The organism is Pauljensenia sp. C0170B5, assembly GCF_056590195.1.
In genome coordinates this window covers 57,672-115,342 of sequence record NZ_JBWPVR010000003.1, presented here as the reverse complement: position 1 = coordinate 115,342, position 57,671 = coordinate 57,672, and the positions used below count along the sequence as shown (strand labels likewise).

Annotated in this window: 49 protein-coding genes, 1 tRNA gene and 1 riboswitch (2 of these 51 cut by a window edge); of the genes, 12 read left to right on the top strand and 38 right to left on the bottom strand. The window is 59.7% G+C overall.

All coding sequences use genetic code 11. The features are described from left to right. Window positions 1–1,452, top strand: partial view of an aspartate ammonia-lyase gene (aspA, locus tag AC1EJZ_RS05670; protein WP_227469364.1) — the 3' portion only. It extends 6 nt beyond the left edge of the window; the window shows 1,452 of its 1,458 coding nt (coding positions 7–1,458); its start codon lies off the left edge, out of view; it ends in the stop codon at window positions 1,450–1,452. Window positions 1,453–1,543: 91 nt separating this feature from the next. On the opposite strand, the gene aceE is transcribed toward aspA, so the two are convergent. Beyond that, window positions 1,544–4,294, bottom strand: coding sequence for a pyruvate dehydrogenase (acetyl-transferring), homodimeric type (aceE, locus tag AC1EJZ_RS05665; protein WP_480294169.1), 2,751 nt, complete (start codon window positions 4,292–4,294; stop codon window positions 1,544–1,546). A gap of 301 nt (window positions 4,295–4,595) precedes the next feature. On the opposite strand from aceE, the gene AC1EJZ_RS05660 reads away from it, so the two are divergent. Both AC1EJZ_RS05660 and AC1EJZ_RS05655 read left to right on the top strand, forming a co-directional pair. Continuing rightward, complete coding sequence (locus tag AC1EJZ_RS05660; RefSeq protein WP_480294167.1) at window positions 4,596–4,997, top strand: DUF3052 domain-containing protein; 402 nt, start codon at window positions 4,596–4,598, stop codon at window positions 4,995–4,997. Between the two features lie 81 nt (window positions 4,998–5,078). Continuing rightward, window positions 5,079–5,152 (top strand) — tRNA-Val (locus AC1EJZ_RS05655). Window positions 5,153–5,155: 3 nt separating this feature from the next. On the opposite strand, the gene AC1EJZ_RS05650 is transcribed toward AC1EJZ_RS05655, so the two are convergent. The 3 genes from AC1EJZ_RS05650 to AC1EJZ_RS05640 all read right to left on the bottom strand — a co-directional run bounded on the left by AC1EJZ_RS05650 (window position 5,156) and on the right by AC1EJZ_RS05640 (window position 9,191). Continuing rightward, entirely contained in the window at window positions 5,156–6,031 is an 876-nt protein-coding gene (locus tag AC1EJZ_RS05650; RefSeq protein WP_480294166.1) for a Cof-type HAD-IIB family hydrolase, read from the bottom strand. 131 nt (window positions 6,032–6,162) lie between these two features. After that, entirely contained in the window at window positions 6,163–7,632 is a 1,470-nt protein-coding gene (der, locus tag AC1EJZ_RS05645; RefSeq protein WP_058236744.1) for a ribosome biogenesis GTPase Der, read from the bottom strand. Beyond that, window positions 7,629–9,191 carry a UDP-N-acetylmuramoyl-L-alanyl-D-glutamate--2,6-diaminopimelate ligase gene (locus tag AC1EJZ_RS05640; RefSeq protein ID WP_070727257.1) on the bottom strand — a complete coding sequence of 521 codons (1,563 nt, stop codon included), beginning with the start codon at window positions 9,189–9,191 and terminating at the stop codon, window positions 7,629–7,631. The genes der and AC1EJZ_RS05640 overlap by 4 nt, the downstream gene beginning before the upstream one ends. 66 nt (window positions 9,192–9,257) lie before the next feature. Here AC1EJZ_RS05640 and pepN point away from each other — a divergent pair, with 66 nt between their 5' ends. From pepN to AC1EJZ_RS05605, 7 genes are all read left to right on the top strand, one after another. Next, window positions 9,258–11,822, top strand: a complete 2,565-nt coding sequence (gene pepN, locus AC1EJZ_RS05635) for an aminopeptidase N (protein ID WP_480294165.1) — start codon at window positions 9,258–9,260, stop codon at window positions 11,820–11,822. Then, a complete protein-coding gene (locus AC1EJZ_RS05630; protein ID WP_480294164.1) occupies window positions 11,819–12,631 on the top strand; it encodes a DUF881 domain-containing protein in 813 nt (270 codons plus the stop codon). Before pepN ends, AC1EJZ_RS05630 begins: the two co-directional genes overlap by 4 nt. A gap of 2 nt (window positions 12,632–12,633) precedes the next feature. Beyond that, window positions 12,634–12,966, top strand: a complete 333-nt coding sequence (locus AC1EJZ_RS05625) for a small basic family protein (protein ID WP_058236748.1) — start codon at window positions 12,634–12,636, stop codon at window positions 12,964–12,966. 10 nt (window positions 12,967–12,976) lie between these two features. Then, window positions 12,977–13,714 (top strand): DUF881 domain-containing protein, encoded by a 738-nt coding sequence (locus AC1EJZ_RS05620; protein WP_480294163.1) that lies wholly within the window; start codon window positions 12,977–12,979, stop codon window positions 13,712–13,714. A gap of 106 nt (window positions 13,715–13,820) precedes the next feature. Further along, window positions 13,821–14,258 carry an FHA domain-containing protein gene (locus AC1EJZ_RS05615; protein WP_058236910.1) on the top strand — a complete coding sequence of 146 codons (438 nt, stop codon included), beginning with the start codon at window positions 13,821–13,823 and terminating at the stop codon, window positions 14,256–14,258. Further along, the gene (gene ftsR / locus AC1EJZ_RS05610; RefSeq protein WP_092648609.1) at window positions 14,255–15,022 is read left to right on the top strand and encodes a transcriptional regulator FtsR; all 768 of its coding nucleotides are present in this window, start codon (window positions 14,255–14,257) and stop codon (window positions 15,020–15,022) included. The genes AC1EJZ_RS05615 and ftsR overlap by 4 nt, the downstream gene beginning before the upstream one ends. Window positions 15,023–15,176: 154 nt before the next feature. After that, a complete protein-coding gene (locus AC1EJZ_RS05605; protein ID WP_058236911.1) occupies window positions 15,177–15,701 on the top strand; it encodes a MerR family transcriptional regulator in 525 nt (174 codons plus the stop codon). A gap of 2 nt (window positions 15,702–15,703) precedes the next feature. On the opposite strand, the gene AC1EJZ_RS05600 is transcribed toward AC1EJZ_RS05605, so the two are convergent. From AC1EJZ_RS05600 to AC1EJZ_RS05585, 4 genes are read right to left on the bottom strand one after another with little or no spacing between them, the layout of a single operon-like run. After that, window positions 15,704–18,205 carry a YhgE/Pip domain-containing protein gene (locus tag AC1EJZ_RS05600; protein WP_480294162.1) on the bottom strand — a complete coding sequence of 834 codons (2,502 nt, stop codon included), beginning with the start codon at window positions 18,203–18,205 and terminating at the stop codon, window positions 15,704–15,706. After that, entirely contained in the window at window positions 18,206–20,872 is a 2,667-nt protein-coding gene (locus tag AC1EJZ_RS05595) for an MMPL family transporter (RefSeq protein WP_480294161.1), read from the bottom strand. A 36-nt stretch (window positions 20,873–20,908) separates the two neighbouring features. Further along, complete coding sequence (locus tag AC1EJZ_RS05590) at window positions 20,909–22,429, bottom strand: Hsp70 family protein (RefSeq protein ID WP_480294159.1); 1,521 nt, start codon at window positions 22,427–22,429, stop codon at window positions 20,909–20,911. Between the two features lie 5 nt (window positions 22,430–22,434). Then, a complete protein-coding gene (locus AC1EJZ_RS05585) occupies window positions 22,435–23,553 on the bottom strand; it encodes a hypothetical protein (RefSeq protein WP_480294158.1) in 1,119 nt (372 codons plus the stop codon). 137 nt (window positions 23,554–23,690) lie between these two features. Here AC1EJZ_RS05585 and AC1EJZ_RS05580 point away from each other — a divergent pair, with 137 nt between their 5' ends. Then, window positions 23,691–24,056 carry an RNA polymerase-binding protein RbpA gene (locus AC1EJZ_RS05580; RefSeq protein ID WP_058236755.1) on the top strand — a complete coding sequence of 122 codons (366 nt, stop codon included), beginning with the start codon at window positions 23,691–23,693 and terminating at the stop codon, window positions 24,054–24,056. Here AC1EJZ_RS05580 and lnt read toward each other — a convergent pair. The 28 genes from lnt to AC1EJZ_RS05440 all read right to left on the bottom strand — a co-directional run bounded on the left by lnt (window position 24,053) and on the right by AC1EJZ_RS05440 (window position 55,326). After that, window positions 24,053–25,624: an apolipoprotein N-acyltransferase gene (lnt, locus tag AC1EJZ_RS05575; protein ID WP_480294156.1), complete on the bottom strand. Its 1,572-nt coding sequence runs from the start codon at window positions 25,622–25,624 to the stop codon at window positions 24,053–24,055. The genes AC1EJZ_RS05580 and lnt overlap by 4 nt on opposite strands. Further along, window positions 25,609–28,368: a DEAD/DEAH box helicase gene (locus AC1EJZ_RS05570; RefSeq protein WP_480294154.1), complete on the bottom strand. Its 2,760-nt coding sequence runs from the start codon at window positions 28,366–28,368 to the stop codon at window positions 25,609–25,611. The genes lnt and AC1EJZ_RS05570 overlap by 16 nt, the downstream gene beginning before the upstream one ends. A 14-nt stretch (window positions 28,369–28,382) precedes the next feature. Then, entirely contained in the window at window positions 28,383–29,300 is a 918-nt protein-coding gene (locus AC1EJZ_RS05565) for a helix-turn-helix transcriptional regulator (protein ID WP_480294152.1), read from the bottom strand. Continuing rightward, window positions 29,293–30,237 carry a helix-turn-helix transcriptional regulator gene (locus AC1EJZ_RS05560; protein WP_480294288.1) on the bottom strand — a complete coding sequence of 315 codons (945 nt, stop codon included), beginning with the start codon at window positions 30,235–30,237 and terminating at the stop codon, window positions 29,293–29,295. Before AC1EJZ_RS05560 ends, AC1EJZ_RS05565 begins: the two co-directional genes overlap by 8 nt. Window positions 30,238–30,457: 220 nt before the next feature. Then, a complete protein-coding gene (hisG, locus tag AC1EJZ_RS05555) occupies window positions 30,458–31,303 on the bottom strand; it encodes an ATP phosphoribosyltransferase (protein ID WP_480294150.1) in 846 nt (281 codons plus the stop codon). 32 nt (window positions 31,304–31,335) lie between these two features. Beyond that, window positions 31,336–31,599 carry a phosphoribosyl-ATP diphosphatase gene (locus tag AC1EJZ_RS05550; RefSeq protein WP_058236761.1) on the bottom strand — a complete coding sequence of 88 codons (264 nt, stop codon included), beginning with the start codon at window positions 31,597–31,599 and terminating at the stop codon, window positions 31,336–31,338. A 21-nt stretch (window positions 31,600–31,620) separates the two neighbouring features. Then, window positions 31,621–32,544 (bottom strand): ABC transporter substrate-binding protein, encoded by a 924-nt coding sequence (locus AC1EJZ_RS05545; RefSeq protein ID WP_480294148.1) that lies wholly within the window; start codon window positions 32,542–32,544, stop codon window positions 31,621–31,623. 142 nt (window positions 32,545–32,686) lie between these two features. Continuing rightward, complete coding sequence (locus tag AC1EJZ_RS05540; RefSeq protein ID WP_285014319.1) at window positions 32,687–33,421, bottom strand: ABC transporter permease; 735 nt, start codon at window positions 33,419–33,421, stop codon at window positions 32,687–32,689. A gap of 125 nt (window positions 33,422–33,546) precedes the next feature. Next, window positions 33,547–33,673, bottom strand: a riboswitch (FMN riboswitch). A 47-nt stretch (window positions 33,674–33,720) separates the two neighbouring features. Further along, window positions 33,721–34,383 carry a ribulose-phosphate 3-epimerase gene (gene rpe / locus AC1EJZ_RS05535; protein WP_058236763.1) on the bottom strand — a complete coding sequence of 221 codons (663 nt, stop codon included), beginning with the start codon at window positions 34,381–34,383 and terminating at the stop codon, window positions 33,721–33,723. A 4-nt stretch (window positions 34,384–34,387) separates the two neighbouring features. Continuing rightward, complete coding sequence (locus AC1EJZ_RS05530; protein ID WP_480294145.1) at window positions 34,388–35,833, bottom strand: transcription antitermination factor NusB; 1,446 nt, start codon at window positions 35,831–35,833, stop codon at window positions 34,388–34,390. A 1-nt stretch (window position 35,834) separates the two neighbouring features. Further along, window positions 35,835–36,779 carry a methionyl-tRNA formyltransferase gene (gene fmt / locus AC1EJZ_RS05525; RefSeq protein WP_058236765.1) on the bottom strand — a complete coding sequence of 315 codons (945 nt, stop codon included), beginning with the start codon at window positions 36,777–36,779 and terminating at the stop codon, window positions 35,835–35,837. Between the two features lie 9 nt (window positions 36,780–36,788). Further along, on the bottom strand, window positions 36,789–38,384 hold the full coding sequence (locus tag AC1EJZ_RS05520) for a GTPase family protein (protein ID WP_480294143.1): 1,596 nt from the start codon (window positions 38,382–38,384) through the stop codon (window positions 36,789–36,791). After that, window positions 38,384–40,078 carry a dynamin family protein gene (locus tag AC1EJZ_RS05515; protein ID WP_480294141.1) on the bottom strand — a complete coding sequence of 565 codons (1,695 nt, stop codon included), beginning with the start codon at window positions 40,076–40,078 and terminating at the stop codon, window positions 38,384–38,386. Before AC1EJZ_RS05515 ends, AC1EJZ_RS05520 begins: the two co-directional genes overlap by 1 nt. A 7-nt stretch (window positions 40,079–40,085) precedes the next feature. Further along, window positions 40,086–41,432 carry a histidine--tRNA ligase gene (gene hisS / locus AC1EJZ_RS05510; RefSeq protein ID WP_480294139.1) on the bottom strand — a complete coding sequence of 449 codons (1,347 nt, stop codon included), beginning with the start codon at window positions 41,430–41,432 and terminating at the stop codon, window positions 40,086–40,088. Between the two features lie 32 nt (window positions 41,433–41,464). Further along, the gene (locus tag AC1EJZ_RS05505) at window positions 41,465–42,184 is read right to left on the bottom strand and encodes an MBL fold metallo-hydrolase (RefSeq protein WP_480294137.1); all 720 of its coding nucleotides are present in this window, start codon (window positions 42,182–42,184) and stop codon (window positions 41,465–41,467) included. 3 nt (window positions 42,185–42,187) lie between these two features. Beyond that, complete coding sequence (locus AC1EJZ_RS05500; RefSeq protein WP_480294287.1) at window positions 42,188–43,519, bottom strand: DUF349 domain-containing protein; 1,332 nt, start codon at window positions 43,517–43,519, stop codon at window positions 42,188–42,190. A gap of 83 nt (window positions 43,520–43,602) precedes the next feature. Continuing rightward, window positions 43,603–45,936 carry a RelA/SpoT family protein gene (locus AC1EJZ_RS05495; RefSeq protein ID WP_307781416.1) on the bottom strand — a complete coding sequence of 778 codons (2,334 nt, stop codon included), beginning with the start codon at window positions 45,934–45,936 and terminating at the stop codon, window positions 43,603–43,605. Window positions 45,937–46,009: 73 nt separating this feature from the next. Beyond that, window positions 46,010–46,555, bottom strand: a complete 546-nt coding sequence (locus tag AC1EJZ_RS05490) for an adenine phosphoribosyltransferase (RefSeq protein ID WP_480294134.1) — start codon at window positions 46,553–46,555, stop codon at window positions 46,010–46,012. Next, on the bottom strand, window positions 46,552–47,658 hold the full coding sequence (gene secF, locus AC1EJZ_RS05485) for a protein translocase subunit SecF (RefSeq protein WP_070727297.1): 1,107 nt from the start codon (window positions 47,656–47,658) through the stop codon (window positions 46,552–46,554). Before secF ends, AC1EJZ_RS05490 begins: the two co-directional genes overlap by 4 nt. After that, window positions 47,655–49,496: a protein translocase subunit SecD gene (gene secD / locus AC1EJZ_RS05480; protein ID WP_480294132.1), complete on the bottom strand. Its 1,842-nt coding sequence runs from the start codon at window positions 49,494–49,496 to the stop codon at window positions 47,655–47,657. The genes secF and secD overlap by 4 nt, the downstream gene beginning before the upstream one ends. 46 nt (window positions 49,497–49,542) lie before the next feature. Further along, the gene (locus AC1EJZ_RS05475; protein WP_480294130.1) at window positions 49,543–50,001 is read right to left on the bottom strand and encodes a preprotein translocase subunit YajC; all 459 of its coding nucleotides are present in this window, start codon (window positions 49,999–50,001) and stop codon (window positions 49,543–49,545) included. Window positions 50,002–50,153: 152 nt separating this feature from the next. Then, window positions 50,154–51,182 (bottom strand): Holliday junction branch migration DNA helicase RuvB, encoded by a 1,029-nt coding sequence (gene ruvB / locus AC1EJZ_RS05470; RefSeq protein ID WP_285014318.1) that lies wholly within the window; start codon window positions 51,180–51,182, stop codon window positions 50,154–50,156. 1 nt (window position 51,183) lies between these two features. After that, window positions 51,184–51,777 carry a Holliday junction branch migration protein RuvA gene (gene ruvA / locus AC1EJZ_RS05465; protein WP_480294129.1) on the bottom strand — a complete coding sequence of 198 codons (594 nt, stop codon included), beginning with the start codon at window positions 51,775–51,777 and terminating at the stop codon, window positions 51,184–51,186. A 35-nt stretch (window positions 51,778–51,812) separates the two neighbouring features. Continuing rightward, the gene (gene ruvC, locus AC1EJZ_RS05460; protein WP_058236777.1) at window positions 51,813–52,442 is read right to left on the bottom strand and encodes a crossover junction endodeoxyribonuclease RuvC; all 630 of its coding nucleotides are present in this window, start codon (window positions 52,440–52,442) and stop codon (window positions 51,813–51,815) included. Further along, window positions 52,433–53,026: a pyridoxal 5'-phosphate synthase glutaminase subunit PdxT gene (gene pdxT / locus AC1EJZ_RS05455; protein ID WP_058236913.1), complete on the bottom strand. Its 594-nt coding sequence runs from the start codon at window positions 53,024–53,026 to the stop codon at window positions 52,433–52,435. The genes ruvC and pdxT overlap by 10 nt, the downstream gene beginning before the upstream one ends. A 7-nt stretch (window positions 53,027–53,033) precedes the next feature. After that, on the bottom strand, window positions 53,034–53,957 hold the full coding sequence (gene pdxS, locus AC1EJZ_RS05450) for a pyridoxal 5'-phosphate synthase lyase subunit PdxS (protein WP_058236778.1): 924 nt from the start codon (window positions 53,955–53,957) through the stop codon (window positions 53,034–53,036). Continuing rightward, complete coding sequence (locus AC1EJZ_RS05445) at window positions 53,954–54,718, bottom strand: YebC/PmpR family DNA-binding transcriptional regulator (RefSeq protein WP_058236779.1); 765 nt, start codon at window positions 54,716–54,718, stop codon at window positions 53,954–53,956. Before AC1EJZ_RS05445 ends, pdxS begins: the two co-directional genes overlap by 4 nt. Before the next feature lie 113 nt (window positions 54,719–54,831). Then, window positions 54,832–55,326: a SixA phosphatase family protein gene (locus tag AC1EJZ_RS05440; protein WP_070727411.1), complete on the bottom strand. Its 495-nt coding sequence runs from the start codon at window positions 55,324–55,326 to the stop codon at window positions 54,832–54,834. Between the two features lie 35 nt (window positions 55,327–55,361). On the opposite strand from AC1EJZ_RS05440, the gene AC1EJZ_RS05435 reads away from it, so the two are divergent. Further along, window positions 55,362–55,577: a hypothetical protein gene (locus tag AC1EJZ_RS05435; protein ID WP_285014035.1), complete on the top strand. Its 216-nt coding sequence runs from the start codon at window positions 55,362–55,364 to the stop codon at window positions 55,575–55,577. Window positions 55,578–55,603: 26 nt separating this feature from the next. Here AC1EJZ_RS05435 and AC1EJZ_RS05430 read toward each other — a convergent pair whose 3' ends face one another. Then, entirely contained in the window at window positions 55,604–57,214 is a 1,611-nt protein-coding gene (locus tag AC1EJZ_RS05430) for an ABC-F family ATP-binding cassette domain-containing protein (RefSeq protein ID WP_480294128.1), read from the bottom strand. Window positions 57,215–57,233: 19 nt separating this feature from the next. Further along, window positions 57,234–57,671: the 3' portion of a primosomal protein N' family DNA-binding protein gene (locus AC1EJZ_RS05425; protein ID WP_480294127.1), read on the bottom strand. It continues 1,560 nt past the right edge of the window; 438 of the gene's 1,998 nt are visible here — the last part of the coding sequence; its start codon lies off the right edge, out of view — the gene reads right to left on this strand; it ends in the stop codon at window positions 57,234–57,236.

Sequence of the window (57,671 nt, the reverse complement as noted above, 5' to 3'; positions counted from 1 at the left end):
GGAAATCGGTCCGAAGAAGATCTTTTGGGAAGTCGCGACGTTCCGCAGGAAGCCTACTGGGGCATCCACTCCTTGCGCGCGCAGGAAAACTACCAGATTTCCGGTAGGACGATCAATGAAGTGCCTGAGCTGATTCGGGCATTCGCTCAGGTCAAGAAAGCTGCCGCGCTGGCGAATAAGGATTTGCGAGTGCTCAAGCCCGCCACGGCAGATGCAATTGTGCAGGCCTGCGATGCCATCATCGACGAGGGCGCGTGCCTCGACCAGTTCCCGATTGACCAGTTCCAGGGTGGTGCGGGCACATCGGTGAATATGAACGCCAACGAGGTGATCGCCAATCTCGCTCTCGAGATGACCGGTCAGGAGCGAGGGCGCTATGATCTGATTAATCCCAACGACGATGTCAACCACTCCCAGTCCACCAACGACACGTATCCCACAGCTTTTCGACTGGCCGCCTACGAGAAGGTCGACCAGCTGCGGCACGCCGTGAATGATCTGGCCGACGCGTTTGAGCGCCTCGGTGCCCGCTATCAGCATGTCCTCACTATGGGGCGCACACAGTTGCAGGATGCCGTCCCCATGACGATTGGTCAGGAGATGACCGCGTTCGGCGTGACTTTGCGTGAAGAGGACCCACGTCTGGTCAACGTAGCCAACCTGCTTCTGGAAACCAACCTGGGCGCCACTGCGATTGGCACTGGGCTCAATACGCCTCCGGGCTACCAGAAGGCAGTGGTCGCTCATCTGCGTGAGATCACGGGCCTGGACGTGACAGCCTCCGAAGACTTGATCGAAGCGACATCGGATGCCGGGGCGTATATCTCCATGCATGCCACGATGAAGCGCACCGCTGGCAAGCTGTCGAAGATCTGCAACGACCTGCGTCTCCTCTCATCGGGTCCGCGAGCCGGCTTGAACGAGATCAACCTTCCGCAAAGGGCTGCCGGATCCTCAATCATGCCCGCGAAGGTCAACCCGGTGATACCCGAGGTGGTCAACCAAGTCTGCTTCAAAGTCATCGGCAACGATGTGACGGTCACGATGGCAGCCGAGGCCGGCCAGCTTCAGCTCAACGTCATGGAACCGGTGATCGCCCAGTGCATGTTTGAATCGGCCACGTTGCTCACCCACGCATGTGACACGCTGCGTGAAAAGTGTGTGGACGGTATCACCGTCAACGAAGAAAACTGCCGAAACATGGTGATGAATTCGATCGGTATCGTCACCTACTTCAACGATGTCATCGGGCATCACGCCGGTGACGTGGTGGGTAAACGAGCAGCGGCAGAAAACAAGAACGTCGGTGATCTGATCGTTGAGATGGGCTTCCTGTCTCAGGAACAGGTCGATGAGATCCTGTCTCCGGAGAACCTGGCGAACCCGCAGTATCGTGGCGCCAAGATCAGCGATGATCCTGAAACCCCCAAGCAGGCGTCAAGTAAGCACTAGCGCGTAATTCTGCCAATTGCAGACACACGAAGACGCCCTCGTCACTCTCACTGAGTAGCGATGAGGGCGTCTCCACGTCTGCGTTCACACCTTATTCGTCTGAAGCTGCAGCCTCATCGGCACCGATGCGCACATTGTGCAGCTGGTACTTCTCGATGGCCTGTTCGACGACTGCGCGGTCAACCTGGTTTTGATCGGCCAGTGCCTGCAGCGTGCGCACCACCATTGATTCTGCATCGATGTGGAAGTAGCGTCGTGCTGCGCGGCGCGTGTCGGAGATGCCGAAGCCGTCTGCGCCCAACGTGTACAGGTAGCCGGGAACCCACGGACGGATCTGATCAATGATCAGGGCATCGTAATCGGACGTGCCAATGAAGGGGCCTTCAGAGCCGGACAACTTGGTTGTCAGGTAGGCGTAGCGCGGATCCTCATTCGGATGCAGGAAGTTGTGCTCGTCAGCTTCCACGCCATCGCGACGCAGTTCGTTCCATGACGTCACCGACCACACGGCGGCGTCCACGCCCCAGTCCTCGGCCAGGAGCTTGCGGGCCTCACGTGCCCACGGCACCGCCACACCTGATGCCAAAAGCTGAGCCTTCGGGCCCTGCCCTGTATGGTCATCAACCTTGTAGATGCCCTTGATAATGCCGTCCACGTCCACATTTTCAGGTTCTGCCGGCTGATGAATCGGCTCGTTGTACACCGTCAGGTAATACAAGACATTCGGGTCACGCGTATCCGAGGGATCGTGCTCGCAGAACATGCGCTTAATGCCATCCCACATGATGTAGCGGATTTCGTAGGCGTAGGCGGGGTCGTACAGCACGAAACCGTGGTTGGCTGCACCCAGGATCGGGGACTGGCCGTCCAAATGCTGAAGACCCTCGCCGGTCAGGGTGGTACGTCCAGCTGTCGCGCCCACGACGAAGCCACGAGTCAGCTGGTCGGCAGCAGCCCAGAACTGGTCGCCGGTGCGCTGGAAACCGAACATCGAGTAGAAGATGTAGAACGGAATCATCGGCAGGTTGTGCGTCGCATACGAGGTGCCCACGACCTGCAAGGCAGCCGCAGATCCAGCCTCGGTAATACCGGTGTGCATCACCTGCCCCTGTTCGGATTCCTTGTAGGACAGCATCATGTCCGCGTCCACGGCAGTGTAATTCTGACCGTGCGTGTTGAAGATCCTGGCTGACGGGAAGATAGCGTCCAGACCGAACGTGCGTGCCTCATCGGGAATGATCGGCACGATGTGCCGACCAATATTCTTATCACGAAGCAGGTCTTTGAGCAGTCGGACCAGTGCCATTGTCGTGGCCACTTCGAGTTTTCCTGAGCCCTTCGACAAAGCCTCGAACGGCTTCATCGCAGGTTCAGGCAGGTGTGCATCGTCATGGGCACGACGCTCAGGCAGGTATCCGCCCAGCTTCTCCCGACGCTCCTTCATGTACAGCAACGCCGGATCGTCTGCCGGTGGCATGTAATACGGCGGCTTGTACGGATCCTTCTCCAGCTCCTCGTCGCTGATCGGGATCTGCAGACGGTCACGCAGCGCCTTCGCATCCTCCAGAGTCAGTTTCTTCATCTGGTGCGTCGAGTTGCGTCCTGCAAAATGCGTGCCGAGCGCGTATCCCTTAATGGTGTGCGCCAGGATGACGGTAGGCTGTCCGGTGTGCTCCATCGCAGCCTTGTAGGCGGCGTACACCTTGCGGTAGTCATGGCCACCTCGGCCCAGAGCCCAGATCTGCTCATCGGTCCAGTCCTTCACGAGCGCCTTGGTTCGCGGATCACGTCCGAAGAAGTGTTCACGAACGTATGCACCATCTTTGGCCTTGAACGTCTGGTAGTCACCGTCGAGGGTCTCATCCATCAGGTGAACCAGGGCATTGTCCTTATCTGCTGCCAGCAACTGATCCCAGCCGCGTCCCCAGATCACCTTGATGACGTTCCAGCCGGCGCCCTTGAAGAAGGCTTCGAGTTCCTGAATGATCTTGCCATTGCCACGTACAGGCCCGTCGAGGCGCTGCAAGTTGGCGTTGACGACGAAGGTGAGGTTATCCAGGCCCTGCTGTGCGGCAAGCTGCAGCATGCCGCGCGCTTCCGGCTCGTCCATTTCGCCGTCACCCAGGAATGCCCAGGTGTGCTGCTGAGAAGTGTCCTTGATGCCGCGCAACTGCAGGTAGCGGTCAAACCACGCCTGGTAGATTGCCTCGGCAGGCCCCAGTCCCAGTGACACGGTGGGGTATTCCCAAAAGTTGGGCATTTGGCGTGGGTGGGGGTAGGAAGGTAGTCCGCCGTCCACACTGACCTGCTGACGGAATCCGTCCATCTCTTCTTCGGTCAGGCGGCCTTCGAGGAATGCGCGTGCGTAAGGGCCGGGGGAGGCGTGTCCCTGGAAGAAGATGTGGTCGCCGCCGCCCGGGTGGTCTTTGCCGCGGAAGAAGTGGTTGAGACCCACTTCGTACAGGGTAGCGACTGATGCGTAAGAGGAGATGTGGCCGCCTACTCCGACACCGGGGCGCTGAGCGCGCGTGACCTGAACGGCGGCATTCCACCTGATCCAGCGGCGGTACTGACGCTCCATCGCTTCATCGCCGGGGAAGTAGGGTTCCTGGTCAACGGGGATCGTGTTGACGTAGGGCGTGGTGTATTCCTGAGGCAGCTGCACATCGCGTTTGCGAGCCTCGTCCATCATGTGCAGCAGGATGTAGCGTGCGCGAGGTCCGCCTTTTTCATCGATCAGGCTGGTGAGCGAGTCGATCCATTCCTGGGTTTCGTCAGGATCGTTGTCCGGAATTTGACTGAGCAATCCGTTGATGACGGGATGCTTTTGGTTTGTGCTCACAGATACCCCTTTTTATCTCGTGCTGACAGACCTGTAGGTCGCCAATGTCCTGGTGGTTCTATTCTCACCCGAAAGTCCCAGATTTGCGACTTCTTTAGGGCTTAAGACCCATGAGAATCGCCTCAATTTTGATTCATTGACGAGGGTGACACCTTCCGCCCGTACTCGCAGGCCCCGTCAAGCCACATCGGCGGCGACTTTCGGCGCAAATATTCTTCCCAGATGCAGATCTGCTCTACTATAGTGCCGTTAGATAGTTCACGAGCCCAGCGGGTTCGCGTGTGGAAGGTGGTTACACAACGTGGCGATCAGCCTCGGATTCACCCAAAATCAGGTTGTCCAGGAATTCTACGTAGACGATGACAGCGATGAAGCTGTTCGCGATGCGGTTGCACGCGAGACTGGTCACGAACTGGTCGATGTCGAATATGGCGACGTTGTCGACGGCGCACTGGTATGGTGGCGCGCTGACGACGCTGAAGAGGAAGACCTCGGTGACGTTCTGGTCGATGTTGCGTCAAACCTTGACGACGGCGGCATGATCTGGGTTCTTTTCCCCAAGCCTTCTGATCCGAACACTGTGCCCGTGGCGGACATTGCCGAAGCAGCCAGTGTGGCAGGTCTGCATTCGACGTCCGCGTTCTCAATGGGGGACACGTGGACCGGAATCTGCGTCACGGCTCGTCCGCGCGCACACCGGTAAGACATCTCACGCACGTCTCAAGTGCGTCTGCGTACCTGTGTGCGTTAAAGTATCCCTCGTGCCACGTCAGTGGCACGTGTCGGGCCTGTAGCTCAGTTGGCCAGAGCGCTGCGTTTACACCGCAGAGGTCGTCGGTTCGAGACCGGCCGGGCCCACCGTTAAAGCGCCAGTAGCGCGCGTACCACAGTCATGACACCGTGATCAATATTTGACGGCGCGCGGTATCGGGCTCGTGCTGTCACATCCGGATGAGCGTTAGCCATCGCGTACGAATAGTCGGCATGGTCGAAGAGCTCCAGGTCGTTCAGGAAGTCGCCAAACACAACCGTGTGCTCCGGACCGATCCCCAGCGATTCCTGCAGGGCAGTCAACCCTCGTCCTTTATTCGCCACAGGATTCATCATATCGACCCAGTGGTGCGAAGATTCTGCCACCTGATGCGATTGACGCAAGTGGGGAACCTGATCATCAACGAAGGCAGAAATATCCGTGAAGTCATACGTTGCGAGTTTCAGGACGTTATCGTGCGCCGCGGCCTGCTTCAAGTCGTCGACGACTTCCAGTTGTGCATAGTATTTGTGGGCCTCAGCGTAAAACTCGGCATCTGTGCGTTCAACATACGCGCTGTTCTGCCCGCACACGACCAGACCGAGGTTGTAGCTTCCGTCAGAGCTCACACGCCGCGTCACATCGATCATTTCATTGACTGTCGGCATGTCGATGCAAGTGGTCGACACAACCTGCCCGTGGAACGTGACGATGGAGCCATTTTCAGCAATGTAGGAGTGACCGGCGTCTGTGCCGGAAAACATGGTGTCGAGGGTGGCGAGCTGACGGCCTGACGCGGGCACGAACGCAATGTCACGTACAGCCAGTTCATGCATGAGCGGCCAGAACTCGTCCGGTAGATTCGAGTTGCCATCCAGCAGCGTCCCGTCCATGTCGCTGGCGATCAGTCGAATGTCAATTGGCCCATCGGGCAGTGTCATCATGGGCGTATCGTTCACGTCGGCTCTCCGTTCTTGTCCGGTCATGACTGTATCATCGACCGGCCTCCCGCACGGGTCACCCTCGTCAATTCACTCCTTCATGCGCGTTGCGTGACGACGCTGCACATAGCAGATCGACAGATAGATGCCATACATGCCGAAAACAACAGTCAGGACTATTTCCTGCGCCGCTCCCGCACGCGCACAGATATCTGAACGGGGGAGCCGGCGAAACCGAAGTCCTCACGCAGACGCCTCTCAATGAATCGGCGATATCCGGGGTCGAGGAAACCGGTCGTGAAGAGCACGAAGCGTGGGGGAGCGGATGACACCTGCGTTCCGAACAGGATCCTGGGCTGTTTGCCACCGCGCAGCGGATGCGGGTGTGCGGCCACAAGCTGCCCCAGAAAAGCGTTCAGCTTACCTGTCGAAATTCGTGTTTCCCACCCGGCCAGGGCCGTATCCAACGCCTGCACGATTCTGTTCGTATGCCACGTCGTTGCCGCCGAAATATTGATGCGCGGCGCCCACGCGACCTGCACGAGTTCGCGTTCGAGTTCAGATTTGAGTTCCTTTTGGCGTTCCTCGTCCACCAGGTCCCACTTGTTGTTGACGATCACGAGTGCCCGCCCGGCATCAACAACCTGCTGCACGACGCGCACGTCCTGCTCGGTCAATACTTCCGAGGCATCAAAAAGGACGAGGGCGACCTCGGCTTTTTCAATCGCAGCCTGTGTTCTGATCGACGCGTAGAAATCAGCTCCCGTTGTTCGGTGCATTTTGCGGCGCACACCGGCCGTATCCACAAATTGCCACTGGCGGTCGCCCAAAGTGACGATCTCATCGACCGGGTCACGCGTAGTGCCAGCTGTTGAGTCTACGACGACGCGCTCATGTCCAACGAGTGCATTGAGCAGTGAGGACTTGCCGACGTTCGGTCGTCCCACCAGAGCCACGCGGCGAATGTTGGGATCGCGTGGTTGACCGGCTCGTGCCGAGCGCTCAGGGAGAACTGCCAGCACTCGATCCAGCAGGTCACCCGTGCCTCGACCGTGCAGAGCGGAGATGGCGTATGGTTCGCCCATACCCAAACCCCACAGGTAGGCAGCGTCTGCTTCCTGCATGGCGGAATCCACCTTGTTAGCCGCCAGAATGACCGGCTTGCCGCTGCGGCGCAGCAACTCCACGATACGTTCATCAGTGGTGGTAATTCCCACCGTCGCGTCGACCACCAGCAGCACTGCATCTGACAGGTCGATCGCCACCTCGGCCTGGTCGGCCACATTGCGATCCAGTCCGCGCACGTCGACTTCCCAGCCGCCCGTGTCAACGACGAGGAATTCGCGACCAGCCCATTCTGCCTGGTAGGTGACACGGTCACGCGTGACACCCGGCGTATCCTGCACAACCGCTTCGCGGCGCCCCAGGATGCGGTTCACCAGCGTGGACTTGCCGACGTTGGGTCGCCCGATCACAGCAAGGACCGGTAAGCCGTCCATCTCAGTGCTGGAGGGCAGGTCGCCCTCGTGATCGTCAAGGATCTGCAAGTCGGATTCACTGAGCTCATAGTTGTCCAGTGACGACCGCATCGAGCGTGCGCGGGCTTCACCTGTGTCAATATCCTGCTCTTCGCTCACGTTTGTCATCCTCGCTTGCGGGGTTCACTGTATTCCAGCACTTCGCGTGCAACCGGCACGTCATTGTATCGGTGATAGACATGATCTATCTCCTGATACCACTCGGCACCCTTCCCGGTGATCAGGACGATGTCATTCGCACTGGCGTCCTGAATCGCGCACCGTACCGCATCCCGGCGGCACGTTGTAACCTCCGTGACGTTGGTCAGGTCGGGACGCACGTTGCGGATTCCCTCCATCAGCTCGGCGCGAATTGCCGCCGCGTCCTCGGTTCGGGGGTTCTCATCTGTCACCCACAACACGTCCGCGTGTCTCGCCGCAACTTCAGCCAGCGGTATGCGTTTGGAGGCATCCCGGTCACCGTCCGTGCCAAAGACCAGGACGACGCGGCCGCCAGCCAGTTCGCGCGCATCCTTGAGAATCCATTCCAGAGCTTCGGGGGTGTGCGCGTAATCAACGATCACGAGCGGCTGATCGTCACAGTCCGGATTGATTTTCTCCATACGCCCGGGAACCTGCGGTGCCCGCTCGAGGGCAGTGACCGCCTGATCTGGATCCGCACCCACTGCCGTCGCCGCTGCGATTGCCACAGCGCAGTTTTGCACGTTCACTTCTCCGAGTACCGGGCTGTGAACCTGGTGGGTGTGCCCCGCCGGATCGGTCAGGGAGAAAACGGTTTGTGCGGTCTGCGGATCCGGATGAATATCACTGACGTGCCAGTCTGCCTGTTGCGAGCTCAAGGCCGCAACAGTCGTGATCGGGATCGTGGCCTCACGTGCCAGTCGCTGGCCCCATTCATCGTCCACGCACACGATTCCACGCAGGGCATGCTCGGGCGTGAACAGGGATGCTTTGGCCTGGAAGTAGTGCTCCATGTCGTGATAGAAGTCCAGGTGATCGTGCTGCAGATTCGTAAAAATGGCGACGTCAAAGACAATGCCGTCAACACGATTCAAGCTCAATGCATGAGAGGACACTTCGATGACCGCATTGTCAGCGCCTTGTTGCTGTGCGCAGGCAAGAAAGCGATGCAGGACCGGTGCCTCGTTCGTGGTGCGCGTCGCCAAGATCGTCATGTCACCGATGCGGGTTTCCACGGTGCCGCACAGCGCAGGAACATCGTGTATGGCGCCCAACGCGGCGCTGACCAGATAGGTTGTGGTGGTCTTTCCGTTTGTGCCGGTCACTGCTGCGGTCGTCAGTGACTGATCGGGGTTTCCGACCACTCGTGCAGATACGAACGCTGCCGCCTGGCGAGGGTCGTCGACAACTGCAATAGGGACGCTCGCGCCACTGTCACGCAGGATCCGCGCACCTTTCTCATCAGTGATGACGCCGGCCGCGCCAGCCTCAAGCGCACCTGCGGCAAATTCGGCGCCGTGGTGGGAGTATCCGGGGATTGCCACGAACACCCATCCGGCATCAATGTCGCTGGAAGAGACCGTCACGCCAGTGACGGGACAGTTGGCCTTGTCTTCATTCACCCATTGATGAACATCGAGGTCGCGGACCAGTTCACGAAAAGTAATCGCTGATGTGCGAGGACGCAGTTCATTAATGGTAGTCATGGCGCACACTTTACTACTCGGGCGCGCCCCAATGCCTCAACTCGCGCGCGCTCTTACAATCGAGACATGTTTAACCTCACGCGATCCCAGGCACGTCAGCGTGCTCAGACAGTCTCAGTGTCCCACATTGACGTGACGGTGGATCTGACGCGTGCAGGTGATCTTGACGAGACACATTATCCTGTCACCTCTGTGTTCACAATGACGCTCAACCGTCCCTCAACATTTGTTGACGTGGTGGGAACGGTGGACGAGGTTCTGGTCGATGACGCTCCGCATGCGTTCCACCATGACGGATCTCGCCTTGACCTTGATGACCTTCCAATATCACGTCCGATCACGCTCACCGTGCGCGCCCACTGCAGCTTTTCACGCACAGGGGAGGGGCTCCACCGCTATCTCGATCCTGAAGATCACCGCATCTACCTGTACACACAGTTTGAGCCCACCGATGCGCGCAGGGCCTGGCCGTGTATGGATCAGCCCGATATCAAGCCGCGCTGGACCTTCCACGTCCTCGCGCCGAAAGAATGGACTGTCACGTCCAACGGCATCGACACACCGACGGATGCCGGCACCTTCATTCGGCACGACTTTTCCACCACACCACCTCTGTCCTCCTACATCACCGCAGTTGTTGCAGGCCAGTGGGCCGTAGTTGACGGCGGTACCTGGGAAGGTGGAGCCGGCGACGGCACACATGTCGCGATCCCGCTGCGTCTGATGTGTCGCGCCGCCCTCGCGCCTTTCATGGACGACGACGATATTCTGACTGTCACCCGACAGGGCCTCAACTTTTATCATCAGCACTACGGTGTGACATTTCCGTGGGGATCCTACGATCAGGTATTCGTGCCTGAATACAACCTTGGCGCAATGGAGAATCCCGGGTGCGTCACGTTCAACGAACATCTCCTGTCGCGCGACACCCCCACATTCGCGCAGCGTCAGCACCGCGCCAACACGATCCTTCACGAAATGTGCCACATGTGGTTCGGTGATCTCGTCACGCCCGCATGGTGGGATGACCTGTGGCTCAAAGAATCCTTTGCTGACCACCAGGGCACCAACACGGCTGCTCACGCCACCGCCTACACAGGGGAGTGGACGTCATTCGCGATTGGCCGCAAAGCCTGGGCCTACGAGCAGGACCAGTATCCAACCACCCACCCCATCGCTGCAGATATCCCGGACGTGGAGGCAGCAAAGAACAACTTCGACGGCATCACCTACGCCAAGGGTGCAGCCGTCCTCAAACAACTCTTCGTCACCCTTGGTGAGGACGCGTTTTTTGCCGGTGCACGACTCTACTTCACCCGCCACGCCAACGGTGCGACGAAGCTGACCGACCTTCTGAAAGCCCTGGAAGAAACGTCCGGGAAGGATCTGACTGAGTGGAGCAGGCTATGGCTGGAAACCAGCGGCCCATCCAGGCTCTCCATCGACGTGCAATTCGACCATTCGGGCCGTCTTTCCCGCTTCGACCTGGTCCAGAACGGCCTCGTTCGTCCACACACACTTGAGGTATCCACGTGGGCGATTGACGAGGGAGCCCTGAGGCGCACCCACACCTATAGCCTGCATACTGAGGCCGCCCGTATCCGCATCACAGACGACACACTTTCACGCGAGGAATGCGATTTGATCGTGTTGAACGACCACGATCTAACGTATGCGATCTGCAGGTTTGATGCGCACAGCGCGGACACGGCATTGGCTTACATCGGAACCTGCCCTGATCCGCTCACGCGCGCCGTTGTGTGGGCGAACCTATGGAATATGGTGCGCGATGGGCTCATGCGCGCAGACCGCTATGTTCGCGCAGTGCTCACGCAGGCACTCACCGAAGATCACGACGCGGTTGTGGACAGACTGCTGTCCAGTGTTCAGTACGCCATCGCGCATTACTGCCCGCGCTCACAACGAGCAGCATTGCACGAACAGGTCGTCGCCACTGCACTCGATATCCTCTCACACACCACTACCGTGGACCACCAGCGTCTGTGGCTCGGAGCGTTGCTCAGCTCAGCACCCTGGTGCCCCTTGTCACCTGCAGCGACCAGCACGATCACAGCCGTGGCGGGCCGGCACAGTATTCATGGACTGGAAATCGGTCCCGAACTTGCCTGGCGTGCACGCCGCGCGCTTGCTGCGCGCGGCGATGTCGACCGCGCTCGCCTCGACCAGTGGCTGGACGACGAACGCACAGGGGAGACTACCATTTTCCACGCTCGCGCTGTGGCTGCTCTGCCCACAGCCACTATCCGTGAACAGTCATGGAAACGAGTTCTCACCGGGGGCATTTCCAACGAGGAAACCTCAGCGATCCTCTTCGGCCTGGCGGAGTCCACGTGGGAGGGCGATGAGCTCGACCGTGAGTTCTTCGCGCACCTCGCTGATTTTTGGGCCACCCACTCCATCGGCATGGGTATTCGCTTCGTGCGTGCTGGCGCTCCACATCACGTCGACTGCGATGATCCGGATGCGGTAGCCACCCTCGTCAATGAATATGAACAATGGCTGGAGGGCAATACGGATGCACCTGCTGCCCTGCGACGGCTCGTCATCGAGAACTTTGACGACGTTCAGCGTGCTCAACGCGTCCAGGAACTTTGGGAGGAGACGCTATGAGCACTGCCTCGCCCCGAAAGGACCCTGCCGCATCGATGTCGCAGCTCAACCAGCTTCTTCGCAATCCGCTCGATGCTGCCTACCACGCATACGCAGCCGATCCGAATGCCCGCCGATCCGGCCCGGCAATGCGCGTCCTCGTCATCATCATGGCGATCGCGCTGGGGATCGCCTCCGGAATCGCAGTGCGATACTTACGCGCCCCCGCTGATACGACAGTGCAAAAGTCATTGACCTCGCGCATCGAAACCGTCCAGACGCAGGTTGACTCGCTCAGCCAGGAAGTGTCCGACCTGTCCTCCACGATGCGCTCAGCTGCCGATATCGCCCCGACATCTGCACCGCAACTGGAGGCAAGCGTGGCGATGGCCAGCGCGGCTCACTCCGTGCACGGACCGGGTCTGACTGTTACCCTCAACGACGCCACAGATTCCAAAACTGAACGGCCCCAGGCGGTTGTGCGCGATCAGGACTTGCGAATGGTGGTCAATGCCATGTGGGCGGGCGGAGCTGAAGCCATTGACGTCAACGGCATTCGCATCGGGTCGGGCACCTTCATCCGCACCGCAGGTTCAACGATCCTGGTCAACACCACGGCCATCCAGTCTCCCTACGTCATCAATGCCATCGGAGACGGGTCGGATCTGTCGGTGGCACTGGTGCGTGGCGGCACCGGTGATTATCTGTCTACCGCCCAGTCAGCTCGAGGTATACAGGTCACGACACGGGCCGCAAACTCCATTGAGATGCAGGGCGTTGATCAACGCTCGACGCGCTACGCTGAAACTCGAGATGGTGCTGGAGGCTAAACATGATTGCTGTCCTTGGACTGATTGCAGGAATCGTCATCGGATTCATGGTCGATCCCACGATCCCGGTGTGGATTCAGCCATTCCTTCCCGTTGCCGTTGTCGCTGGGCTTGACGCTCTTTTCGGCGCCGGGCGCGCGTGGCTCGAAGGTGTCTTCTCCGACCGTGTCTTCATCATGTCGTTCTTCTGGAATGTCCTCGTAGCCTGTCTGTTGGTATTCCTAGGACAGCAGCTCGGCGTCGGATCCGCCATGACGACCGCTGTCGTCGTCGTTCTCGGTATCCGTATCTTCTCCAACGCCGCGTCCATCCGTCGTCTTATTTTCAAGGCGTAGGTGCACGACAATGGCACGTAATTCTGCGAACAAACCCCAGATATCGCGCGGTTCACGGCTGCGAGAGGCTCTTTTGGCCAGTCCGAGGCCGATCCATATTCTTCTTGTCGTCATCTGCATGATGCTCGGTATCGCATTGGTAACTCAGGTGCGCGCCCAGCGTGCCGACCCGCTCGACCAGATGACCGAGCAAGACCTGGTGGTGCTGCTCGATGAGCTGTCTGGACGCGAGGAAACACTGCGCGGCGAGAAGGCTGAGCTCGAGTCTGAGCTGGCTGACCTGGAGAATGCTGTCTCCCAGCAGCAGGCTGCCGACGAAGCGGCCCGCAAGAGTGTCGAGCAGGCACGTATCAATGCCGGAACGGTCCCTGTTGAAGGCGAGGGCCTCACCATGATCGTTACCGATCCGCAGGGAGGTGTCAATGCAGTCCAGTTCGTCATAACCCTTGGGGAACTGCGCAACGCCGGAGCTGAAGCTGTGAGCATCAACGGTATCCGTGCCAACGCGCAGACCTGGTTTTCCATGTCGGATGTGGGCATCATCATGAACGGTCAGGTGATCCACTCGCCCTACCAGTGGAAAGTGATTGGAGATTCGGACACGATTGCCACTGCACTGGAGATTTCTGCAGGTGCGGCTTGGCAGATGCGTTCCAAGAATGCGGACGTGGAGATCATCAAATCCCAGCAAGTCGTGATCGATGAAGTTGCTCCTACTCCGATCCCTCAATATGCGACAGAAAAATAGAGGCGTGACATAATTGTTATCAATGAAACAGCAATGCGCCGGCGTACCTTTTTTGCGTACACTGGGGTGCATCTGAATTCCGGTGTACTCGCGGAAGAGGGAAATGATGGAAGATCACAGTGACTTTGACCCGACGGCAACCTCGGTCTTCGGCCTGCCAGGCTCGGAGGAAGAAGAGGAAACTGCTCAACCGCTGCCGTTGTCTGCTCGCGACCGCGAGGCAGTCGAGGCCCTTCCTGCCGGTTCCGCACTGCTCATCGTTCAGCGTGGCCCGAACTCCGGTGCGCGCTTCCTGCTCGATCCAGGCACAACTAACGCCGGACGCTCACCCAAGTCGGACATTTTTCTTGACGACGTGACTGTGTCCCGCAAACATTGCCAGTTCATCGCACAGGACGGTGGCTACATTGTCCGCGATTCAGGCTCCCTGAACGGCACTTATGTCAATCGTGAACGTGTCGATGAGGCACATCTGCAAGAAGGCGATGAAGTCCAGATCGGCAAGTACCGCATGACCTACCAGCCGTCCCCGCAGCAGGCATGAACACTGCCCACGCATACGCACTCGAGGAGAATCCACAACAGGGACAGTGGCCACGTGGCTTGAGTGCAGAGCCGACAATGGCCATCGGCCAGGTCACAGAAGCTCTGCAAAAAGAGTTCCCCACCGTCTCAGTGTCAAAGATTCGTTTTCTGGAGGATCAGGGACTCATCTGTCCGAGCCGTACGAGTGCGGGTTACCGAAAGTTTTCCGAGTCCGACCGTGAGCGACTGCGCTATATCCTGCGCCGCCAGCGCGATTCCTATTCGCCCCTCAATGCCATTCGCGATGAGCTGCGGGCATTGGACGCCGGCCATGACGTGGATCTTGCTCCGAGCGCACGCATTGTTGCTTCCGATGGGGAAGTGGTTGTCCCTGCGAACCAGTCAACGATTTCCACGCGTGACTTGGCTGATCTGACGGGCGCCACTGTCGAAACTCTCGAACGTTACACTGCACTCGGATTGATCGCCCCTGACATTGCTGGCTATTTTCCATCTCGCACGGTTCACGTCGTGCACCTGCTGGTGGCCCTTGAAGCTGAGGGCATGAATGCGAGGATCTTGCGATCTGTGCGCACAGGTGCCGAGCGCAGTGCGGATGTGATTGATCAGGTTGTGTCCTCGCAGTTGTCACGGCAACGCGCTACCGATCGTGAGCGTGCACACGCACGCTCAATGGAATTTGGTGAGAAGCTCGCTGACCTGCACCGGGAACTATTGCGAATTTCATTGTCGAGGCTCAACGGCGACTCACCTTCAAGTTGAACTTGAGGCTCGCCGTTTGAATTGTTGACCGACGACCGTTCGGGAATTAGCGTTAGAGAGTACACACAGTGAGCCCATTCAGTGGCTAAGAGTCCGAGGAGCATACGTGAGCGCGAATCCGGCTGATTCAGTAGCCCCACAACCACGACAGGCCATGCTCTTCGGCGACCCTCTTGAAGGCCTCAACGAAGACGAAACCGGCTATCGCGGCCCGGTTGCGTGCTCCGCGGCCGGCATCACCTACCGTCAGCTCGACTACTGGGCTCGCACAGGGTTGCTGCAGCCTTCGGTGCGCGCTGCGCGTGGATCCGGTTCACAGCGCTTGTACTCATTTCGCGACATCCTCGTCCTGAAAGTCGTCAAGAAGCTCCTTGACGCCGGCGTGTCACTCCAGCAAGTCCGCCAGGCAGTCACGCAGCTCGGTAACCGTGGAATCGATGACCTCGCGTCGATCACGCTGATGAGTGACGGCGCATCCGTGTATGAATGCACCTCATCCGATGAGGTAATTGACTTGCTCCAAGGCGGACAGGGCGTGTTCGGTATCGCAGTGGGGCGAGTGTGGCGCGAAGTTGAAGGTTCCCTGGCTGAACTGCCAGTCGAGCGGCGCGACGAAGATGACACGGTTATTGACGATCTAGCTGAACGCCGTCGCCGCAGGCACCGTTCCGTTTCCTAAGTTCACATCGGAACAACGTTCAACGCTTCGCGAACCTTCTCGGGCGAGAGCGTTCGGCGCTGCGTAACCGCCACCGCCGAACCAATGAAGCTCACCAGGCCCCATCCGATCAGCGACAGGAGCGGGGGCACCCACGAGGATCCCACACCCAGAACGCTGGTCTGCAGGCCTCCGGCAAGTTCTCCCAACGGCAGCAGCGCGTTCATTGTAGATAAGGCGTCAGGTGAATCCTGGTAGGGCATCAGCCCGATGAGGGCAACGACCTGCAACGTGAAGAACAGGAGCGAGACGACACGCCCGATCCGGGCACCGCACACTGCCAATAGCATCTGGTGGACCAGGACTGCCACAATTGCGCCGACTATGATCAGTGCACCTGTACCAGCGAGACTGACAGGAAAGACCTTGAACAGCAGCGCTACACAGATCACGCCCAGCACGGAGATTGCCACTACGCCGGACGGGGCGCGCAGCGAATCAATGACCGCCCGAACTGCACCGACTGGACGAGCCAAGACGCGACCGCGAAGGCCCGGCATCATCAAGAATGCACCAAACGCACTGATCCAGATCAGGACTGCAGCGGTAAACGGGAAAGCTGTTCCGATGGTGCTCTGCGTCGTGGCATCTTGCTCTGTTTGCACCGGACGCATCGCCATGGACACAATCCGAGTGCGTTCCGCATCTGAGTAGACGGGGATTTGCGAGACGCCCTCGTCCAGGCCATCCGCGAGCTGGGACGATCCGTCGCGTAGCTGGTCGATGCCTGTGGAAAGCTGATCGGCTCCGTTTCCGAGCTGTCCGAGTCCGTCTGCCAGTTGGCTGGAGCCGTCAGCCGCTCCCTGGGCTCCGTCGTTGAGCTGGCTAATGCCACCCGAGAAGCGGCCCACTCCAGCCGACAATTGTGCCAAGCCGTCGGCTAGGCGATCGGCTCCGGTGACGAGTCCAGGCTGGCCTTCTGTGCCGTCAAATCCGTCCTGGAGCTGATGCACCCCGTTCTGTAGCTGTGTGACGCCCTGAACGAGGCCTATCGTCGAGTCTGTTCCATTGATGCCATCCGCCATTTGACGCGCTGCACTGGCAAGCTGTTGGGATCCTGTGGCCAGTTGACTCACCCCTGCGAGTAAACCATCCGGACCGACAATCTGGGCGATGTACTCGTTGTAGTGGTCAACGAAATGTTGCGCGTCGGCAAGGCCGTCCGCGAATTCGTCACTGGAAATCTTCGCCAGGAAATCGTCGAGGGCAGCGAGGGAATCGGTTGCAACCGTGGGCAGGCCATCAATGAAAGGCACAATCAACTGCCCAAACTCTTTCATATCGGCACAGTATTGTGGGAACGTTTCAGCGGGGCATCGATCGATAAGGCCGAGCAGCGAGCTACGTAGCTCGTTAATGACATCCCGATCGGTCATGATTGGTTCAAGCCTGCTGAGCACATCGCGCGCATCCCGAGCCACCTGTTTCATCACATCGACAATTTGCTGAAGATCGATGGTGATCGTTGGCAGGTCAGCAGGATCGAAATCCTCGGGAATGAGCGCACGGATCGTGTCCAACCCGTTGTCAAGTCGCGCGATACCGTCGGCCAGCTGTTCGGTTCCTTCTGCCAGCTGGAGTGAGCCACTGGCCAGCCCCGGCGTCGTACCGTTTCCCAGGATGCCGTCCGCCAGCTGGTCAACGCCGCCGGTCAGACCGGGGGAGGAGGCTGATCCGGCGATTCCGTCGCGCATCTGGTGGATGCCGCCTGACAGTTGTTCCGCACCGGCATGGAGCTGTCCGATGCCGCCCGAAAATCCTGCCACACCGCTCTCCAGTGCTGCCGTGCCGTCGGCAAGTTGGGCAAGTCCGCCGGCAAGTTCATAGGTGCCATCCGTGCTCTGGTGGACGCCGTCGGCCAGCTGATGGGCACCCTGTCCCAAGGACCCGATACCGGAATCGAGTTGCCTGGCTCCGTCTGCAGCTGCTCCCAGCTGGTCTTTCAGCTGGTCGAATCCCAGATAGACACCGTTGAGAACCTGCGTGCCCAGCGTCTGGCCCAAGGATCGCGCGGCGGCTTCCGTCACCGCATGGGCCAGTTCGTTCATCATAGGTGCAGTCGCATCAGAGCTGGTCAGTGAGACAATGCCGGGATTTGCGTCAGTTTGCCCGATCGTTGCCACCGCTGTCGAGAAGTTTTCCGGAATGGTCACGATTGCAGCAACGTCACCGTTCTTAATTGCGTCGTGCGCACTGTTGACCTGCATCAGCTCCCATTGGAACGTTGCGGTTCCATCGTGCGGTTTGAGCAGTTCGGCGGACAGTTGGCGTCCGAAAGGGACAAATTGAGTTGAGCCGTCGGGCAGCGTCATTTCCGCGCCCTTGTCCAGGTTTACGATCGCCGCTTTCAGGCGTGTAATGTCCGAGCCTGTACTGTTCCCACCGATTGACCACATGGACAACGCGGCGAGCAGGATCGGTACGATGACGGCGACCAGCAATAGGCGTGCATCTCGTAATCGCATTTATGCGTCGCCTCCAATCTTTACCGTCCGTGTGACCACAAAGCCACTGTTGCCAGCCTGAGGTCCCACAATCAGTGCACCTTCTTGTTCCACTGTCGCACTGATGAGCTGGTCTCGCACCTGTTCGGTTACCGGGCAGTCCACGAGTACCAGGTTCTTGTCCGACTCTTCAGCATCCGACGCAATCATGTGGGCCCATGAGGCTCGCAACATGATCGGAATGTTAGCGCGCATCCAGCTGGATCGATCGCGCGCGTCGTTATCGCGCACCACGATAATTCCCTGGTCAGCGCGGATAAGGCCCGCAGCCGCGCACATGAGTGTGCGCACCTGGCTGGGTGGCCCGTCCAGTTGGATGACCTCACCGGGCCAGACAATCAGCTCATCGCACGAGGCCACGGTCTGGCCACCCTCGTTAATGCGGACATCTTCCATGCGCAAGATTGCCGGTCCGTTGACACGTTTCCACTCCATGTGATCGCTGAGGTGATCCATAGCGACGCCCTCGACGTCGACGTGAGGCACCACCCGGTCCAGTGCGCGCGGAAAACGCCAGGCTCGCTTACCAAGCACCATCATGACCGCTGGAATGAGCGTCATGCGCACGATGAATGCGTCAATAGCAACGCCAACCGCCAGCGCCAGTGCGATGGGCTGGACGTAGAAGGAACCTGAGGGAATGAATCCGAAGAAAACCGACACCATGATCAGCGCTGCAGCCACCACAACAGGTGCGGAGGAAGCGAATCCCTTCTTGACTGCCTGCCGTGCATCCTCGCCGTGAGTCCAGTACTCGCGCATGCGGGTGACGAGGAAGACCTGGTAGTCCATCGCCAGGCCAAAGAGCACACCCAACGCCATGATCGGCATGAAGCAGATGACCGGCCCGGTATTGGAGATGCGCAGCGGTCCGGTGAACCATCCCCACGAGAAGATCATGGACGTGACGCCGAATGCTGCGCCGATCGACAGGAGGTATCCGATCGTTGCGGTCAGCGGCACCCACAGTGACCTGAAGACTACTGTCAGCACAATCAACGCCAGCCCCACCACCAGTGAGGCAAACGGTACCAGCGCATCCGTCAGGCGAGCGGTCACATCCATTCTGGCGGCGACCATGCCGGTCACATGAATATCCTCGACGCCCAGTTCACGCTCCCACGTGTCGGCAGCTTCGCGCAGGTTCTCCAGTGCTTTTTCGGTTGCAGGATCGTTCGACGCGGCCTCGGGGATCGCAATGACGGCAGCAAGGTCAGCGTTCCTGTTCGGGGTGGCTATCTGAATTGACCTGATGCCATCAACCTGTTCAACCCGGTCGGCAAGTTCATCGACCAGACCGAGCGGGTCCTCAGACTGGATGATGCCACCGATGATCAGCAGGGGAGCGTTGGCTCCGTCTCCGAATTCGTTCGCCACCAGCTCGTAGGTGTCTCGTGCGGCAGTGCCCACCGGCTCGGTTCCATTGTCGGGAAGGGACAGGCGCAGATCTTTGGCAGGAATGACGACGGCGGACAGGAAAACCAGGACGACAGCGATCGTGATCCACGGGCGGGCAGTGATCACTGATACCCACCATTGGGAAGCACTCTGCTTCGAGTGCTTCGCTGCATGTTTGCGAGTCTCTTCCTGACCGGAGCGCCGCGATGCGCGTGCGTGGCGTGGGCGCAGTCGCTCACCCATCAAACCCATCAGAGCCGGAATGGCGGTTACCGCAATCACAGCGGAGACGGCCACAGCGGCCGCGGCACATAGACCCATCACTGCCAGGAAGGGGATGCCGGAGACGATCAGACCGCATAGTGCGATTACAACGGTGATGGCGGCGAAGATTACGGCACCACCTGATGTCGCATTGGCCATTGCAATGGAATCAACGACGTTCCAGCCGTGAGCCAGCTGGGAACGATGGCGGGAGACGATAAAAAGACAGTAGTCAATGCCGACCGCCAGACCGATCATGATCGCCAGCGTGGGAGTAGTGGTGGAAATGTCCACCCACTGCGCAACAATGAGTACACCTGTCATCGCGATGCTCACGCCGAGCAGTCCGGTGATCACGGGCAGGACTGCAGGCAGCAGTGCGCGGAAGGTGATCGCAAGGATGATGAGCGCAATGGCCACACCAACCAGTTCAAGAGGGGAGAGGGGCACTGATGTTAGCTGGTAGATCTGGCCTCCGACCGATGCCGGCATCCCGGCCTTGGTGCTGTCGGCAGCGACCGTTTCGATAGTGTCCAGTGCGCCGTCGTCATCTTGCCCGAGCGCCAGGTCAAGTTGGACGTTGATCAGCGCGAATCGTCCGTCCGTACTGATTGTGGGAGTGCGCAGCAATTCTGACCACGGGTCGGCTGCCTGAGTGACGTGAGGGACGGCGCTCAACTGATCGACGACGCGCTGCACCTGGTCGCGGTGTGTCTCGATGGGGTGGTCATCAGGAGATTCCACGATGACCTGTGCGGTCAGTCCGGCCAGTTCGGGGAATCGTTCCGAAATAATGTCGAGGCCGTCCTGGGCCTCTGTGCCGGGAATCTTGAAATCATTGGACAGTTGCGGGCCTGCCTGCCATACCCCGATTCCGCCAATCAGCAGGACGGCAATCCACACGAGGAGCGTGCGGATCCCGTGGCGCGCGCAGGCGGCACCTAACTGACGCAGAAAAGTAGACACATTACATTGTCTAACGTTTGAGGAGCTCCTGCAGTGTTATTTACTTCCCAGTGATTGCGAGACAGTGTAACCCGTGTCGCAGTCGGTGATGGCGACGTGAACGATACCGTGCCGATCCACCGTGTACTTTTCTTCGATTAAGGGTCCGTCCTCCGTGCGGCGCACACTCACGGCATGGGGGTCGAGGGCGTCGCCCATATCCTGCAGTTCGCGGGCGAAGGGGAAAATCAGCTCGCCATATGGCAAGACGTCGCCTCGCGGCACGCCCTGGTCGTCGGTTGCAGTGTATTCAACGAAGCGGAACCACCCGATATTGTGAGCGGCACGGTAGCGACGCGTGACGCTGACGGAGTCCTGTGTGGAGACTCTGAGGTGAGCATCCAGCAGAGGATCAAACGACACCATCTGCCCTGACTGCATTTCGCGGAATACGCCGACTCCACGTGAAAGCTGTTCACGCAGGGTGAAGCCGGACTCGGGATCAGCTGCGATGGCCAGGCCGATCGCGGTTGATGCTGCGGTGTGAGGGGAGCGGTGGACACGTCGCCCGAAGCGGCGTCGCAGTTCGCGCAGGACGTGCGGCAGTTGGGACCCACCACCCACGACGTACAATCCCGCAACGTGGGGTCCCAGTTCCTCTCCGCCTTCTGAATCGATGGCGAGCAGCGGCTTCATTGTTTCGACGGTGGAATCCATCAGGTCGATGCAGTGAGCATAGAAGTCCGCGACCGGCACTGTTACATCGCGTGCGCCCACCGTCAATGAGATTCGCCTGGTCTGAGGTGTCAGTGCTTCCTTTGCGTCGCGTGCCTGTTCGAGCAGGTCGTCCATATCGGAGTCGCTCAGATCGACAGAGGTTGCGCCGACTGCGGCCAGTGCGCACTGGGCGAGTACCTGATCAAAGTCGTCCCCGCCGAGCAGGTTATTGCCGTGTGATCCGAGGATCTCGTGAGATGTTCCTTCCACGCTGACCAGTGAGGCGTCGAAAGTTCCGCCACCGAGGTCATATACGAGGATCTGTTGCCGGTTGGTTGATAGCGAAGCGCGATGTCGACTGGTGTATTCGAAGCCTGCTGCTGACGGCTCGTTGATCATGGCAAGAGTGGTGAAGCCGGCTGCCCGGAATGCTTCCAGCGTCAGGAAACGTTGTGCCGAGTAGGCGTGGGCGGGAATACCGATGACGGCTTCCAGTGGTTCTTCGTCTGGGATCTGACTCAGTGACGAGTTCGTGCGAATTTCGTGGGCCACGTAGGTGAGGAACTCGGTCAGGAGCGTCAGGACGTTGATGTCGCGGCGGTCAACCCGCACCGTTGTTTCGCTTGTGACAGCTGGATCGGAGATCAGGCGTTTGAAGGAGCGCAGATGCGGAGCACCCTGGCGCGCCAGTTCTACCGCGTCGAAGCCGTAAACGCGATGGTCACCGTCAAGCGCCATGAGGGAGGGGATGTATTCACACACGTCGTCGTCGACGTCACTGAAAGCTACAATAGGGTAGTTGCCTCGATCAGCTGCCGCAACAGTGGTGCGTGTCGTACCGAAATCTACTCCAAGTCTCATGTTTCCTACTGTAGTAGTCGATCGGCAGAATTCGAGCGACGCCACATGATGATCACCGACATTGACACCGATAGGTAGGCGGCGATCGCCAGGATGAAGAATTGGTTGGTGTAGGAGGCAAGCGAGTTGACCACAACGAGGTCAATGCCGACCGCCGCGAAGGCGATGCCAAATGGAATCTTGATGGAGGAGCGCTTCGGGAGCATCATGACTCCTGCAACCACGGCAAGCGCACCCGCGATGACGCCGCCGATGACAGCTGCGATTGACAATGTGCCCGTCCAGCCGTCTTGTGTCACATCGGGAACGACCTGGTCGAGCATGGCATGTCCCGACGCGTACGACACGAGGGCAATCACGGCGCGTGCGACGTCTCCGATCGCCTGAATGACGAGCATAACGGCTGCGACGCTCTGGAAGCGAGACGTGGGAACGTTTCTAACCCAGCGTGTCAGGCGTGTGCCGGCGTCAGATCCATCTCCGGGCAGATCATTTGCCAAGTCACTGAGCGCGTCGATGAGCAGGTGTTGTGAAGGAGAGGGGTTGAGGTTTCGGGCTTTGTCCAAGTGTTGTGCCATCTGAGCGCGGCGCATAGCCGGAAGGGTGCGATCCACACTCTGTTCGGCAATGTCGAGGGCCAGGTGCAGGTGCGCGGCAGCAGTACTGCGGCTTAGTCGTTGGAGAGCAAGCGCCCCACCAGCTAGCAACACCAAGAACACGTAAATAATGGTTGCGGCAAGAGGAAAGAAATAGTCATTATCTTGTGTGATGAATTTACCGACCTCATCCACGAATAATCCGGCACCGACGCCACCGAGGATCGCACCTGCCCAGGACGCCCAGGAATTCGTCAATACCATCGCGCCGATCAAGCCAATAATGAGCAGCAAGCCGCCCCAGATCGCATGAGCAATGTGAAACACTTCGCCGCCAACTTGGGGATAACCAGTCAAAGCAAGGTATGCGCGTGTCACAGCGATCGTCAGCGAGCACACCACGCCAAAGACCACAACAAGCGCGGGCGCGTCGGATTTAAAGTAGGGACGCAGTGACAGACCGCGCGGCTGGGTTGCCCCTCGCGTGCGCTGACGTTGAGCGTGGACCGAGCTGCTGACCTCGGGCATGAAGATTTCCTTTCGCCAAGTGAGAGGGGATTTCACGATTTCCCAAATCTGACATAATGTACATTATCGGATTGTGGTGGAGCGTGCGAACCTCTATCAGTTACAATATTCGAGCTCGCACGCATTTAGGAGGATTCATGGCTGATCGCGCCCTTCGCGGTATGCAAATTGGTGCAAAATCGATGGAATCAGAAGAAGGTGTCATCTTCGCCGACCGAGCGACTGCAACATACCTGTGCTCCAACGGCCATAAATTCCAGATTCCATTTTCCACCGAAGCGAATCCTCCGGCGACGTGGGAATGCAAATGCGGCGCCACCGCTGAAATTATCGGCGAAGAAGGCGAAGAGGAAGAACAGAAACCAGCCAAACCGGTTCGCACGCACTGGGATATGCTGCGCGAGCGCCGATCCCTTGAAGAACTCGACGTTGTCCTGAACGAGCAGCTCGAACTGCTGCGCTCGGGCCGTTTGCGTCCAGAAGGCGCCTACCGAAAGAATTAACGTCGCCGCACGCTGATGAGTGCGCGCACCACGGCGCAGATGGTGACAACTCCCCCTCCACACATTATTCCGACTGACGGAATTATGCCGAGTCTGGCTGCCCACGTCAGTGATGTACGCAACGGCAGCTGCGCCACCATGTGATCTGCAGTCTGTTTCACTGTCTGGCGCACGATCGTGCCATCAGGGCGCACAATCATCGAGACACCATTGGTGGAGGCCTGGATTCCCGATCGGCCGTACTCCATTGCTCGAAAACGCAGCATCTGAGCCTGCTGAGTGGACTCAGCTGAATACCGAAAATGGTAGTTATTCGTTGGAATGGCAATGATCTGACCGCCTCGTTCCACACCGTCTCGAATCAGATCCTCATAAGCCACCTCGAAGCAGATTCCCATCACGAAAGGCACCTCGCGCCCATCGTTGAGCGTCACGGACAGCAGGCTCGGATTATCGACCGCAACCATGTCGACGTTGACCTGAGCTGCCTCGGTAGCCAGTTTTGAAATAAAGGAGCGCCACGGAATGTATTCACCAAACGGCACGGGGTGCTGCTTACCGTAAAGCTGATCGCTCAGACCCGAATCCGGGTACCACCAGCCAACCAGATTCGTGCGCGTATTGTCCTGACTGTCATACCCGTTGAAGCCGACCAGAATCGGAACGCCGAGCGCATCGACTGCTTCATCGACCAGGTTCGCTACGCCTGAATTGGCACGAGGATCGCGATCGGCTGCCGTCTCACCCCACACAGCCACATCCACCGCGTCGCCTTCCTCGGCCATTCGCAGCGTTTCGCGCGTGTGATTGCCAGTAACTTTCAGCGGCACGCTGTACGTCGCATTGCCCGGGATTTCAACGTTGCCCTGGACGACACCCGCGCGAATCGATCCGGCTTCCTGCGCATTCGGTAGTGTGATCGCCAGCGGCAGGCACGCCAGCGCAGCCGCCAGCACCAGCATCAACGGTCTGTTCCACCAGTGCTCATCCGAGCGCGTTCTCAGGAGCGAAAATGTGCGCCGCAGCAGCACTGCGAGCATCATAGTGACTGCACTGACCAGCACTTCCCCACCCCACGGCGCGAGCTTTCCCCACGGAGCATCGACCATCGCATACGCCGTCTTGCCCCACGGGAAACCGCCAAATGGCACGGTTGAACGCAGCTGTTCGACCGCGACCCACAGAACGGCCCACGACAATGTCTGTCCCCACCAGGTGCGCACCCACACCAGTGCCCTGCTGATCGCAGCGCACCACGCCCAGATGCACAATGCAATGATCTGCGTGGCTGACAGTGTCACCCACGGCAACCAGCCGCCTGTTGCGATGGATGACCAGTGGATGTGCGGTAGCCAGAAAAGCGCGCCGACCAACGTTGCGTACCACATGCCTCGTCCAGTCGACGACCGATCGACGAGGGCGACTAGAAATGCCAGCCCGATGACGAAAAGCGGCCACCATCCCACATCCGGGAATGCCGCCCACAGACATACGCCGCTGATCGCGGCACACGGATAATCCAGCCATCTGCGCCGCGGGGGAAGTTTCAGTTTCAAACGGTCGACCATTCCACCACTCCATGTACGAGCATCCGTCGAGCGTCCCGGGCGCGTGTGGCCAGGCCACCCTGATCAACGTGCGAGAGCTGGTCGAGCAGATCCATCACCTGTCGCACCCAGCGCACAAAATCGCCGCCCGACAGGTCAGCTACTTGCAGTGCAGTGGTCAGCGACGCACCGTGCGCCCACGCATGCATAGCACCGACCAGCGAGATATCCGGCGGAGGAGTGGGTGTAGCTCCCGCAGACGTTTCTGCCTGCTGGATCTCCTGGCTGGCACGCCACGTTGCATCCAGTGCACGAGCGATCGCTGAATTGGCGCCACCAGGAATTGACGTGTCGGGATTGTTTTCCGCACGCGCCTCATACACGCAGGTGGAGACCACCGCTGCCAATTCAGCCGGATCTAGGTCGTCCCACGCCCCACATCGCACGGCGTGAACGACCAACAGATCCCGCTCACCAAACACGCGTCGCAGCTGTTGTCCCGCCGTTGTCACACGGTCGCCGTCAAGGAAGCCGAGGGATTCGAGCACCGCACACACACGGTCAAACTCCTTCGCGACCGTGTCGGTGCGCTCATTGATACGTTCAACCGTTCGCAGGTACTCCTTGCGAGCACGTGCCCATTCATGCCCCATCGCTGCATGCGACTCGCGCTGCGGGCAACGGTGAACCGGATGGTGACGAATTTCGTCTCTCATATATGCAATAGTGGGATCGTCACGGTGGGCTGACCGACGCGGTGCATCCAGTGCGCCTGAGCGTACACGGCGGCGAATTTCGCCGGCCACCTTCTCGCGCACCACACGTTTGCGCAGGTCACGTCCCATCGGGATTTTCATACTTCCAACCACGGCAAAGGCACGCATCTTCTGCGAAATAATCACATCGTGAATCTTCATATCCGTGCCGATTACGTCGATTCGCGGTGCTCGCCCCTCGTCGGCAGGCCGGATCACCACCCCATAGCGGGTCGCTCGCCCGGGCTGGTAGGCGACGATATCTCCGCGGCGCGCCCGGCGCAGATCCTTTTCCATGTCCTGCCGCACTACTGCCGACCGCGCCCTCGCTGAGGATTTCTCCAAACCGGACAGCTCTTCACGCAACTGGAAGTACTCCAGGGCATCGCCGTATTCACACTTGACGTGCGAGGCGACCTCATCCATATGTTTCTTCACCCGCGCAGCTTCGCGCGCAAATTCGACGACTCCGCGGTCGGCCTGGAACTGGGCGAATGAGGACTCGAGCACTTCGCGCGTCGACGCGCGAGAGGACCGTGCCAGCAGGTTCACCACCATGTTGTACGTTGGTCTGAAGGCACTGATCAGCGGGTAGGTTCGTTTCGACGCGAGCGATGCAACCTCTTCAGGCTCAACGCGTCCCTGGTAAAGCACCACTGCGTGGCCCTCACGGTCAATGCCTCGCCTGCCGGCACGTCCCGTCAACTGCGTGTACTCCCCCGCCGACAGTTGAACGTGCGCAACGCCGTTCCACTTCTGCAAGGATTCGATGACAACTGTCCGGGCGGGCATGTTGATTCCCAGCGCCAGCGTCTCGGTGGCATAGACCGCTTTAATTAAACCGCGAGTAAATAACCGTTCCACCGTCTCCTTCATGACGGGAAGCATTCCGGCATGGTGAGCCGCTATCCCTCGCTCCAGAGCACTCGCCCATCGATGCAGCCCCAGCACGACATGGTCAGTGACAGGAATCTGCTCCATTGCCTCATCGACCGCATCCCTGATCTGGCGCGCTTCTTCCGGAGTTGTCAGCACCAACGGTGAGGCAGCTACCTGCTGTACCGCATCGTCACACGCAGCCCGAGAAAAGATGAACACAATTGCCGGCAGCAGGTGGGCCCGCTGCAGTGTCATCAGCACGCCGGCTCGACTTTCGCGGCGCTGCAGCCTGCCTCGTCGATTATGCTGCAAACCTCGGCCACTACCCGGTTGCGAGCTGCGGGCAATTTCATACCTGAGCTGCGGATTCACACCCGCCCGGCGGCTCGACCCCGGCGCGTACAGATCAAACAGGTGCGAATTGGCAATCATGTGCTGGTACAGGGGAACAGGGCGTTTTTCGGAGACAATCACGCGGCACGTACCACGCACCTGCTGCATCCACGCGCCGAACTCTTCGGCATTCGACACTGTGGCCGACAGCGCAATCACACTGACACGCTGCGGCAGGTGGATCATCACTTCTTCCCACACCGGGCCGCGGAAACGGTCAGCCAGGTAGTGAACCTCGTCCATGACTACGTGCGTCAGATCATCGAGCGGCGCGCCCGCATAAATCATGTTGCGTAGAACCTCAGTGGTCATCACGACCACTGGAGCACCCGGATTGATGGACGTATCACCGGTGAGCAGACCCACCGATTCTTCCCCGAACCGCTTTTGGAAATCCATGAACTTCTGGTTGGACAGGGCTTTGATCGGGGTGGTGTAAAACGCGCGGGTTCCACGCCCAACAGCCAGATAGGTGGCGAATTCGCCGACAACGGTCTTTCCTGCTCCGGTCGGCGCGGCCACCAGCACAGACTCGCCACCCTCAACAGCTTCAAGCGCTTCCCACTGAAAATCATCAAGCGAAAACCCAAGCGAGTCGGCAAATGCACTGCGCGCACTCGAATCGACGGCGCGCTGGGCCTTGGCAGCCTCGAAGCGTTCAGCCGGACTCATCTGATCCATTTCGCGGGTTGGTTCGCCTTCCTCGCGGACGCGGCGGCGGCGTCTTTTCGGTGACATGCTCGCTTACTCTCCTACTTCCCCATCGCCCACACGTCGCGGGCCCGGCGCGCCACGCGCGCAGCACGTTCTTTCCATTCGGAGGGCTCAACCTGCACAACATGTGGGGCAATGTCGATCAGGAAGTGAGTCACCCATTCCTCGTCCCACACTGGCACATCGACACTGAATTCGCTGCCCGAGTCACTCACGACGCTCAGCGGCACGGCGTCAAGAATCCATCGTGCCTCGCTCGTACACGTCATACGCACCATTGCCGAGGGGGACCCATCCGCTGCTGCAGGGTGTGTCACTGGCTGATCGCTGACGCTGATATCGCGCATACGGTCTATCCGAAATGTCCGCTCAGCTGCAGCGTCGTGATCCCAGCCGGTCACTGTCCAGCCGGTTTCGAAACGCTTGATGTTCCACGGGTCAATGGTGCGCTCGCGGTCATGGCCGTCATGCGGGTAGGTGAATCTCACCGCTACTTGGGCAGACAGCGCGCTCAAAATGTCATCGATTCGGGCCTGGTCGCTTCCGGAGGGCGAATAGGCCAGGGATTCTTCAAAGGTCTGCGCGTCACGTGTCACCGCCAGCGCCGTGTGCATGACGTGATCGTGCAGGTCAGGACCCAGGATCGGTGTGAGGGCCTGCAACCCCACAATGATCAGTGCTGCTTCCTCTTCGGTCAGCCTGGGCGGGACGTCTGCGCCGAGCGTCGAATGCATGGCGACGCGTTCTTCACGCGCGTACAGATCCCAGTCAATTTCCAGCGAGGCCCCCGGCAGGGAGTCGCGCACACTGCCCAGCACTTCGATGTCGCGTTGGACCTGCTTGCGTGTGCGACCAAAGTGCTCGGCAATGTCGTTGACCAAGGATCCAGGATGATCACCGATCCAGGCGACCAGTGACAGCAAACGTGCGGCGGCTACTTCTGTGCGTTCAGGCATCGTCACTCCCCCAGCCAGCAGCGGCGTCCAGTCGCGTCATGATCGCTTCGCGCAGCCATTCAGGTGAACGCACCACTACGTGTGAAACGTGTGCGAGGATCGCGCTTATCCATTCGCTGCGTTCGGCGGCCTGTCCGCGATACAGCATCCATCCGTCAGCAACACTCACCTCGCCCTCGCAGCTGCGGGCGCCCTCGGCACGGCACATATCTCGCACTGCCTGCGCCTGTCCGTCTTGAATTGCCAGGGTGGGCGAAACCATGAGGCGTTCGAATGGGTCGCCCAAATTGTCCGGGATAGGGCCGGCGTCTCCGGGTTCTCCCAGCAGCGTGACGCCTGACGTTATGCGGGAGGTACGGAAGAGCCGTGGTTCGTCGCAATCCAAATCCAATCCCCACGCGTACAGGCCGCGTCCTCGCATGATGATGCGCCACGGTTCGATTGCGCGCTCTGAAACGCGGGTGGATTCGTACATGAATGTGATCGGTTGGCGGTTGCGGATCGCGGTGAGAATATCGACGATCATGTGAGCGCCCGACAATCCGACGCTGAGCGGTGCACACGGTTTTTCTGCACCATCGCTGAGGGCACGCAGTTTCGTGGTCAGCATTGCGCCGCGCTCGGCTCCATCCTGCTCGTTCCACGCGCCCAACGCCATGTTGATCAGCGCGCCGTCCACTGCGTCGAACGTGGCGCGACGGTCAGCAAATGAGTCCGGCGAAATCGCATATCGCTCTCCGTGACGGCCGGGCGTGACGGTCATGACGATGCCAATGTCACGAAGAGCGTCCTTGTCGCGTTGGAAGGCGGAACTGAAGGCTTCTTCTGACAGATTTCGATAGCCTTCCAGCCTCCAGATCTGATCGCGTGTGCGCCCCACATCGGACGTGAGTAACTCAAAGAACGTGTTGAGAACACGGACGTTCGTTGATGACATACTCACTGTTTCAGCCTAGCGGATTGAGTCGCGCCGACATGACGTGGCGGATGGCGTGTGCAGGGTGCGGGGCGCGCGTGAACCGTATGAACGATATCCCCATTCGAACACCCCGCGGGGCTGCGATCTGAACCATATGGTTCCCTATCAGATCGGCGGGCTGCCCGGGCACGCCAATATGGGCGCCCTCGGGCCCCTGCCGTGGCCGGATCGACGCTGTTCAGATACGTGAAGCAGCCAGTTTGGTCACGATGATGGCGCGCGCGCCCTCCGCGTAGAGACGGTCCATCACCGAGTTGATGTTCTCTGCCTTCACCATGACGCGCACGGCGAGCCACTCGGTATTCATCAGGGGCGAAATGGTCGGGGAATTCAGGCCCGGCGTAATCGCAATCGCGGCGTTCAGGTCGCGCTCACGCACGTTGTAGTCGACCAAGACATACGAGCGTGCAACCAGGACGCCTTCCAGGCGTCGGTCGAGCGTAGCAAGCGCTGCGTTATCCCGCATGTCCTCACGGGCAATCAGCAGGGCCTCCGATTGCATCAGAGGGTCACCGAACACTTCCAGGCCGGCTGCGCGAAGCGTACCACCTGTTTCGACGACATCCGCGATCAGGTCGGCAACGCCCAGACGAACTGAGGATTCCACTGCACCGTCAAGGTGGACAACTTCGGCATCGATACCGGCCTCATTCAAGTAGTCTCGCACGAGTTTGTCATAAGAGGTCGCAATGCGGCGCCCTTGTATGTCCTCCAGTGACGTGAACTCACCGGCTGGTCCCGCGAAGCGGAAGGTTGAGCGGGCAAATCCGAGCGCCCGATGCTCCACCGCGCCCGAAGGCGAATCGCGCAGCAAGTCACGCCCGGTGATACCGACGTGAATCGTGCCATGACCAACGTGGACCGCAATATCGCGCGGACGCAAGAAGAAAAACTCGACATCGTTCGTGTGGTCGCTGATCACCAGTTCACGGCCGCGGCGGTGCAGCTGATAGCCCGCCTCGGTGAGCATCGTGATAGCAGGTTCGGACAGTGAGCCCTTGTTGGGCACGGCAATTCGTAGCATGGTGAGTCCTTCGCAGGTGCGGTGCTGTGAGCTTACAGGTGCTTGTAGACGTCTTCGAGCGTCAAGCCCTTCTTGATCATCATGACCTGAGCATGATAGAGCAGCTGAGAGATTTCGAGCGCCAGGTCGTCGTCGGTTTCATATTCGGCTGCCATCCACACTTCAGCCGCTTCCTCGACGACCTTCTTGCCGATGGCGTGAACGCCGCGGTCAAGTTCAGCGACCGTTCCAGATCCCTCAGGACGTGTCTGGGCCTTCTCGGTCAGTTCTGCAAACAGTTCATCAAATGTAGTCACACGATCACATTACTCGAGCAATCAGCGGCTTGCGAACTCGTTCGTCACCGCGGCGTCAACATCGGGAGCCTGCGTGAGCACACCTGCAGTGTCATACAGGAATTGTCCCATCTTGTTCCATCTGTCGAGATCCTGCTTGCCGCTGGCGGCTCCGTTCCCTGTCGTCATCAGCTTGATCGTGGCTTCGAGTACTGCTCGGGCACCCTCGAACGATGCCGGATCGTTCAGCGTGTCATCGTATTTCTTCGTCACCTCCAGAGCGTGCTGAGGATTGTCGGTCGCTCGTTCAATCCCCTGCGTCGTACCGTCCACGATGGCACGCGCCGCATCAGGATGTGCGTCAACCCATTCGCGGGTGCTCACCAGCGTGGCGGACACCAACGGTAAAGCGTCTTGGTCGACGTCAAGGGCGCGCACCTTCATACCATCGAGCCCGAAACGGACCATCTCGTTGTTCGTGAAGACGACGACTGCGTCGACCTGGCCAGCCGCCAGGGCAGCTTGCTGCGTGAAGCCGATCGACACGACGTTGACATCCTGCGTGCTCAGCCCAGCGTTGTTCAGGATTGCAAGCAGGCCCAGCCAGTTGGAACCGAATTCGCCGGGGATACCGATACTGTGTCCGCGCAGGTCGTCAATGGAGTCAATGTCGGATTCTTCTGGGACGGCGACAACCACCGGGTAGGTGTGGTAGTAGGAGCCAATGGCAACCACATCCATTCCCTGATCACGAGCCTGCAGTACCTCATCACCCGAGGCAAGCACGACATCTTCTTCACCGGCTGTCAGAGCGGTGAACAGTCCTTCATCGGCGCCGTGATGGCGCAGCGTGACGTTCGCTCCCGCATTCGCGTATACCGCGTCTTCCTCGGCAATGTATGTGGGCGCGAACTGGACGTTGGGAATGTAAGTCAGCCCGAGCGTGACGTCAGTGGGCTCTTGCAAGTCAACTTCGCTTTGGGCATTAGCGGCCGGCGAGGGCGACTCGGAGGAGCTGCAGCCACATAAGGTCACAGCGCTCGCCGCTACCACTAGTGTTGTCAAAGCGCGTATGCCACGTGCCATCAGTAATCCTTCTTTCATCTTTTCAACTGCGGTTATACCGCTTTTCAATCCGGTAGATAACGATGTAAATGCTCATTGCCAACACGCAGAGCACAATGATGGAGACGAACATTCCGGGCGTGTCCATGTTTTGGCGTTGCTGGACAAGAATGCCGCCCATACCGTTGCCCCCCATGACCATCTCCCCCACCACGGCACCGGTCACCGACAGGGTGAAACCGTTGCGCAGGCCAGCCAGGATTGATGGTGCTGCCATTGGAGCTTCAATTTGGCGCAGCATTATCCACCCTGACGCGCCGTCCAGTGAAGCAGCTTCCAGCACGTCCTGGTCAAGGTGACGCAGTCCGACAACGGTGGACACGAGGATCGGGAAAAAGACCATGATCGCGCACAGGGCAATCACTGGGGCCAGACCGAAGCCGACCCACAGGACCAGCAGGGGTGCCAGTGCGATCGCGGGGATCGCCTGGGTTGCACCCAGGAACGGTTCGACTGCTGCGCGGAACCAATTCACTTTGTAGATCGCGTACGCCAGTGGCAACGCCACAAGGGCACCTGTCGCACAGCCGAGCACTGCTTCGCCTGCGGTGATCAGCACTCGTTGCCACATCCAGGGCTGTGTGAGCAATACCTGTGCTCGCTGGAAGACTTGTGCGGGGCTGGGCAGTCGCCACGGTTCGAGTGAAAAAACAGTGGTGGCCAACGCCCATACGGTCATGATCAGCAGGAGGAAAATGAGGGGTGCGCACACGTTCATCACGCTGCTGATTCCTCGAGCGCCGCGTCGCTGGCTCTGGCTGGTTGCCACCTGTTCGTGTCCTCCGCGCACCGGGGGCTCACGCAGCACAAATGACGAGCGCGTCCGAACGCGCGGTCACGCTTCCTGTGCTCCTCCCATCCGGACTTTCACCGTCGGTACCGGAGTTTCACCGGTTCAGCCACGCGTATGAACGCGCGGGTCGCGGACTCTCACCGCCGGTTCGGACTTACACCGACCCCGGAGCATGTGGCAATTATGGCACGCCAACTGGGAAAAGGAAAACTAGATTCCTCAGCTCAGTGACAGTGCGAACCGGCAAGTTCGCGCAACGTCGCAATCTCCGTGTATGCATCCTCTGCCTTGAAAATCGCCGACCCGGCAACGAAGTTCGTGGCACCAGCCTGTGCGCACTGTTCAATCGTCTGGCGTGACACGCCACCGTCAACCTGAATCGACACGGGCAGGTCAGCCGACCTAATCGCATCACGAGTGCGGCGAATCTTGGGCAGCATTGACTCAAGGAACTTCTGACCACCGAATCCCGGCTCGACCGTCATGATGAGGATCATGTCGAATTCGGACAAGATATCGACGAATGGTGCAATGTCAGTTGCCGGGCGCAGCCCCAGGCCCACACGCGCACCCTGGTGTCGGATCTCGCGCGCAAGCCGAATCGGTGCCGCTGCAGCTTCGACATGGAATGTCACCGACTCACAGCCAGCCTCAGCGTAGGCCGGCGCCCACCGGTCAGGATCCTCGATCATCAGGTGCGCGTCCACCGGCAGGATGCCGGTCTTCACGCAGGCTTCTACAACCGGAAGGCCCCACGTCAGGTTGGGCACAAAGTGATTGTCCATCACGTCAACGTGAGCAATGTCAGCTGAGGAAATCGATTCGAGCTGGCCATGCAGATCAGCAATATCGCAATTGAGAATCGACGGCGAAATAGTCAGATGCATGCTCTCAGGATACCCGTTTCATCAGAGCCATAAACATCGCATCGGTGTCATCACGATGCGGCCACAACTGCAGGGTCGGTCCGTCAGCGCTCAACGGCTCAGGCGAGATACCCGCAGCAACCGCCACAGCATCGATCAGTTCCACGCGTCCCGACTCGCTCAGGCGTCGGACCTGGTCAACAGTTTCCGCACGATGCGGCGAACAGGTGACATACGCAACCACTCCCCCAACGCGAACCAGATCAACAGCCCGGTCCAATAAGTCACGTTGAAGCGCAACCAGATCCGCCAGGTCCCCCTCGGACCTGTGCCAGCGTGACTCCGGGCGACGGCGAAGTGACCCCAGGCCCGTACATGGCGCGTCGACCAGGACGCGATCGAATGAGCCAAGCTGCCACGGTGTTCCCTGCCCGCCGAGCGTGCGCCCATCAGCGGAAATGACCTCGACGTTGGTCAGGCGGGCCGTTGCGCGCTCAACGAGGCGTGCGCGGTGAGTGTGGACTTCGTTTGCCAACAGGTGTGCCCCTCGCTCGGCTCCCTCAGCCGCCAGCAGCGCGGCCTTCCCGCCCGGACCAGCGCACAGGTCAAGCCATGCGGTGTCCGACCCTTCGATCGGCGCAGCGGCAGTGACGAGGGCGGCCAGCTGGGAACCTTCATCCTGCGCACCGGCCAGTCCGCGTCGAACAGAGCCGATGCGTGCCGGGTCGCCCGACTCCAGGACAACAGCAAGCGGCGAACGCGTGCCCGGAGCTACCCGCGTGTGGCATGCATCAATCGCTTCATCAGCCAGGTCCTCCACGTCAATCAGACCCGGGCGGGCAACTAGAGTCACCAGTGGTGCCTCATTATTGGCAGCCAGTGTTTCTTCCAGCTCATCCTTGGAGCAGCCATGAGCTGTCAGGGCGTCGCCCAGTGCCGAAACAATCCAGGTCGGGTGTGAATAACGCACAGCCAGGCGTTCGACCGGATTCTCGATTGCGTCAATGTCCGCGTCGATCTGATCAGCGCCGGTGCGGATAATGGAGCGCAAAACAGCATTGACCATCTTCGCCGGACCGTCAGTGAGGACTTCGCGGGCAAGGTCAACGGTTGCGGCGACGGCCGCATGGTCCGGCACGCGCATGTTGAGGATCTGGTGGGCTCCCATGCGAAGCACCGTGCGCAACGATGGATCGAGCTGGTCGACCGGACGTGTCGAATGGGCGTTGATGATCCAGTCGAGGCGGCCCTGTGCGCGCGTTGTGCCGTAGACGAGCTCAGCGGTAAATGCCGCATCGCGCCCGTCGAAGGATGCGAAGTCTTCTTTCGCAGCACGCAGAGCTTTAGGTAGTGCAAGGTTCGCGAACGCGCCGTCCTGCTCGATCGAATCAAGGACCTCAAACGCGACGAGCCGGGCAGCATCAACGTTGCGTTTCGCTCGGTAACCATCCGCATATCGTCCTGTTGCCATCTCACTCCTCCGTTGCCATAACGCCGACACGTTCCTCGCCGCTGAGGCGTGCCCCACGCGCCCAGGCCGCTGCGTCCATCCAGCCTTTACCTGCTGGTGCGACCTGGCCCAGTCTGACGCACGCGTCAGCGCACCCGACCATGACCTCATGCTTTGTCACCTGCAGCAGACCTGTGCCGAGTGTGGGCTGATCGGTGGGCTCGGCCCCCGCAATCTTGAGACGTTTGCCGTCAGGCAGAACAGTCCATGCACCTGGGTTCGGAGTGAAGGCGCGGATGTGACGCGACACCTCTGCCGCGCTCTGGGTGAAATCAATGAATCCCTGGGCAGGGGTGAGCATGTGAGCATAGGTGACACCATCTGTATCCTGCACGTGTGCTGATGCGCGTCCGTCAGCCAGTGCATCCACCGTGGCCACCATCTGGTCGGCTCCGAGACGTCCCATTCGTTCCAGCAGTTCCCCGGCAGTTTCAGACGGGTCGATCGTGACCGGCAAGCGCGAAAAAACCGGCCCGGTGTCCAGGCCGTCTTCCAGCTGGAAGATACTCGACGCCGTTCGAGCATCACCCGACCAAATCGCATACTGGACCGGGGCAGCTCCGCGCCAGCGCGGCAAATCCGAGAAGTGCAGGTTAACCCACCCCAACCGCGGCATTGTTAAGACAGCAGGCGGAATGATCGCGCCGAATGCAACAACGACGCCAAGGTCGGCGTCATAAGCATCAATGTCGTGCTGAAGCGACGGATCGGTAAAACGTGACGACTCGATCAGCTCGAGGCCATGGTCAGCCGCGTATTGCGCGACAGGTGATGGGAAGGTTTTCTTGCCTCTGCCCCGTCGAGCCGGCGGACGAGTGATGACCGCGACCACGTCATGTTTCGAATCGTTCAACGCCGACAGGGTGGGCACAGCGACGTCAGGAGTTCCAGCAAAAATAATGCGCACAGCTATATTCTAGTGGGTTCGCGAGGCGGCAGCACTCAGGTGCTTCACGATGTCAGCCTGACGTTCGCATTCAGCTACGAGGGGCCCGCTGACACTCTGTTCGATGACTTCGCTGATCGACCGACTCAAGCGTGAGTGTGCCCGGCGGCGAGCACGGGCTGCTCCTATGCGCACGCCTATCCACGACAGCAGAGCCACGATTACCGTCAGGGCCAGCCCTCCAAGAACGCACCAGGTGGGAATGGGCAGTCCGCGCCACATCGGCACGTCCCACTGGATCATGAGGAACTGGTCGGCCCCACGCACCGCCAGGATCCACAACACTCCGACCAGTGCCATCAGCCATCCGATGCCTTGGAGGATCGCGCTCGCACGCCACCAGGTACGTCGTTCTTGCAGGCCAAAATCGGTTCCGGCAACAGCCTGGTCGAGCCGTGTGGTGACGCTTTCGGCACGTTCGCGGGCTAGTTCACGTACGCGGCGCTGCCACACCTGCGGTCTGCCGTGCGCAATCTGCCCGGCAATGGTTCGCACGCCAGAATTCAATTTGGCACGGGCGACGGGTGTTGCTTCGGGCACAGATGACACTGATGATTCCGCGCTTTCCAGATGGAGGCGTGCCAGCGGGTCGGATTTGAATCGGGCAAGCAGACGGAACGGAAGCCAGCCGCACACTTTCTGAGCACGGTGACGATACCCCGCATCAACAGCTGACGTCACGTGTCCCACACCTGCAGCGCCCGCTGCAACATTAACCAGCTGTAAGGTCAGGTTCTTCGGCACCTTCGGCAGTTCAGCAGTTTCAATCTCCAGGTCCCGGCGCGCCACATCAACGGCTTCATCCAGGACGGCGCCAACACGTTCAGCCTGCTGACGCACAATACGTGCGCGCTCAGAGATCATCGAGCGAACCGCATCAATGCCCTCCCCTGTCACCGACGAGGCACCCACCAGCTTCATGCCGGCTGCCTGATCAGCTTCCAGGAGACGACGAATGTCCGCTTCGATCTGGCTACGATCAGTCGGCGAGAGCTGGTCGACGTGCGTGAGCACCATACACGCCGGCGCACCGTAGGCAGCGAAACGCGCAATCCACTGCGAATGGATAACGTGGTCGGCATACTTTTGCGGATCAACGACCCATACGATCAGGTCAACGCGGGACGCAAGACGCTCGGTGAGCGCCACATTGTCCTGCTGGATAGAGTCGATATCAGGCAGATCAACCAGGGCCACACTTTCCGGAAGGCCGGCGCCCGACGGGATCATGACCTGCTCGCGCACGCCCATCCATTCGACCAGTTCAGGTGCACGCGTGCCCGCGCCGATAGCGGCCAGAGCCTGTGTGGTGGTGGGACGGCGTACGCCAACCTGCGCGATGTCGTGCCCCAGGATCGCGTTAAAAAGCGACGACTTGCCTGACCCGGTTGCTCCCACGAACGCAACCACGGTCGTGTCAGGATCGAGCCCTGTGCGTTCGTGTGCGCGCAGCAAGCAATCCGCGACGCGGTCCACGCATTCATTGGACACATCCGGTCCGGCAAGCTCCATAGCGGAGGCAATATGATCCACGCGTTCGGCAGGGTTGGAGAGACCACGGGTCATTATCCGGCTCCTACCGACCATTGTTGGCTCGCCTGCGCAATCGCCTCGGTCAGGCGCGCGTACTCACCTGCTTCGGGCAGAGCGTCGCGCGCCGGCTGCAGGATTTGGGCGATCTCCTGGTCGGCTGCCTCTACGAGGTTGCGGTGCGCCTTCTTGGCCATGTCACGCACCGCCTGGTCGCCGAAAATCGCTTCGAGCAGTTTGTGCGCCACGGCCGCGGTTGCACCAGCTACACCCACTTCAGCTCCGGTCAGTCCACCCGTTGACGCAAAAATGACGATCATCAGCGCCACGCCCACCACGTTGACACCAATGGCCATCATCTGGGCTCCGGCGCGCTTGGACTGGCCCTCGCTGCGCACCATCGCAAGCAGTTCGCGCTGCCATTGGTTCGCGACGCGCTGAGCACGCTCGGACGGATCCAACGCCGTCATGATTGACGAGGGCGACGCGCCTACCAGTGCCGGATCAGTGCGCGACAGCTCGGCCACCTGGTCACTCACGTCAGCAAATTCATCTGCCAGCAAGCTGGTCAAGCCAGCTTCAATGGCATCTTCAACAGGTTCGGACGGGGTCGGGCGCCCTCGAAAGAAGGCAGAAATGCGGTCACGCAGACGCGAAATGCCTCGCGACAGTATGCGCGTGAAATCTGCTGCGCCGACAACTTCCTGCCAGCGGGCCAGCACCTCACCACGCAGCAGCGTGCCGTCGGCAGTGCCCTGGCGGATACGACGCCCGGCAGCCTCCCCGATCCGGTCTATACGCTCCACAGTTGCCTCAACGGCGCCGCGTTCCTCGTCGAGAGCCTGGCTGACTGCGCCGGCCGATTCGATCACCTCTCGCACCGATCCGCGGATCGCCTGCTGAGCCAGTTCGCTGCGGCGTTCGGCGTCTGCACCCAGTGCGTGTAGTCGGTCAACGAGCGGCTGGACGGCATCGCGGGGCAGCAAGCCGTCCTCGAGCGCCTGTTCATCGATAGCGAGCACCGGGGCGTTGCCAAGGCCGCGCTCGGACAATAATGCATTCAGGTCGGCCGCGACCTCCTGGGTTGCCCCAGGCGGAATGCGGTTGAGGACGATCACCGTCTCGATGCCGCGACTTCCGGCCTCTTCGAGCACCTGCCACGGCACGGCATCCGCGTAGCGGGCCGCAGTCGTGACGAAAATCCACAGGTCAGCCGCGTCGAGCAGTTGACGAGCCAAGGCACGATTGTCGTCCACGACCGAATCAAGATCAGGTGCATCGATAACGCCGACACCGTGGGGAATGGCTTCGAGGGCGCGCACACGTAGCGAGTGAGGATGTGATTCGCGCTCAGGATCAGCATCCGCCTCTTCACGCCTGCGCGTCAGGGAGGTGAGAATCCGGTTCGAGTCGAACCACATGGCGTCGCTGGGATTGTGCAGCAGGAGCGGGTCGCGTGTCGTGGGACGTACGGCTGACGACGCCGACACTGCGTACCCAACCATCGTGTTGACCAGGGTGGATTTCCCGGCCCCCGTAGATCCGCCGATCACGCACAGAATGGGTGCCTGGGCATGTTCGAGGCGCGGGATCACATGATCGTCGAGGCGCCGCAGGGCTCGAGCCTGTTCACTACGTGCACGGCGGGCTGACGGCGTTTCGACATTGATCGACACGTCCGCCAACGCATCACGCATTTCACGCGCACTGTGCAGTGGTGAACGCTCCATAGTCAGCCTAGTCCTCCTGTGTGGCCGACGCGATGCGCGGATGCATATCCTCTGCCGGAGGCATCCATGTCTCGCAATCGGCTTCGACCTGGTCACCCGATCGAATGTCCTTGACAGTGTCACCTTCCGAGGCGCCCGGGAACCAGACGAATGGTATTCCTAATCGATCAGCGTAGCGGATCTGTTTGCCGAATTTGGCCGCTGTAGGCGCAACATCGGTGGGAATACCGCGTGAACGCAGGGTCGCTGCGATCCGGTTGGAGTGCCCGCGGTCTTCCTCGTTCATGACGGCGACGACCACCGCGGCCGGTGAGGTACGCGTGGCGGTCACCATTGGCTGCGCGATCATGCGGGAGACGAGGCGAGAGACACCAATGGACAGCCCGACGCCCGGGTAGCTACGTTTGCCGTCCGATGCCAGAGAATCGTAGCGCCCACCTGAGCAGATCGATCCCAGTGACGGGTGTTCGGTCAGCACTGTTTCGTAGACCGATCCAGTGTAGTAGTCCAGTCCGCGCGCTATCTTCAAGTCAGCAAAGACAGCGCCGGGCATGCGCTCATGAGCGTCACTAATCAGCGCACACAGCTCATCCAGCCCCTCGCGCAAAATGTCGTTGGACAGTTCCAACGCGTCAATACCGTCGCGAAGCTCGGCCACATCATCGGTGTGGATCTGCGCCATTGTCAGCAGGGTGCGTGCCTGGTCGCCTGAGATTCCGGCTTCTGCCAGTTCCTCGGTCACACCCTCGGGCCCAATCTTGTCCAGCTTGTCCAAACCGCGCAGCGCTGCGTCAACGTCGCCAACTCCGAGCGCTTCGCATACGCCCTGAACGACCTTGCGGTTGTTGGCCAGGATCTTGAACCGGCCGATGGGCAGTGAGGACAGTGCTTCGGCCATCACGAGCGGCAGGTCGACCTCGAAGTGGAACGGCAATGCACCGTTGCCGACGATGTCGATATCGGCCTGAGTGAATTCGCGGAAACGTCCTTCCTGCGGGCGTTCGCCGCGCCAGACTTTTTGAATCTGGTAGCGCTTGAACGGAAAATGCAGGTCGTTGACGTTATCCAGGACGTATCGGGCCAGCGGAACGGTCAGGTCGAAGTGCAGTCCGATCCTGCGGTCCTTATCGGTGTGTTCGCCTTTCTCGAGTCCCTGGAGACGTTCAAGCAGGTACACCTCTTTGGAGGTTTCCCCTTTGGACAGCAGCGAGTCGAGGGTTTCGACGGCTCGGGTTTCAATGTTGGAAAACCCGTGGAGTTCGAACACATGACGCAGCGAATCGAGCACATGCAGCTCGATCAGCCGGCCCTCAACGCTCCATTCGGGAAATCCAGACAATTTTGTCCGTGCCATCGTATGTGTCCTTCGATTCTTTTACTCTGTGTCTAGCCTTCGCGTCGTGCGCGCGCAACGTACTGATTGGTCTGAAGTTCGTGTGCCCACGTCGTCAGTGGCCCGTGCCCCGGGATCATGACCGTTCGCGGATCAATGGCGTTGGCCATGGTGCGAAGCGTATGTTTCATTTGGCGTTCGTCTCCACCGGGCAGGTCGGTGCGTCCAACCGACCCGGCAAAGATCACGTCAGCACTCAGCGCCCACGGAATTGGATCGTCATGCTGCCACAGGATTGTGCCCTCGTGGTCCGCGATATTGACGTCGCACTCCCCCAGGAACAATGCCGACCCCTCTGTGTGGCCTGGCGCAGGAAGCATCTGCAGCCAGATGCCGGGCTGGATTTCGAACGTCTCAGAAGGCACGTCGCGCAGATCTTCCGGCTTGTGCCACGTCAGGTCCATGCCGCTCGGTTTCATCGGCAGATACGACATCGGGTCATCCATGCGGTATCTGTCAGGGCCAGGGATCCACACCGGTGCGGGCGCGTCAGGTGCCCATGAGGCCACCTCGTGAGCATCCCAGACATGATCAGGATGACCGTGAGTGCACAGAACGGCGCCCACCTGAGCATCAGCGCGATCCAGTGCCCCGCGGATCTGGTCGCACACACCTGCCGACGGGTCAACCACTACGACGTTCGCTTCTGCGTCGGGCTGAAGCACGATGCAGTTAGCCCCGAAAAACGGGGTCGGTATGACAGTGATGAGCACGCGTCACTCCATTGACGAGCGGATCTGATCCAACCACGCAGTCTTCGTTGCCAGTGTTTCGCGCAACGACTGTACCTGATCGGAATTTCCGGCGCTTTCGGCCTTCTCGATGTCGGCTTTCAGTCGGTCGAGCTGGTCTTCCAGCTGCCCCAGCATGCCTTCGGCGCGGGCACGTGTCTCCGGGTTCGAGCGCTTCCACTCGCGTTCTTCAGCCTGGCGCACCGCATCCTCCACGGCGCGCATCCGGCCTTCAACCTGGCCGACGTGGGCCGATGGCACGCGGCCAATCTCATCCCACTGGTCCTGGATGGCGCGCAAACGAGGCTTGACAGCGTCCATGTCTTCGATCGGCAAGAGCGCCTCGGCCTGCTCCAGCAGCGCTTCCTTGGCCTTGAGGTTTTCTTCAGATTCGGCATCTGCTGCTTCATCCTTGGCGCGGCGCGCATCGAAGAACACCTGCTGCGCTGTCCTGAAACGTGCCCACAACGCATCGTCTTCCTTGCGAGACGCGCGAGGCGCTGCCTTCCAGCGATCCATCAGGTCCCGGTAGGCCGACGAGGTTGGCCCCCAGTCCGTTGAATTCTGAAGGGCTTCAGCTTCAGCAATCAGCCCTTCCTTCACGCGACGCGCCTCAGTCTGCTTCTGGTCAAGTGCCGAGAAGAACTGGCGACGATGACGGTCAAAAACAGTGCGTGCACTGGAAAAACGCTTCCAGAGCTCATCTTCGGTGGATTTGTCCAGGCGTGGCCCCTTGCGCTGTAGAGTCTTCCACTCTTCAAGCAAGTCACGCAGTGCCTGTCCTGAATGCTTCCAGTGGGTGCGTTCTGGGCCTTGTTGAGAAATCTCTTCGGCCCGCTCGACCACGCTGGTGCGATCTGCAATGGCCTGTTCGCGAGCAGCCTGGCGCTCGGCCTTGGCTTGAACCTTGCGCTCCTCACCAGCCTGAGCGGCCTTGTCGACGCGCTCACGCAACGCGGGCAGGTCACCGATTGCTGCCGGCTCCGCAACGGCCTCACGCAGCGTGGCTACGGTTTGGTCGATGTCGCGTGCCCCCAGGTGAGGCAGACGGTCTTCAAAAAGGCGGATCGTGGCTTCCAAGTCGCTGTAGCGCCGCTCGTACAGTTCGAACGGGTTGTCCGGAGCGCCCTCCGGGTAGGATCCGATGAGGCGTTCGCTCTCACCGTCAGTGACGTAGATATTTCTTTCAGTGTCCATTCGCCCGAACTCGGTACGAGCAGGTTCGGATGCGGTTTCCGGGGAGCCAGTGGATGGCTGCTGTGGATTAGGCGAGATAGTCACGATCTTCCTTCTCGGGACGTGGATGGACCGATCCATCCGTGCGCGGTTATGTGTCTTGACTGACACTTCCTTATCCTACGCAAAATCACGCTCGAGGGGCGAACTGTCGGTCTCCTCGTTCACGATTCGTCTGCACGGGATTCACGCGCACGTTTCCGGGTGCCCGTCACGCGACGCGCCTCAAAAACACCATCAACACGTCTGAGAGCAGATAAAACGGCGTTCAGATGTGCCATGTCCGCAAGTTCGAATGTGAAGCGCGTAGAGGCCACCTGGTCAGCCGACGTCGACATTGATCCGGTCAGAATATTGACCGAATAATCCGACAGGACCTTCGTCAGATCCGACAGCAATCCAGCCCGATCCAGTGAACGCAATTCAATTTGGACGCGGTACTGCGCGTTCGAACGGTTCGTATCCCACGAGACGTCGATGAGACGTTCAGGGTGGAGCTCTTCGAGACGGGCCGCGTTCAAACAGTCACTGTGGTGGACGGAAACACCTTGCCCACGTGTGATGAACCCCATAATCGGGTCACCGGGCACCGGCGAACAGCATCGGGCCAGCTTGACCCAGATGTCATTGGAACTCATTCCAGACACCACGATGCCCACATCCGAGGTCGCCTTGCGTGTGCGCGTATCGCCTGGTGTGATGCCTTCAGCAAGCGTCTCTTCAGTGCCGGCTCCCCCGCCCAGGTTCTCCACCAGTTTGGACACGACATTGTGGGCGGACAGGTGGTTCTCTCCTACTGCCGCGTACAGACCCGACACGTCCTGGTAACCCAGGTCAGTTGCCACCGACAGGATCGATTCATGATTCATCAGGCGCTGCAGAGGCAGGTTCTGTTTGCGCATCGCGCGCGCCAGTGCTTCCTTGCCGGCTTCGATGGCTCCCTCACGGCGTTCGCGCGAGAACCACGATTTAATTTTCGATCGTGCACGAGGGGACGCCACAAATGCCAACCAGTCATGAGACGGGCCGGCCTTTTCTGACTTCGAGGTGATAATTTCACACGTGTCGCCCGATTCCAGCTGCGTATCAAGAGGAACGAGGCGGGCGTTGACGCGTGCACCGACGGTGTGATGGCCGACTTCGGTGTGGACGGCGTAGGCAAAGTCGACGGGTGTGGCGTGTGCAGGCAGCACGACAACTTCGCCTCGCGGGGTGAACACGTAGACTTCTTCGCCGGCAATTTCGTAGCGCAGCGAGTCGAGGAACTCTTCCGGGTCGCCTGTTTCCCGTTCCATTTCCACCAGAGCGCGCAACCAGTTCATCTGCTCATTGGTGCTCATTGCGTCGGACGTGCCCGATGTTGCGTTCGGGTTCTCCTTGTACTTCCAGTGAGCGGCTACGCCATTTTCGGCACGCTCGTGCATCTCATATGTACGTATCTGGATTTCCACCGGCTTGCCGCCCGGCCCGACCACCGTCGTGTGCAGCGATTCGTAGAAGTTGAACTTCGGCATGGCGATGTAATCCTTGAACCTGCCCGGAATCGGATTCCACCTGCCGTGCATTGCGCCCAAAACGGCGTAACAGTCTTTGACACTGTCAACAAGGACTCGCACCGCCACCAGATCGAAAATCTCATCGAACGCTTTGCCGCGCACAATCATCTTCTGGTAGATCGAATAGTGGTTCTTCGGGCGCCCGCCGACCGTTCCGCGAATTCCGGCGCGCCGCAGATCCTCTTCGATCTGCGCGATCACGTCACGCAGGTAGGTTTCGCGGCGCGGTGTGCGCTGCTGAACAAGCCGGTCAATCTCTTCGTAGATTTCCGGCAGCATCGTCTTGAATGACAGCTCTTCAAGCTCCCACTTGATCGTGTTCATTCCCAGGCGGTGGGCAAGCGGCGCATAAATCTCCAGTGTCTCTTTCGCCTTGCGTTTGGCGGATTCAGGCGAGACGTACTTCCACGTGCGCGCATTGTGCAGGCGATCTGCAAGCTTGATCAGCAGCACGCGGATATCCCGACTCATCGCCACGATCATCTTGCGCAGTGTCTCGGACTGGGCTGCGGTGCCATAGCGGATCTTGTCAAGCTTGGTGACACCGTCGACCAGCAGTGCGATTGACTCACCAAAGTCAGCGGTGAGCTGCTCAACCGTGTAATCCGTGTCCTCAACCGTGTCATGCAGCAGCGCCGCCACCAGCGTTGGCGTCGTCATGCCCATTTCAGCCAGAATCGTCGCCACTGCGACGGGATGAGTGATGTACGGTTCGCCAGATGCGCGTTTTTGGCCTCTGTGGTGAACTTCAGCCGTCTCATAGGCACGCTCGATAATTGAGATATCTGCTTTCGGGTGGTTGGCGCGCAAGGCACGCACCAATGGTTCAATCTCGGGTGCGGTCGTGCGCCCTCGCGAACCAAACCAGACCAGTCCCGAGCGCACAAAGGACCCTGCCGACGGCGCTTTCGGCCTGCTCGGTGGTTTAGTTCTCTCACTCACACAGTCATCATAAGCTCAGGCGCGCCCCCACGTGTGAGGAAGCGCGCCTGAGCTGGAAAGTTACCGGGTGATGTCAGACAGACAGTGCCACTGCAGACTGCACATCCAGGCCCTCAAGCTTGTCTCGGCCCTTCAATTCAGTCAACTCGAGGAGGACCGCCACACCTGCAACCTCGGCCTTGCACTGCTCAAGCAGATTCACCGAGGCACGTGCCGTGCCGCCGGTCGCCAGCACGTCGTCAATGATCAGGACGCGTTGGCCTTCTTCGACAGAATCCGGGCGAAGCTCCATGCGAGCGATGCCGTATTCGATGGAGTAATCCTCACCGATCACCGGTCCGGGCAGTTTGCCGGCCTTACGAATCGTGATCATACCGATGCCCATACGTGTCGCCATCGGTGCAGCCAGGACGAAGCCTCGTGACTCCAGGCCTGCGATAGCGTCAATGCGTCCCTCGTAGTGCTCGCAGAGCAGATTGATAGTTTCCTGGAACGCCGGGCCGTTGGCCAGCAGCGGTGTGATGTCGTGGAAGAGGACGCCTTCCTGCGGGAAACCGGGGACGTCACGCATATTGTCGACGACCAGTTTCTTGATGCGCCTTCCGAGTTCTTCTGTCATTTGCGCTTACGCTTCTTTCGTTGAGGTTGAGCATCATTGCCAAGACGGTGCCCCGGGATGACCGGTCGCGCCGCCACAGCTTGTACCTGAACACTGTCAGATGTTGGGGCGTGGTCACCCTCGTCAGTCGAATCGATTGAGCGTTGCCTGGCGACGATGGTGTTGTGTTCACGGGCGCGTGACCGACGCTCCTCCAGCATGACCAACAGCGGCGAGGCGATAAATATCGACGAGTAGGTACCCACAATCATTCCGACGAACAGTGCCAGAGCAATATCCGTCAGCGTGCCCGCACCCAGAAGAACAGTACCGATCACGAGGATCGCTCCCACCGGCAGAAGTGCGACAACGGAAGTGTTAATGGAACGCACCATCGTCTGGTTGACGGCGAGATTGACCAGTTCGCCATATGTGTAGCGCTTCTGCTCCCACACGTTCTTCGTCAGGCCGCGCACGTTGTCGAAAACGACCACCGTGTCATACAGGGAGTATCCCAAAATGGTCAGGAAGCCAATGACGGTTGCAGGTGAGACTTCGACTCGAGTGATCGCGAAGAACGCGACGGTCAGGGCCACGTCGTGCAGCAGAGCCGTCATAGCAGAGATTGACATGGTCCACGAGCGGAAGTACACCGTCATCAAGGCGGTGATGACCGCCAGGAAGATGACCAGAGACTGCAGTGCCTTCCCGGTAACGTCTTTACCCCATGACGGGCCGATCGACGAGGACTGGACATCATCTGCGGATATATCGTATGCCTCTGCCAGCGCGTCGCGAACTTGCGCTGTCTGGTTGGGGTCCAGTGACGGTGTCTGGACGCGGATACCGTTCTGACCCAGATTCGACACGCGCACGTCGGTCACGCCCGCGGATTTGGCTGCATCATATGCAAGCTGCTGTTCACTTTGGCTAATGCCGATCATGGAGAATTGCGAACCACCGGTGAATTCGATGGATTGACGCAGTCCCAGCACTGACACGAGGAGCGCACAGACAACCAGCGTGATGCCGGCCGCGTACACGAAAATCTTGCGGTTCGGGACGATCCGATAGGATTTCTCGCCCGCATACAGGGCGTTTCCCCACTGGGCGTAACTTCTCATCGTGCTTCCTCCTGCTTAGCCGCAGCGGCTTGTTCTCGGCGCTGCTCAGCAAGCGATTTACGGGTGCCGACCGCTGTGCTCCCCGATGGCGTTGATACTGACTTCGTCTTGCGCACATCAGTGCGTGCACGCGCCGCGTAGATGGCACTGGACTTTGCACCGAGGTGTTCGGGATCCAAACCGGACAGCTTGTGGCCTTCACCGAAAAATGGGATGCGGATGAACAGCTCCATCATCGGGTGCGTGAAGAAGAAGATCACCGCAAGGTCAACCACCGTCGTCACGCCCAATGTGAAGGCGAATCCCTGCAGGCCACCCACCGCGAGCATGTACAGCACCACGGCGGCCACGAGGTTCACCGCGTCCGAAATCATGATGGTGCGTTTGGCCCGCTCCCATCCTTCGTCGACGGCTGCCACGAGCGGGCGACCGTCACGCACCTCGTCGCGGATGCGTTCGAAGTAGACGATGAACGAGTCAGCGGTGACGCCAACTGCAACGATCAGGCCAACTACGCCAGGCAGTGAGAGGCGATATTCCATCAGCCATGACAGCAACGTGATGACCAGGTAGGTGATCACGCCCGCCATCAGGAGTGAACCGATCGAGATGATCGACAGGCCTCGGTACTGCCAGATCATGAACAGGACAACTAGGATCAGACCGATCAGACCGGCCCACAGACCCTTGGCCAGGTGATCGGATCCGAGCGTTGCAGAGATCTGCTGCTCGGACTGGACGGTGAAGTCCAATGGCAGTGAACCGAAGTTCAGCTGATTGGCCAGTGCCTTGGCACTGGTTGGCGTGAAATTGCCGCTGATCTTGGCATGACCGTCAGTGATTGCTGCATTCATCGACGGTGAGGTAATCACCTTGTTGTCAAGGACGACTGCGAAGCGGTTACGCGTGGGATCAGAATTCTGGAAGCCGACCAGACGAGTTGACGCTTCCTTGAATGCTTCGGTACCGACTGAGTCGAATTCGAGGCTCACAACCCACTCGCCTGTTGCCTGCCCCGTCTGGTTGTAGTCCATTGCGGCCTGGGCTGAATTCAGGTTCTCACCTTTGACATCGATCGGGCCAAGCAGGAATTTTTGGGTTCCGTCATCCGAGCACGTGGCATAAGGCTTGTCGGGATCACCGGGAGTGGTCTGGGTGCGTGCCTCAGTCGACATGCAGTCCAGGGTCAGGAAGTCGAACACGACCTGCTCGGTCATCCATGCCGAGTCCGAGTTGTTCTCCGGTGTGGTCGCCGGCTCGGTGCTGAGTTTCCCATCCCTATCCTGGTCGGCAGCCTGGCGGGCCTCATCCTCGGACATGGCCGTGGAGACAAGGGTTTGCGACTGCGGCTGGTCGGCTGCATCTCCAGACTGCGCGCTGCCGGCTCCCGACTGGCCGGAATCGCCGCTTTGAGCCGCTTCCAGTTGCTGCCTGGGTGCGACTGCGGCACCGACCTGCAGCACTGGACGGAAGTCCATCTGAGAAGATGAGCGGATCAGATTCAGCGTCTCTTCAGAAGGACGCCCAGGTAGCGAGACCACAATGTTATTCGAACCCATTGAGGTGATTTCCGATTCGGAGACACCCGAGGCGTCCACGCGGTTACGGATAATGTTGATCGCCTCAGTGATGTCCTCATCAGTGATGTTGCGGTCGTCTTCGCCTGTCGTATTCGGTGTCAGAATCAGCTGGGTTCCACCTTCGAGGTCCAGAGCCAGCTTCGGATGGAGTGTTGCACCTTGAGTTGCGCGTCCGATCAGCAGTGCTGCGATGCCGATGGCGATCACAACAAAGAGCGCGACAAGTGTGCGCACCGGGCGACGTTTCTTATTAGCCACAGTGATGGAGTCCTTGGTCAATGAAGTCGATGAGTGGATGAATGAATTAGATGACGGGCGGAATATCGTCCTTGTTGCGGTTCTTGTTCCGCTTATCCTCGTCCTCAAGATCCGCTGCGAGCGTGTCGCCCTCGTTCATTGACGAGGGTGTCTCAGGTTCGATGGGATCATACCCAAGTACAGCAGGCTCATCTTCTTCCTCGGAAATGGCTTCTTCGATGTGATCAGCTGATTCCGTGGCGAAAGGTGGCTCGCCGACTTCGCGGATGACGGAACGTTCCCAGTAGGTTTCGGTGCCGTCCGACGTTTCCAGGATGACGATGTCGCCATCCTGATCCACGTAGCGTCCCCAGAACCCTACGGCGGTCTTCACCCATGCACCGGGCACCATCTGTTCGCTGATGATCCGTTGCTGTTCTTCCTGCTGTTTCGCCATTTTCTTGCGAGCGCGTGATGAGAACCAAAACATCACAATCAGCATCAACAACAGCGGCAGCCAAAGCATTAACGAGCCGGTACCTTGCACGGGGAAACCTCTTCATCCTCGACAAATCTACGTATATGACAGCACCGTGACAGTACACGGCGCCCGTTGCAGTCTACCTGTTCGTCTTCTCGATCGCGACGAACGGCGCCACTGTGCGTGCTACCTCACGTTTAAATCAGCGTGTCCTGATCGCTCGGAGGGGTCAGATTCAGGTGTGACCATGCTTTCGGTGTAGCTGCACGGCCGCGTGGGGTGCGAACAATGAACCCCTGCCTCATCAGGTACGGTTCAGTGACAGTTTCAACGGTTTCAGCTTCTTCGCCCACGGTGATAGCCAACGTGGACAGCCCCACCGGCCCTCCGCCAAAGCGCACGCACAGTGCTTCGAGGACGGCGCGATCCAGTCGGTCCAGTCCCGACTGGTCCACTTCAAACAATGCCAGTGCTTCACGCGCCGATTCCAGTGTGGGTGTTCCGTCCCCATGCACCTGCGCGTAGTCAAGTACGCGGCGCAACAGACGGTTTGCAATACGTGGCGTGCCACGTGAACGGGAGGCGATTTCATGGGCTGCCTCATCGCTGACCGACACTCCCAGTAGCCCTGCCGACCGGTTGATGACCTGAACCAGGTCCTCTGTCTCGTAGAACTCCAGGTGCCCAGTGAAGCCGAAGCGGTCGCGCAGCGGTGCAGGCAGCAGCCCGGCACGCGTGGTCGCGCCCACCACTGTAAACGGTGGCAGCGTCAGCGGAATCGACGTGGCGCCCGGACCTTTGCCAACGACCACGTCGACACGGAAGTCTTCCATCGCCAGGTAGAGCATTTCTTCAGCGGTGCGTGCCAGGCGGTGAATCTCGTCGATAAAGAGGATGTCACCTTCCTGCAGGCCAGACAGGATCGCGGCGAGGTCGCCAGCGTGCTGGATCGCAGGTCCGGAGGTCAGGCGCAGTGAGGATCCCATCTCCTGCGCAATGATCATCGCCAGGGTTGTCTTTCCCAGTCCAGGCGGTCCGGCCAGGAGCACGTGGTCGGGTGTGACAGAGCGACCGATCGCTGCTTTCAACACCAGTTCGAGCTGTGTGCGCACGCGCGGCTGACCCACGAATTCGCTGAGGTGTTTCGGACGGAGAGCAGCTTCAGCTGCGCGCTCCAGTTCCGTCGCATCTGGCGCGACAATGCGCTCAGACAGGTCGTCGTCCATCTCATCCACGGGTGCCTCCCAGCTTGATCAGTGATGCGCGCAGAAGGTCGGATGCCCCCATCCCCTGCCCGGCAAGTGAGTTGACTGCTTTTCGGGCAATCGCCTGTGTCCAGCCGAGCTGTACCAGTGCAGCGGTGACTTCCTCGGTCACTTCATCACTGTCGGGTTCGCTGGGTACATCTTCAGCGTGTGCAGCGGGCCCCAGCTTGTTTCCAATTTCAAGGACGATCCGATCAGCAAGTTTCGGCCCCACTCCGGGGATCTTCCTGATTTGTGCGCTGTCTTTTTGGGCGAGGGCGTCGCGCAGCTGGTCGGGTGTGAGAACTGCCAACGCCGCCAGGGCGATGCGCGGTCCCACTCCGGAGACGGTGCGGATCACGGTGAACACGTCTTTCTCGTCACGCGTCGGGAAGCCGAACAAAGTGATCGCATCTTCCTTGACATCCATGACGATGTGGAGCGTGACCTCATTGCCACGGATCAGGCTGTGCGCCGTTGGTGGAGTGACCTTGACGGCCCATCCAATTCCACCGTTGACCACAGTGACTTCATCCAGGCCGATGTGCTCAACCGTTCCAGTCAGCAGTGCGATCACCGTTATTCCCCCTCGCTACGAACATCTGTTCCATCTTAGCGGCGATGCCAGCGCGGATCGACCGCACCCGTGCGGTGTTGCGTCGCCTGAGCTTCTGCCCAGATCTGCTGAGCCCGTGTCATGGTGCCCTTGGAGGAGACTTTGCCTGACAGGGACACGGTAATCTGAGAATCATCCCCCGCGCCGAGCAAGCCTGAGCCTCGCCAGGCGTGACAGATTGCAATTGCAAGGGCGTCAGCCGCGTCTGCTGGCTTCGGCGGAGTATCGAGGCGGAGGATGCGAGCCACCATGTGCTGCACCTGCGCTTTCCCGGCGGTGCCAGAACCGGTGATCGCTGCTTTGACTTCTGACGGTGTATGGACTGCCATTGGCAGACGTGCCTGCCCGACACATGACATGGCCACGCCCATCACCTGCATTGTGGTGGTTACTGACTGAAGGTTGTCCTGTGCGAAAACCCGTTCAATGGCCACCACTTCAGGCTGAAAGGTCTCAATGGTGTGCCGGATCTCCTGGGCAATGGATGCGAGGCGAAAATGGGTGGCCAGACTGGTTTTGGTTCTGGCCACGCCGACGTGAACCAGCGCCGCTGCGCGTGACGCATCAACATCCACCACTCCGATTCCGCATCGGGTGATGCCCGGGTCAATCCCCATTACGCGCATTGGTCAACCATCTGCACGAAGAGAGAATGGATCCGGTTGTCTCCCCCAATTTCAGGGTGGAATGATGTCGCAAGGCAGTGCTCGTTACGCAGTGCGACAATCGGCCCGTCAGCTTTGTTGTCGGCACGCGCCATGACGCGAACAGATTCTCCGACCGTATCGACCCATGGAGCGCGAATGAACAATGCCCGAAATGGCGTGTCAAATCCATCCACCTCCAGGTCTTCTTCATGGGAGTCGACCTGCCGGCCAAATGCGTTACGTCTGACAGTCATGTCCATTGCGCCCAATGCGATCTGGTCGCTGCGCCCGTCAAGAATAGTGCTGGCCAGCATAATCATGCCGGCACAAGTCCCCCACATCGGCATTTTCTGATCCACAGCCCCATGCAGCCCTTCGTCCATACCTGTGGCATGCATGAGGATAGACATGGCGGTTGACTCCCCACCGGGAATAACCAGGCCGTCGATCTGTGTCAACTGGTCAGGGTGGCGCACATACACAGCGCGGGCGCCGGATTCTTCCAGCGCCCGCACATGTTCTGAGATATCACCTTGAAGCGCGAGTACGCCTATGGTTCTCACGCTGGTGTCACCATCCGCGCTCAGCCAGGCGGTGATCAACCGGCAAATCGTCGACGTTGATGCCGACCATCGCTTCCCCCAGTCCGCGTGAGACTTCCGCAATGGTGTCAGGATCGTTGTAAGCCGCTGTTGCGCGCACAATCGCGCTCGCGCGCTTAGCCGGATCACCGGACTTGAAGATACCGGATCCAACGAAGACACCCTCGGCACCCAGCTGCATCATCATCGCGGCATCCGCAGGAGTGGCGATGCCGCCGGCGGTGAACAGGACGACAGGCAGGCGGCCTTCTCGTGCCACCTCTGCGACCAGTTCATACGGTGCCTGCAGTTCTTTCGCTGCCACATACAGCTCGTCTTCTGGCAGCGACGTCAGGTGCTGAATCTGGTCACGGATCTTGCGCATATGCGTCGTCGCGTTCGACACGTCACCGGTGCCGGCCTCGCCTTTGGAGCGGATCATGGCCGCGCCTTCACTGATGCGGCGCAGAGCCTCACCCAGGTTGGTCGCACCGCACACGAACGGCACGGTGAACTTCCACTTGTCAATGTGGTGCGAGTAGTCAGCCGGGGTCAGCACCTCGGATTCGTCAATGTAATCGACGCCGAGGGACTGGAGCACCTGCGCTTCCACGAAGTGTCCGATGCGGGCTTTGGCCATGACGGGGATGGAGACGGCGTCAATGATGCCGTCGATCAGATCCGGGTCTGACATGCGGGCCACGCCGCCCTGGGCGCGGATATCCGCGGGGACGCGTTCGAGTGCCATGACGGCCACGGCACCGGCGTCTTCAGCAACCTTCGCCTGCTCAGGGGTGACGACGTCCATAATGACGCCGCCTTTGAGCATTTGCGCCATTCCACGCTTGACGCGGTCAGTTCCGACCTGGCGTCCTTCGTCGGTGGGTGTGGCAGCAGAGGGATTTTCGCTCATTCCTCCTCCTGTTCGAGTTGAGCGCGAACTTCATCGCTCAGTGACATGTTGTGGTAGACGTTCTGCACGTCATCAGAATCTTCGAGGGCGTCCACGACACGCATAACCTTGGTGGCACCTTCAACGTCGAGTTCCACCTGTGTCGAGGCAACGAACTGCGCCTCAGCAGAGTTGTAGTCAATTCCTGCATCCTGCAGCGCGGTGCGCACCGCGACCACCTCGGTCGGCTCACAGGAAATGACGAAGACGTCTCCTTGCTGGGCGACATCTTCGGCACCTGCATCGAGTACGGCTTCCATGATGGAATCCTCATCCACACCGTCGGCCTCCGGCACCTCGACGATTCCGCGACGGGAAAAGAGGTAGGACACCGAGCCGGGGTCAGCCAGGTTGCCACCGGAACGGGTAAATGCCAGGCGTACATCTGATGCCGCGCGGTTGCGGTTATCGGTCAGACATTCGACCAGAATCGCAACACCTGCGGGACCGTAGCCTTCGTACATGATGGTTTCGTACTCAGCGCCACCGGCTTCTGCACCGGAGCCACGCTTGACAGCGCGATCAATGTTGTCGGCAGGAACGGAGTTCTTCTTCGCCTTCTGGATGGCGTCATACAGCGTGGGATTACCTGCGGGATCTCCTCCACCGGTGCGGGCTGCCACCTCAATGTTCTTGACGAGCCTGGCGAAGAGTTTTCCACGCTTGGCGTCGATGGCTGCTTTCTTATGCTTTGTGGTTGCCCACTTGGAGTGTCCGGACATGAATTCTCCCCTTGGGTATGGTCTAGTACGCGTATAGTGTAGCGCCCTGATCCCAGTACGGGCGCCTGGTGCACAGTATGAGAACCGTTGAGGTAAGTGTTTTCACACTTTCGTCACGCTGGTTCGCGAAAAACTTCCATTTCGCACGAGTTCTCGGCCAGCTGCGACCAATTGCCCTCGAAAGTGAGGACGACGGCGGTACCCGTGGGAACACCCCAACGGACTTTTTCCTTACAGGATCGGCGTGCCCCCAGCGATGCCGCCATTGCTGAAATAGCTGGCTCGTGGCCGACCATCATGACTGAGGTGACTGACGCGGGCAGGCTCCGCGCCTTGTCGAGCAGACTGTCAGCGCCGGCCAGATACAGTTCGTCATCAACTGAGGTGGTGCGCACCTCGATCGATGTGTGGAGCTGCGCCGCCGTTTCCTGTGTACGCACGGCGGGCGATGTCAGTGACAGATCAACGTGGTCAATCAGGCGTGAGACTCGTCGTCCCAGTCGCCGAGCCTGCTCAACACCTTCTGGAGTCAGCGGCCTTTGACGGTCACCGGAGCTGCTCGAACCGGCAGCAGCGTGACGTACCAGGATAAGCGTTCGTGTCGTCATAGTATCTACAATAGCGAGGATCGAGGAGGGATTGGATGGCACTGGCACCCGGGCCAGAGGATTTGGCGTGTTCAGCACGCGGATGCAGCCGTAAGGCTGAGGTTGCGATCATCTGGTCAAATCCGGCCATTCACACTGGCCGATCCAAGACATGGCTGGCGTGTCGTGATCATCGCGACTCGCTCCAGCAATACCTGGCCTACCGGGATTTTCCCACCCGTGTCGTCCCAATTGACGAGGTCGACTCTTAGCGTCCGACCACGTTAACCTGCAGTTTCTAGGTAAGTGTGACCAGGTCCAGGTACGACTCATCCCACAGATCCTCATCGGCGTCAGGCAGCACCAGCACGCGGTCCGGGTTGAGCGCCTCGACCGCGCCGGGATCGTGCGTGACCAGGACGACGGCGCCCTCATAGGTGCGCAGCGCGTTGAGAATCTCCTCGCGAGAGGCTGGATCAAGGTTGTTCGTCGGCTCATCCAACAGCAGCACATTTGCTGCAGAGACGACCAGCGTCGCAAGGGCCAGGCGCGTCTTCTCTCCGCCGGATAGTACGCGCGCCGGCTTATCGATGTCGTCCTCGCCAAACAGGAACTGCCCCAGCACGTTGCGAACGTGCGTGGCGTCCAGGTCAGGAGCTGCGTGCGCCATGTTGTCATACACCGTGGCGTCCATGTCCAGGAAGTCGTGTTCCTGGGCGTAGTAGCCAAGTTTGAGGCCATGCCCACTGATGACTTGCCCCAGATCAGGCTCTTCCACGCCGGCCAGCAGGCGCAGCAGCGTCGTCTTACCAGCACCGTTCAGACCCAGGATCACCACACGCGAGCCGCGGTCAATTGCCAGATCCACACCAGTGAAAACTTCCAACGAGCCGTAGGATTTCGACAGGCCCTCTCCTGACAGTGGCACGCGTCCGCATGGCGCAGGTTCGGGGAAACGCAAACGCGCAACCTTTTCATGCTGGATTTCCTGACCAGCCTGCTCAATCAGTTCATCGGCGCGGCGCAGCATCTGCTGTGCCGCAACAGCCTTCGTTGCCTTCGCGCGCATCTTTTCGCCCTGCGCACGCAGCTGTTCGGCTTTCTTGAGCGCGTTGGCGCGTTCGCGGCGGTGACGGCGTTCATCCTCGTCGCGTTGACGCAGGTAGGCAGACCATCCGAGGTGGTAGACATCCAGTGCCGTGCGGTTCGCGTCCAGATAGAACACGGAGTTGACCGTGTCATCCAGCAATTTGACGTCGTGGCTGATCACCATGAATCCGCCGGAGTATGCGCGCAGCCAATCGCGCAGCCACAGGATTGAATCGTGATCAAGGTGGTTGGTCGGCTCATCCAGCAGCAAAATATCAGCCTCTGAGAAAAGCACCCGAGCCAGTTCGACGCGGCGTCGCTGACCACCGGACAACGTGTCGAGGCTTTGCTCCAACACGCGATCGTCTAATCCCAGTGAATGAGCGATCTGCGATGCCTGAGCATTGGCAGCCCACCCTCCGGCATTCGTGAAACGCTGGTCGAGCTTGACGTAACGCTCCATCGCCCGCTGTTGGCGCTCCCCTTCCAGGGTGGACATTTCATGCTCAGCTTTGCGGATCTTCTCTATGAGGGTGTCGATACCTCGAACGGAGATGATGCGCTCACGCCCCGTCATCTTCTGGTCGCCAATGTGGGTGTCCTGTGCCAGGTATCCGATGGTGCCGCTGCGACGCACGTGCCCAGTAAACTCAGCGGCACCGTGATCGCTCTCCCCTGCTAAGAGGCGCATCATGGTGGTCTTGCCGGCACCGTTTCTGCCAACCAAACCGATACGCATCCCGCGGTCAATCCTGAAGGTGGCGTTCGAGATCAGTACGCGTGCACCGATCCGAAGCGAAAAGTCCTGCACAGAAATCACCTATCGAGTCTAAGCGGTGTCAGAACAACTCGGGAGGATTGACTTCCATTCTCACAGGTGCCAGCTTGTGGGCTGAGCGGTGCTGCCGCACCTGTGTCAGCTGGTCAAGCAGCGTATTTGTGTGCGAAATCGGCGTGCGGACAAGAGTACGGATGTGCTGGTCGGGCTCATGTTCCGGCATGGCGAGGGAGAGCTGGGCACTATCAGCTGCACGGCGTGTGGGCGCCTGTTCGATCGGAACTGTGCCGAGCAGCTCCACATCTGAAAGACTTGCCACAATCGCGTGAACGTCAGGTGCAGGCCCGTCGAGGGCAACGATTGTCGTAAAGGGGAAGAATCCTACAGAACGACGTTCTGCCAGCTGATCGGCAGCAACTCTGACCGGATCCCACCGCACGAGGGCCTGACCCAGTGTCGGATCTGACAGACCGACAACGATGGCAGGGTGTGCGGGCGC

Bases quoted from the DNA above. Each gene is read 5' to 3' on its own strand.
- AC1EJZ_RS05615 (WP_058236910.1), top strand. From the start codon at position 13,821: ATGGAAGATCACAGTGACTTTGACCCGACGGCAACCTCGGTCTTCGGC.
- AC1EJZ_RS05600 (WP_480294162.1), bottom strand. From the start codon at position 18,205: ATGCGATTACGAGATGCACGCCTATTGCTGGTCGCCGTCATCGTACCG.
- ruvB (WP_285014318.1), bottom strand. From the start codon at position 51,182: ATGGACGACGACCTGTCTGAGCGCATTGTCGCGCCAGATGCGACGGAA.
- AC1EJZ_RS05630 (WP_480294164.1), top strand. From the start codon at position 11,819: ATGAGCACTGCCTCGCCCCGAAAGGACCCTGCCGCATCGATGTCGCAG.
- pepN (WP_480294165.1), top strand. From the start codon at position 9,258: ATGTTTAACCTCACGCGATCCCAGGCACGTCAGCGTGCTCAGACAGTC.
- AC1EJZ_RS05475 (WP_480294130.1), bottom strand. From the start codon at position 50,001: ATGCTTTGGCTGCCGCTGTTGTTGATGCTGATTGTGATGTTTTGGTTC.
- ruvC (WP_058236777.1), bottom strand. From the start codon at position 52,442: ATGCGCGTAATGGGGATTGACCCGGGCATCACCCGATGCGGAATCGGA.
- AC1EJZ_RS05590 (WP_480294159.1), bottom strand. From the start codon at position 22,429: ATGAGACTTGGAGTAGATTTCGGTACGACACGCACCACTGTTGCGGCA.
- AC1EJZ_RS05500 (WP_480294287.1), bottom strand. From the start codon at position 43,519: ATGGATCGGTCCATCCACGTCCCGAGAAGGAAGATCGTGACTATCTCG.
- ftsR (WP_092648609.1), top strand. From the start codon at position 14,255: ATGAACACTGCCCACGCATACGCACTCGAGGAGAATCCACAACAGGGA.
- hisG (WP_480294150.1), bottom strand. From the start codon at position 31,303: ATGCTACGAATTGCCGTGCCCAACAAGGGCTCACTGTCCGAACCTGCT.
- AC1EJZ_RS05640 (WP_070727257.1), bottom strand. From the start codon at position 9,191: ATGACTACCATTAATGAACTGCGTCCTCGCACATCAGCGATTACTTTT.
- AC1EJZ_RS05520 (WP_480294143.1), bottom strand. From the start codon at position 38,384: ATGACCCGTGGTCTCTCCAACCCTGCCGAACGCGTGGATCATATTGCC.
- AC1EJZ_RS05565 (WP_480294152.1), bottom strand. From the start codon at position 29,300: ATGCCTGAACGCACAGAAGTAGCCGCCGCACGTTTGCTGTCACTGGTC.
- AC1EJZ_RS05625 (WP_058236748.1), top strand. From the start codon at position 12,634: ATGATTGCTGTCCTTGGACTGATTGCAGGAATCGTCATCGGATTCATG.
- AC1EJZ_RS05585 (WP_480294158.1), bottom strand. From the start codon at position 23,553: ATGCCCGAGGTCAGCAGCTCGGTCCACGCTCAACGTCAGCGCACGCGA.
- secF (WP_070727297.1), bottom strand. From the start codon at position 47,658: ATGAGAAGTTACGCCCAGTGGGGAAACGCCCTGTATGCGGGCGAGAAA.
- AC1EJZ_RS05440 (WP_070727411.1), bottom strand. From the start codon at position 55,326: ATGACGACACGAACGCTTATCCTGGTACGTCACGCTGCTGCCGGTTCG.
- AC1EJZ_RS05530 (WP_480294145.1), bottom strand. From the start codon at position 35,833: ATGGCAACAGGACGATATGCGGATGGTTACCGAGCGAAACGCAACGTT.
- AC1EJZ_RS05580 (WP_058236755.1), top strand. From the start codon at position 23,691: ATGGCTGATCGCGCCCTTCGCGGTATGCAAATTGGTGCAAAATCGATG.
- AC1EJZ_RS05605 (WP_058236911.1), top strand. From the start codon at position 15,177: ATGCTCTTCGGCGACCCTCTTGAAGGCCTCAACGAAGACGAAACCGGC.
- lnt (WP_480294156.1), bottom strand. From the start codon at position 25,624: ATGGTCGACCGTTTGAAACTGAAACTTCCCCCGCGGCGCAGATGGCTG.
- AC1EJZ_RS05445 (WP_058236779.1), bottom strand. From the start codon at position 54,718: ATGTCCGGACACTCCAAGTGGGCAACCACAAAGCATAAGAAAGCAGCC.
- pdxS (WP_058236778.1), bottom strand. From the start codon at position 53,957: ATGAGCGAAAATCCCTCTGCTGCCACACCCACCGACGAAGGACGCCAG.
- AC1EJZ_RS05650 (WP_480294166.1), bottom strand. From the start codon at position 6,031: ATGACCGGACAAGAACGGAGAGCCGACGTGAACGATACGCCCATGATG.
- AC1EJZ_RS05435 (WP_285014035.1), top strand. From the start codon at position 55,362: ATGGCACTGGCACCCGGGCCAGAGGATTTGGCGTGTTCAGCACGCGGA.
- AC1EJZ_RS05540 (WP_285014319.1), bottom strand. From the start codon at position 33,421: ATGAACGTGTGCGCACCCCTCATTTTCCTCCTGCTGATCATGACCGTA.
- AC1EJZ_RS05620 (WP_480294163.1), top strand. From the start codon at position 12,977: ATGGCACGTAATTCTGCGAACAAACCCCAGATATCGCGCGGTTCACGG.
- der (WP_058236744.1), bottom strand. From the start codon at position 7,632: ATGACAAACGTGAGCGAAGAGCAGGATATTGACACAGGTGAAGCCCGC.
- AC1EJZ_RS05560 (WP_480294288.1), bottom strand. From the start codon at position 30,237: ATGTCATCAACGAACGTCCGTGTTCTCAACACGTTCTTTGAGTTACTC.
- rpe (WP_058236763.1), bottom strand. From the start codon at position 34,383: ATGCATCTGACTATTTCGCCGTCGATTCTCAATTGCGATATTGCTGAT.
- AC1EJZ_RS05515 (WP_480294141.1), bottom strand. From the start codon at position 40,078: ATGGAGCGTTCACCACTGCACAGTGCGCGTGAAATGCGTGATGCGTTG.
- AC1EJZ_RS05570 (WP_480294154.1), bottom strand. From the start codon at position 28,368: ATGTCACCGAAAAGACGCCGCCGCCGCGTCCGCGAGGAAGGCGAACCA.
- AC1EJZ_RS05490 (WP_480294134.1), bottom strand. From the start codon at position 46,555: ATGACAGAAGAACTCGGAAGGCGCATCAAGAAACTGGTCGTCGACAAT.
- hisS (WP_480294139.1), bottom strand. From the start codon at position 41,432: ATGGCACGGACAAAATTGTCTGGATTTCCCGAATGGAGCGTTGAGGGC.